The 57,671-nt window shown below is 38.6% G+C and carries 56 protein-coding genes (1 of these 56 running past the window's edge); 11 read left to right on the top strand and 45 right to left on the bottom strand.

From position 1 onward, the window contains the following. From ADF62_RS03725 to ADF62_RS03690, 8 genes are all read right to left on the bottom strand, one after another. Positions 1 to 898 carry the 5' portion of an ABC transporter ATP-binding protein gene (locus ADF62_RS03725; protein ID WP_048788114.1) on the bottom strand. It extends 188 nt beyond the left edge of the window, so only the first 898 of its 1,086 coding nucleotides appear in the window; it begins with the start codon at positions 896 to 898; its stop codon lies beyond the left edge, outside the window. Positions 899 to 907: 9 nt separating this feature from the next. After that, on the bottom strand, positions 908 to 1,834 hold the full coding sequence (gene oppC / locus ADF62_RS03720) for an oligopeptide ABC transporter permease OppC (RefSeq protein ID WP_048788113.1): 927 nt from the start codon (positions 1,832 to 1,834) through the stop codon (positions 908 to 910). Further along, positions 1,834 to 3,327 carry an ABC transporter permease gene (locus ADF62_RS03715; protein ID WP_048788112.1) on the bottom strand — a complete coding sequence of 498 codons (1,494 nt, stop codon included), beginning with the start codon at positions 3,325 to 3,327 and terminating at the stop codon, positions 1,834 to 1,836. Before ADF62_RS03715 ends, oppC begins: the two co-directional genes overlap by 1 nt. Before the next feature lie 60 nt (positions 3,328 to 3,387). Further along, positions 3,388 to 5,358, bottom strand: a complete 1,971-nt coding sequence (locus ADF62_RS03710; RefSeq protein ID WP_003093456.1) for a peptide ABC transporter substrate-binding protein — start codon at positions 5,356 to 5,358, stop codon at positions 3,388 to 3,390. 227 nt (positions 5,359 to 5,585) lie between these two features. After that, positions 5,586 to 6,569, bottom strand: a complete 984-nt coding sequence (gene pta / locus ADF62_RS03705) for a phosphate acetyltransferase (RefSeq protein WP_048788111.1) — start codon at positions 6,567 to 6,569, stop codon at positions 5,586 to 5,588. Positions 6,570 to 6,582: 13 nt separating this feature from the next. Next, complete coding sequence (locus ADF62_RS03700; protein ID WP_003096585.1) at positions 6,583 to 7,479, bottom strand: RluA family pseudouridine synthase; 897 nt, start codon at positions 7,477 to 7,479, stop codon at positions 6,583 to 6,585. Beyond that, positions 7,476 to 8,312, bottom strand: a complete 837-nt coding sequence (locus tag ADF62_RS03695; protein WP_003094740.1) for an NAD kinase — start codon at positions 8,310 to 8,312, stop codon at positions 7,476 to 7,478. Before ADF62_RS03695 ends, ADF62_RS03700 begins: the two co-directional genes overlap by 4 nt. Further along, positions 8,287 to 8,958 carry a GTP pyrophosphokinase gene (locus tag ADF62_RS03690; protein ID WP_003096583.1) on the bottom strand — a complete coding sequence of 224 codons (672 nt, stop codon included), beginning with the start codon at positions 8,956 to 8,958 and terminating at the stop codon, positions 8,287 to 8,289. Before ADF62_RS03690 ends, ADF62_RS03695 begins: the two co-directional genes overlap by 26 nt. Before the next feature lie 95 nt (positions 8,959 to 9,053). Here ADF62_RS03690 and ADF62_RS03685 point away from each other — a divergent pair, with 95 nt between their 5' ends. From ADF62_RS03685 to ADF62_RS03660, 6 genes are all read left to right on the top strand, one after another. Next, positions 9,054 to 9,629, top strand: coding sequence for a CYTH domain-containing protein (locus ADF62_RS03685; RefSeq protein WP_003094309.1), 576 nt, complete (start codon positions 9,054 to 9,056; stop codon positions 9,627 to 9,629). Positions 9,630 to 9,994: 365 nt separating this feature from the next. Beyond that, the gene (locus ADF62_RS03680) at positions 9,995 to 10,966 is read left to right on the top strand and encodes a ribose-phosphate diphosphokinase (RefSeq protein ID WP_003094061.1); all 972 of its coding nucleotides are present in this window, start codon (positions 9,995 to 9,997) and stop codon (positions 10,964 to 10,966) included. Positions 10,967 to 10,969: 3 nt separating this feature from the next. Continuing rightward, positions 10,970 to 12,082, top strand: a complete 1,113-nt coding sequence (locus ADF62_RS03675) for a cysteine desulfurase family protein (RefSeq protein ID WP_048788110.1) — start codon at positions 10,970 to 10,972, stop codon at positions 12,080 to 12,082. A gap of 1 nt (position 12,083) precedes the next feature. Further along, positions 12,084 to 12,431, top strand: a complete 348-nt coding sequence (locus ADF62_RS03670) for a DUF1831 domain-containing protein (protein WP_003093257.1) — start codon at positions 12,084 to 12,086, stop codon at positions 12,429 to 12,431. Between the two features lie 142 nt (positions 12,432 to 12,573). Then, positions 12,574 to 13,233 carry a redox-sensing transcriptional repressor Rex gene (locus tag ADF62_RS03665; protein WP_003094902.1) on the top strand — a complete coding sequence of 220 codons (660 nt, stop codon included), beginning with the start codon at positions 12,574 to 12,576 and terminating at the stop codon, positions 13,231 to 13,233. Beyond that, positions 13,226 to 13,921: a gamma-glutamyl-gamma-aminobutyrate hydrolase family protein gene (locus ADF62_RS03660; protein ID WP_048788109.1), complete on the top strand. Its 696-nt coding sequence runs from the start codon at positions 13,226 to 13,228 to the stop codon at positions 13,919 to 13,921. The genes ADF62_RS03665 and ADF62_RS03660 overlap by 8 nt, the downstream gene beginning before the upstream one ends. Before the next feature lie 53 nt (positions 13,922 to 13,974). On the opposite strand, the gene radC is transcribed toward ADF62_RS03660, so the two are convergent. From radC to dnaG, 21 genes are all read right to left on the bottom strand, one after another. After that, the gene (gene radC, locus ADF62_RS03655) at positions 13,975 to 14,664 is read right to left on the bottom strand and encodes a RadC family protein (protein ID WP_048788108.1); all 690 of its coding nucleotides are present in this window, start codon (positions 14,662 to 14,664) and stop codon (positions 13,975 to 13,977) included. 45 nt (positions 14,665 to 14,709) lie between these two features. Next, positions 14,710 to 16,353, bottom strand: a complete 1,644-nt coding sequence (locus ADF62_RS03650; RefSeq protein ID WP_048788107.1) for a rhamnan synthesis F family protein — start codon at positions 16,351 to 16,353, stop codon at positions 14,710 to 14,712. After that, a complete protein-coding gene (locus ADF62_RS03645) occupies positions 16,354 to 17,556 on the bottom strand; it encodes a polysaccharide ABC transporter ATP-binding protein (protein WP_003093664.1) in 1,203 nt (400 codons plus the stop codon). It abuts the gene before it with no gap. Further along, a complete protein-coding gene (locus tag ADF62_RS03640) occupies positions 17,556 to 18,362 on the bottom strand; it encodes an ABC transporter permease (protein ID WP_048788106.1) in 807 nt (268 codons plus the stop codon). The genes ADF62_RS03645 and ADF62_RS03640 overlap by 1 nt, the downstream gene beginning before the upstream one ends. Next, on the bottom strand, positions 18,363 to 19,301 hold the full coding sequence (locus ADF62_RS03635; RefSeq protein ID WP_048788105.1) for a glycosyltransferase family 2 protein: 939 nt from the start codon (positions 19,299 to 19,301) through the stop codon (positions 18,363 to 18,365). Then, positions 19,298 to 20,446 (bottom strand): beta 1-4 rhamnosyltransferase Cps2T, encoded by a 1,149-nt coding sequence (cps2T, locus tag ADF62_RS03630; protein ID WP_048788104.1) that lies wholly within the window; start codon positions 20,444 to 20,446, stop codon positions 19,298 to 19,300. The genes ADF62_RS03635 and cps2T overlap by 4 nt, the downstream gene beginning before the upstream one ends. A 173-nt stretch (positions 20,447 to 20,619) precedes the next feature. Next, a complete protein-coding gene (locus tag ADF62_RS03625; RefSeq protein WP_048788103.1) occupies positions 20,620 to 21,867 on the bottom strand; it encodes a glycosyltransferase family 4 protein in 1,248 nt (415 codons plus the stop codon). Positions 21,868 to 21,870: 3 nt separating this feature from the next. After that, a complete protein-coding gene (locus tag ADF62_RS03620) occupies positions 21,871 to 23,178 on the bottom strand; it encodes a DUF2142 domain-containing protein (protein WP_048788102.1) in 1,308 nt (435 codons plus the stop codon). Then, on the bottom strand, positions 23,165 to 26,116 hold the full coding sequence (locus ADF62_RS03615) for a rhamnan synthesis F family protein (protein WP_048788101.1): 2,952 nt from the start codon (positions 26,114 to 26,116) through the stop codon (positions 23,165 to 23,167). Before ADF62_RS03615 ends, ADF62_RS03620 begins: the two co-directional genes overlap by 14 nt. Positions 26,117 to 26,320: 204 nt before the next feature. After that, complete coding sequence (locus tag ADF62_RS03610; protein WP_048788100.1) at positions 26,321 to 27,097, bottom strand: glycosyltransferase family 2 protein; 777 nt, start codon at positions 27,095 to 27,097, stop codon at positions 26,321 to 26,323. Continuing rightward, positions 27,087 to 27,443 carry a DUF2304 domain-containing protein gene (locus ADF62_RS03605; protein WP_048788099.1) on the bottom strand — a complete coding sequence of 119 codons (357 nt, stop codon included), beginning with the start codon at positions 27,441 to 27,443 and terminating at the stop codon, positions 27,087 to 27,089. Before ADF62_RS03605 ends, ADF62_RS03610 begins: the two co-directional genes overlap by 11 nt. After that, entirely contained in the window at positions 27,443 to 28,159 is a 717-nt protein-coding gene (locus ADF62_RS03600) for a glycosyltransferase family 2 protein (protein ID WP_048788098.1), read from the bottom strand. The genes ADF62_RS03605 and ADF62_RS03600 overlap by 1 nt, the downstream gene beginning before the upstream one ends. 30 nt (positions 28,160 to 28,189) lie before the next feature. Beyond that, positions 28,190 to 29,182, bottom strand: coding sequence for a glycosyltransferase family 8 protein (locus ADF62_RS03595; protein ID WP_048788097.1), 993 nt, complete (start codon positions 29,180 to 29,182; stop codon positions 28,190 to 28,192). Continuing rightward, the gene (locus ADF62_RS03590; RefSeq protein WP_048788096.1) at positions 29,182 to 30,507 is read right to left on the bottom strand and encodes a lipopolysaccharide biosynthesis protein; all 1,326 of its coding nucleotides are present in this window, start codon (positions 30,505 to 30,507) and stop codon (positions 29,182 to 29,184) included. Before ADF62_RS03590 ends, ADF62_RS03595 begins: the two co-directional genes overlap by 1 nt. Before the next feature lie 154 nt (positions 30,508 to 30,661). Then, positions 30,662 to 32,305, bottom strand: a complete 1,644-nt coding sequence (locus ADF62_RS03585; RefSeq protein WP_048788095.1) for a hypothetical protein — start codon at positions 32,303 to 32,305, stop codon at positions 30,662 to 30,664. Then, positions 32,305 to 33,156: a dTDP-4-dehydrorhamnose reductase gene (rfbD, locus tag ADF62_RS03580; protein ID WP_048788094.1), complete on the bottom strand. Its 852-nt coding sequence runs from the start codon at positions 33,154 to 33,156 to the stop codon at positions 32,305 to 32,307. Before rfbD ends, ADF62_RS03585 begins: the two co-directional genes overlap by 1 nt. Before the next feature lie 73 nt (positions 33,157 to 33,229). After that, complete coding sequence (locus ADF62_RS03575; protein ID WP_048788093.1) at positions 33,230 to 34,537, bottom strand: DUF2142 domain-containing protein; 1,308 nt, start codon at positions 34,535 to 34,537, stop codon at positions 33,230 to 33,232. 4 nt (positions 34,538 to 34,541) lie between these two features. Further along, the gene (locus ADF62_RS03570) at positions 34,542 to 35,468 is read right to left on the bottom strand and encodes a glycosyltransferase family 2 protein (protein ID WP_048788092.1); all 927 of its coding nucleotides are present in this window, start codon (positions 35,466 to 35,468) and stop codon (positions 34,542 to 34,544) included. A gap of 10 nt (positions 35,469 to 35,478) precedes the next feature. After that, complete coding sequence (locus tag ADF62_RS03565; protein ID WP_048788091.1) at positions 35,479 to 35,814, bottom strand: metal-sulfur cluster assembly factor; 336 nt, start codon at positions 35,812 to 35,814, stop codon at positions 35,479 to 35,481. A gap of 53 nt (positions 35,815 to 35,867) precedes the next feature. Next, on the bottom strand, positions 35,868 to 36,977 hold the full coding sequence (gene rpoD / locus ADF62_RS03560; RefSeq protein WP_048788090.1) for an RNA polymerase sigma factor RpoD: 1,110 nt from the start codon (positions 36,975 to 36,977) through the stop codon (positions 35,868 to 35,870). Between the two features lie 3 nt (positions 36,978 to 36,980). After that, positions 36,981 to 38,792 (bottom strand): DNA primase, encoded by a 1,812-nt coding sequence (dnaG, locus tag ADF62_RS03555; RefSeq protein ID WP_048788089.1) that lies wholly within the window; start codon positions 38,790 to 38,792, stop codon positions 36,981 to 36,983. A gap of 161 nt (positions 38,793 to 38,953) precedes the next feature. Here dnaG and mscL point away from each other — a divergent pair, with 161 nt between their 5' ends. Next, complete coding sequence (gene mscL, locus ADF62_RS03550; protein WP_048788125.1) at positions 38,954 to 39,331, top strand: large conductance mechanosensitive channel protein MscL; 378 nt, start codon at positions 38,954 to 38,956, stop codon at positions 39,329 to 39,331. Positions 39,332 to 39,473: 142 nt separating this feature from the next. Here mscL and rpsU read toward each other — a convergent pair whose 3' ends face one another. The 10 genes from rpsU to ADF62_RS03500 all read right to left on the bottom strand — a co-directional run bounded on the left by rpsU (position 39,474) and on the right by ADF62_RS03500 (position 48,525). Continuing rightward, positions 39,474 to 39,650, bottom strand: coding sequence for a 30S ribosomal protein S21 (rpsU, locus tag ADF62_RS03545; RefSeq protein ID WP_002884573.1), 177 nt, complete (start codon positions 39,648 to 39,650; stop codon positions 39,474 to 39,476). Positions 39,651 to 39,843: 193 nt separating this feature from the next. Further along, positions 39,844 to 40,638, bottom strand: a complete 795-nt coding sequence (locus tag ADF62_RS03540; RefSeq protein ID WP_048788088.1) for an ABC transporter substrate-binding protein — start codon at positions 40,636 to 40,638, stop codon at positions 39,844 to 39,846. 61 nt (positions 40,639 to 40,699) lie between these two features. Then, entirely contained in the window at positions 40,700 to 41,809 is a 1,110-nt protein-coding gene (locus ADF62_RS03535; protein WP_048788087.1) for an aminotransferase, read from the bottom strand. A gap of 244 nt (positions 41,810 to 42,053) precedes the next feature. After that, positions 42,054 to 42,851, bottom strand: a complete 798-nt coding sequence (locus tag ADF62_RS03530; protein ID WP_048788086.1) for a transporter substrate-binding domain-containing protein — start codon at positions 42,849 to 42,851, stop codon at positions 42,054 to 42,056. Positions 42,852 to 42,862: 11 nt separating this feature from the next. Beyond that, a complete protein-coding gene (locus ADF62_RS03525) occupies positions 42,863 to 43,675 on the bottom strand; it encodes a transporter substrate-binding domain-containing protein (protein WP_003093913.1) in 813 nt (270 codons plus the stop codon). 214 nt (positions 43,676 to 43,889) lie between these two features. Continuing rightward, positions 43,890 to 44,354, bottom strand: coding sequence for an 8-oxo-dGTP diphosphatase (locus tag ADF62_RS03520; RefSeq protein WP_003093679.1), 465 nt, complete (start codon positions 44,352 to 44,354; stop codon positions 43,890 to 43,892). Positions 44,355 to 44,412: 58 nt separating this feature from the next. After that, complete coding sequence (locus tag ADF62_RS03515) at positions 44,413 to 44,907, bottom strand: DUF6998 domain-containing protein (protein ID WP_003093476.1); 495 nt, start codon at positions 44,905 to 44,907, stop codon at positions 44,413 to 44,415. 10 nt (positions 44,908 to 44,917) lie between these two features. Beyond that, a complete protein-coding gene (uvrB, locus tag ADF62_RS03510) occupies positions 44,918 to 46,909 on the bottom strand; it encodes an excinuclease ABC subunit UvrB (RefSeq protein WP_037621367.1) in 1,992 nt (663 codons plus the stop codon). Continuing rightward, the gene (locus ADF62_RS03505; RefSeq protein WP_003096528.1) at positions 46,899 to 47,519 is read right to left on the bottom strand and encodes a hypothetical protein; all 621 of its coding nucleotides are present in this window, start codon (positions 47,517 to 47,519) and stop codon (positions 46,899 to 46,901) included. Before ADF62_RS03505 ends, uvrB begins: the two co-directional genes overlap by 11 nt. Positions 47,520 to 47,589: 70 nt before the next feature. After that, on the bottom strand, positions 47,590 to 48,525 hold the full coding sequence (locus ADF62_RS03500) for a CPBP family intramembrane glutamic endopeptidase (RefSeq protein WP_003096527.1): 936 nt from the start codon (positions 48,523 to 48,525) through the stop codon (positions 47,590 to 47,592). 198 nt (positions 48,526 to 48,723) lie between these two features. Here ADF62_RS03500 and ADF62_RS03495 point away from each other — a divergent pair, with 198 nt between their 5' ends. Next, positions 48,724 to 50,922 (top strand): ABC transporter substrate-binding protein/permease, encoded by a 2,199-nt coding sequence (locus tag ADF62_RS03495; protein WP_048788085.1) that lies wholly within the window; start codon positions 48,724 to 48,726, stop codon positions 50,920 to 50,922. Then, positions 50,922 to 51,662, top strand: coding sequence for an amino acid ABC transporter ATP-binding protein (locus ADF62_RS03490; RefSeq protein ID WP_003093638.1), 741 nt, complete (start codon positions 50,922 to 50,924; stop codon positions 51,660 to 51,662). The genes ADF62_RS03495 and ADF62_RS03490 overlap by 1 nt, the downstream gene beginning before the upstream one ends. A gap of 78 nt (positions 51,663 to 51,740) precedes the next feature. On the opposite strand, the gene ADF62_RS03485 is transcribed toward ADF62_RS03490, so the two are convergent. The 6 genes from ADF62_RS03485 to ADF62_RS03460 all read right to left on the bottom strand — a co-directional run bounded on the left by ADF62_RS03485 (position 51,741) and on the right by ADF62_RS03460 (position 55,398). Continuing rightward, on the bottom strand, positions 51,741 to 51,938 hold the full coding sequence (locus ADF62_RS03485) for a hypothetical protein (protein ID WP_048788084.1): 198 nt from the start codon (positions 51,936 to 51,938) through the stop codon (positions 51,741 to 51,743). Between the two features lie 127 nt (positions 51,939 to 52,065). Beyond that, the gene (gene obgE / locus ADF62_RS03480; RefSeq protein WP_003093958.1) at positions 52,066 to 53,379 is read right to left on the bottom strand and encodes a GTPase ObgE; all 1,314 of its coding nucleotides are present in this window, start codon (positions 53,377 to 53,379) and stop codon (positions 52,066 to 52,068) included. Between the two features lie 93 nt (positions 53,380 to 53,472). Further along, complete coding sequence (locus ADF62_RS10190) at positions 53,473 to 53,601, bottom strand: DUF4044 domain-containing protein (protein ID WP_003094424.1); 129 nt, start codon at positions 53,599 to 53,601, stop codon at positions 53,473 to 53,475. A gap of 81 nt (positions 53,602 to 53,682) precedes the next feature. Beyond that, positions 53,683 to 54,414 carry a pseudouridine synthase gene (locus tag ADF62_RS03475; RefSeq protein WP_048788083.1) on the bottom strand — a complete coding sequence of 244 codons (732 nt, stop codon included), beginning with the start codon at positions 54,412 to 54,414 and terminating at the stop codon, positions 53,683 to 53,685. Then, a complete protein-coding gene (locus ADF62_RS03470; protein WP_239664984.1) occupies positions 54,415 to 54,642 on the bottom strand; it encodes an AraC family transcriptional regulator in 228 nt (75 codons plus the stop codon). Between the two features lie 372 nt (positions 54,643 to 55,014). Further along, on the bottom strand, positions 55,015 to 55,398 hold the full coding sequence (locus ADF62_RS03460; protein ID WP_048788082.1) for a PaaI family thioesterase: 384 nt from the start codon (positions 55,396 to 55,398) through the stop codon (positions 55,015 to 55,017). Positions 55,399 to 55,866: 468 nt separating this feature from the next. Between ADF62_RS03460 and ADF62_RS03455 the strand changes: the two genes are divergently transcribed. Both ADF62_RS03455 and ADF62_RS03450 read left to right on the top strand, forming a co-directional pair. Further along, positions 55,867 to 56,124 carry a hypothetical protein gene (locus tag ADF62_RS03455; protein ID WP_003094185.1) on the top strand — a complete coding sequence of 86 codons (258 nt, stop codon included), beginning with the start codon at positions 55,867 to 55,869 and terminating at the stop codon, positions 56,122 to 56,124. Between the two features lie 108 nt (positions 56,125 to 56,232). After that, positions 56,233 to 57,123, top strand: a complete 891-nt coding sequence (locus ADF62_RS03450; protein ID WP_048788081.1) for a DMT family transporter — start codon at positions 56,233 to 56,235, stop codon at positions 57,121 to 57,123. The last annotated feature ends 548 nt before the right edge of the window (positions 57,124 to 57,671 follow it).

Genomic DNA, 57,671 nt, shown 5'->3' with positions numbered 1-57,671 from the left:
TAGCATAGTCTGAACGCAAGGCAAAGGCATCTCCAACAACCGGTGTATAAAGTGATGGTGGTGTCCCTGGAATTGAGAAAAGCTCACCCTTATCGTCAGCCAACTGTGGTAAGCTTGAAAGCAAGCTCCACGTGTATGGGTGACAAGGCTCATAGAAAATTTCCTCAACAGTTGCGTACTCAATGATTTCACCAGCATACATAACAGCAACCTTGTCAGCAATACTTGCTACCACACCAAGGTCATGGGTAATGAAAATCACTGAGAAACCGTACTCCTCTTTGAGAGATTTCAAGAGGTCAATGATTTGAGCTTGAATGGTCACATCAAGGGCAGTTGTTGGTTCGTCACAGATAAGGACATCAGGACGACAAGCTAAGGCAATGGCAATAACGATACGTTGACGCATCCCACCAGAGTATTGGAAAGGATATTCGTTGAAACGTTTTTCAGCATCCGGAATACCAACCTTGTCCATGTAATCAATTGCCATTTGTTTAGCTTCCTTGGCCGATTTGCTTTGGTGCTTGACAATAACTTCAACAATTTGACTTCCGATAGTCTTAATTGGGTCAAGACTGGTCATAGGATCTTGGAAGATAGTCGCAATCTTAGCCCCACGAATAGGTGCCCAATCTTGGTGACTCTTAAGCTTGGTCAAATCTTGACCACGATAATCAATAGAACCGCTAGCTACACGACCATTTTCTTCAAGCATCCCTGTGAAAGTCTTAGTCAATACTGATTTACCTGAACCAGACTCACCAACCAAGGCTAAAACTTCACCTTCAACCAAATCAAGGGACACTCCTCGAATAGCTGTCAAAACACGGTCACGAACGTCAAACTCCACGACGATATCGCGAGCCGATAATATTACATTTTTATTTTCTGTCATATTGGACTCCTATCTATGCGTACGTGGGTCGCTGGCATCCGCCAAGTTTTGACCGACAATAAAGAGGGCAAGGGAAACGAGGATCAAGGTAGTCAATGGAATCCAGAAGAGATAAGCATTGACTGTAACGTTCTGTGCATAGTCTGAAATCAAACGACCAAGACTAGGCGTAGTAACGGGAAGTCCCAAACCAAAGTATGAAAGAAAGGCCTCATAAGAGATAAATCCTGGCAAAAGTTGACTAGCCATGGTTACGATAACTGACACAAGTTGTGGCATGATATTTTTAACCACGATCTTAGCAGTTGGTGTTCCCAAAGTACGAGAAGCCAAGTTATACTCCAAATCACGGTAACGCATGATTTGAATACGGATAGTATAGGCAATACCAATCCACCCTGTAACAGTCATGGCAAAAATCATATTCCAGAAACCAGAACCCAATGAGTAAGTCAAGACGATAACCACAAGGAGGTCAGGAATATTTGAGATGATGTTGTAGATTTCCATCATAATCATATCGAAGGTCTTAGAAATTCCCCAAACAGCACCTACAAGCAAACCAATTATAACATTAAGGAAGGTAGCGATAACAGCAATAAGGATAGAATTACGAGCTCCGAACCAAACACTGTCAAATAGAGACTTACCATTACTGTCAGTACCGAACCAGTATTGAGCGTTTGGATGTACATAACGCAAACTGAAATCATTTACTTTTGAGACATCATTGAAGTCAAATTTAGAAAACATTGGGTAGATGAAACTCATCAAAACAATGGCAATCAAGATACCTAACATGACAACTGTTGATTTCTTTTTAAAAAATTGACGCATCACTGATTTCCAGTATGAGTAAGCCGGTGCATCAATTGTTTCAGAGGCAAAATCATCGCGCTTTACAAATTGGAACTTACTTTTATCAATTGAAGCCATTACTTACCTCCTTTAGATGTCAATTTGATACGTGGGTCAATAATAGTCATAAGGATATCACCCACAAGCAATGAGAAGATGGTGAGGGCTGTGAAAATAAATACCAGACCAACGACCATAGCATTATTAGAAGCACGAACAGAGTCGATCAACATTTTACCCATACCAGGGTAGGCGAAGATTGTTTCTGTCAAGGTTGCCCCTGTGATAACCCCAACAATAGATGCTGGAATTCCTGAAATCAAGGAAACCATAGCATTCTTGAAAATGTGCCTGTTCGAAATTTCTTGTTCTGACAATCCTTTGGCACGTGCAAAACGAACGAAGTCTTGTGATTGCAAGTCAATCATGTAACGACGGATCCAAATCGCAAGACCTGGTGTTGACAAGAGACCGAGAATAACAGATGGCAAGACGTAAGAACGCCAGTCACCCGCACCCAAGATAGGGAAAGAATCCGGAAGACCAATCTCAGAACCAATCAAGCGAATGATATATACCAAGGCAATCGTTGGTAGAGAAAGCAAGAAAGTTAAGACACCTGTTGACACACTGTCAAAGAGTGTGTTTTTAAAGCGTGCCATGTATGAACCTAATGGAATCGCCAAGGCGTAAGACAAGACCAAACCAATCAAACCAGCAATGGCAGAGCTTGTCACCATTGATGGGTATTGATAGCGACTCTTAGTAGATGTGTACGGATCATCACCATAGTAAGAACGATCTCTAGCGTCAGCCTGACTAGGTGATTTATAAGTACGAGAATAGATATCTACTGAAGATATTTTCTTACCAGTAGGGAAGGTGACCTCAGAGCTTTGTGTTTGTCCTTGACCTTGGGTAATAACATCAAGAACACCTTGCTCAGCATAAGTTGGGTATGAAGTTCCAAGATTCATCTTAACAAAGTTTTGGTGAACAAATGGGAACTGACTGTTAAAGTAAAGCAAATATTTGTGCTTAGTCCCTGAACCAACAACTGACCAACCAATAGCTGGATCATTTTCAATATGGATGTAACGCTTCAAGTTTGGATTCGTTTTATCTTTAACCCATCCAGTATTGTCAAATTCAAAGAGGTGCGTGTAGAATTCAAACACACGTTCAAGCACTGGTACATCACGTGTCGCATAGAACTGCTTACTTTGCTTAAACTGATGCAAACGCCAGCCATGTCCCAAACTATCCACATATTTTTGGTAGATAGCTTTATTGGCTTTTGTTGGCTTAGTTGTTACCAACTTATCAAGTGTGCTGGCTTTCTCCTGCAACTCCTTGGTGTCATAGTAATCAATGTAACCCATACGTTCAAAGATTGTATTTTCATAGTTCGCCTTAGAATCAGCTGTTTTTGCAATCTTATTGTAGTTAGGGTCCTGTCTGAAAATCAGACGCCTCGGCACCATGGTATAGATAATCGTGTAGGTCAAGGCCGTCACGACAAATATTGACAATAGAGAACGGAGGGTTCTCAATAAAATGTATTTTTTCATGTCTCTTCCTTTAATTCCAAAAGAACTTTCCCAATCAAATGAGAAAGTTCCATCGTCCTTTTATTTAACGTGTTTCTCAAGATCTTTTTGAGCTTTTTCGTTAGATGCTTTCTTTTCTTTAAGCCATTTTTCACGACTTTGTTCATATTCTTTCTTAGTAACTACTTTTTCTTGTGGTTTCACATATTTGAAGTAGTCTGATGAGTTTTTATCTCCCACCTGCATGCTAGCACCGGTAAACGGTGCCAAGCGTGAGATAACTGGTGCAGCACCATTACCAACAGTCAATGGAATCACAAGCGAGCTGTCCTCCAACCATGCTTGAGCTTGAGCATAACGGTCGTAACGAACATTGAGGTCACTTGTTTCTGAAGCTGCAGAATCAAGCAAGGCATCATAGTCTTTGAGTCCTACTTGGGCTGCTGCCGCATTATTTGGATCATCATAACCCATGAAAGTCTTAGTGTTTTCACTTGATGTTGTTTTGAAGATATCAAGATAAGTTGATGGGTCTTGATAGTCTGGACTCCAAATAACACCATTTGAAATATCCCAATCTTCTGCTGCTGCGTTGGCTGCATTAAGTGTTGCATTTTGCATATCATCAGATGACAATTGGTTAATATCGATCACCACATTGTCATTTCCCAATGATTTTTCAATGGTTTGTTTCAAAGATTGGGCTTGGGTAACATTAAGTTTAGAGCTTTGGTCAACTGGAAGGTCCAAATGAATTGGAAATTGAACACCATCTGCTTGGAGAGCATCCTTAGCTTTGGCAAACTCAGTCTTAGCTTTTTCTGCATTGTAGAGGCCATCTTGACTATCAGCAAAATTCACACCTGACCATTCATCCCCATATGAACTCATCTTTTCAGTAACAAGATCTCCGAAGGTCTTATTACCTGCACTAACGAAGTCAGAAGGAACAAAGAGATTTCGAATAGCTTTAGCTGATCCATCCTTACCATTGACTTGTGATTGATATACCGTACGGTCAATAGCAAAGTTAATTGATTGACGGAAGTCTTTATTCAAAAGAGCTTTTTTCGTTGAAGACTTTTCAGCGTCAGTCTTTTTAGCAGTGTATTTGTAACTTTGACGGTCAATATTAACACCAATAGCTGATGTAGACGCACCTGCTGCTGTGTAATAAATATTGTCTTTATATTTCTTCTCTACAGAAGCATAGTTTGAACTCGTTGGGAAGACACGAGCAATATTATAAGCACCATCAGTGAAACCACGTTCTTGAGCCTCTTGATCCGAACCATCATCATACGTCAATTTGATAGCATCAAAGTGAACATTTTTCTTGTCCCAATAATTTTCATTCTTAGTCAACTCAATTGAAGATTTAGCTGTCAAAGATTTGAGAAGGAAAGGTCCATTATAAAGGATAGAGGTTGGGTCTGTTGATTTACCAAAATCTTTTCCTTTATTCTTGAGGAAGTCTCCATTTACTGGGAAAAGCAAACTATAGGTTGTCTTAGAGTTCCAGTATGGTTCTGGTTTCTTAAGCGTGTACTGCAAAGTATAGTCATCAATTGCCTTGACACCCACATTCGAGAAATCTTTATTGGCACCAGAGAGATAGTCAGACAATCCAGCAATAGAATCTTGTACCAAATAAAGAGCCCCAGCTTTGGCATCCGCAGCATGCTTAAGACCAGTTACAAAGTCCTTGGCAGTCACATCAGCATACTCTTCACCATCTGAAGTATACCATTTAACACCCTTACGGATTTTATAGGTATAGGTCAGACCATCTTGAGAGACAGACCAGTCTTCAGCTACTGAAGGAACAAGGTTCCCATATTTATCAGCTTCCATAAGACCATCTACAGCGTTAGTTACAGCAGTTGTCGTAGGTCCAGTATTTGATGTAATATAATCCAAGGTTTCTGGATCCGAACTGTAAATATAACCATAAGTAGTTCCGCTAGTGTTTGATTTAGATGAACAAGCCGCTAACGCACCAACACTTAGAAGTGCTACACCCACGAGAGCCAACCATTTGCTTTTTTTCATAAAATTTCTCCAAAAAAATTTTTTACAACTTTATTATAGCATAAATAATCAAGCATCACAGCTTTTATCAGAATATTTTGTACAATTCGATAACATATGTAAACACGAGAACAACTGCGATTCCTTATCAATAAAGGTTCTCTTTAGGTTACATTGATTTATTTTTAATCACAAAAATTGCATAAAAAAGCCCAGACACTTAGCCAGACTTTCTTTTATTATTGCTTTTAATTATTAAGAGCTTGAGCAGCTGTGATAATAGCTAAGTTGTAAATATCTTCAGCACTCGCACCACGAGAAAGATCGTTTACTGGTTTATTAAGACCTTGTAAGATTGGGCCGATAGCCTCAAACATTCCCAAACGTTGAGCAATCTTATAGCCGATATTTCCGGCCTGCAAACCAGGGAATACAAAGACATTAGCATGTCCTGCTACGTCACTATCTGGAGCCTTAATAGCTGCTGTTGCTGGAACAAATGCTGCATCGAACTGCAACTCACCATCAATAGCCAAGTCAGGACGCATTTCTTTAGCAATATTTGTTGCTTGAACAACCCTGTCAACTTTTGGTGATTTAGCAGAACCTTTTGTTGAGAAGCTAAGCATGGCCACTTTAGGATCAATACCAAAAACTTTAGCTGTTTCTGCAGTATTAATTGCAATTTCTGCTAATTCTTGAGAATTTGGTTCAATATTGATAGCACAGTCGGCAAACATCAAACGATGATTGGTATCCTCACGGTTCATAAGGAAGACACCTGATGTACGAGAAATACCAGGTTTTGTTTTGATAATTTGAAGAGCAGGACGTACCGTATCCGCTGTTGAGTGAATGGCACCTGAAACCATTCCATCAGCAAGACCAAGTTTAACTAGCATAACACCGAAATAGTTCACATCACGAAGCAATTTCTCTGCATCTTCGACTGTTGCTTTTCCCTTACGAATTTCAAGAAATTTTTCCTCCATTTCCTCAAAACCTTCATAGGTTTCAGGATTAATAATCGTATAGTTAAAGTCTGCAAAGCCAAGATCGTTCAAGATTTTGTGAACCTCAACTGGGTCACCCAAAATAATAGGATCCACCAATCCTTCAAATTTCAAACGGGCAGCAGCACGAACCACACGGTCATCGTTACCCTCAGGGAAGACAATCTTAACTCCTTTCCCTGAAATACCTTCACGAAGTTCACCAAATAGACTACGCATAAAAAATCCTCAATCAATCTTTTTTAGTTTGTAAGTTCATGATAACGGTTTCAAAATCATCTGTCAAGGAAGATGCATGGACCATCTCTTTTTTGGTGAAAGGATCTATAAATGCAAGGCGATGACAATGCAAGGCTTGACGCTTAATACCGTAGTCTAGGGACCCGCCATAAAGGTCGTCTCCCAAAAGAGGCAAACCTAAGTGGGCAAAGTGCACACGAATCTGGTGCGTACGTCCGGTATGAAGATTGATATCAACCAGTTTAACCCTACCATAATCACCTACCAAACGATAACTAGTGTGAGCATATTTTCCCGATTTATGGACTCGACGTGTGATAATGGAATCCACATCACGCGCAATCGGTGCAATGATTTCACCCTGCTGCTCAAGTTTGGTATCACCTTCAACCAAGGCATAATAATGTTTCTTAATAGACTTCTGTTGTAACTGTTTATCCATACGAGCATGGGCGTAACCATGCTTGGCAAACAGCATGAGACCAGATGTGTCCTTATCCAAACGTGTCACGATATGGACACGCTGGTTAGGATAATTATTGCTGACAAAGTGATATTTGACAAAGTTAGCCATGGTATTATCATGGTTAACACTTGGAATACTAGCATAGCCATAGGGTTTATTAATCACCAAGAAGTTATCATCCTCATAGACTATATCCAAGTTAAAAGGAATTGGCTTCAATGTTTCATGCGGCGCCTCATCAGGAATTTCTATGGCAACCACGTCTCCCTCATGGACAGGATAAGTCGCAAACTGCTCCTCACCATTGACCCAGATATGACCACCCTCAAACTTAATTTTGGCTAGAAGTCCTTTTGAAATATCGTGCTCCTTCAAAAAGGTTTTAACTCGACATGAACGTCCTACAGTAAATTCATATCTCATTCTTCCATGTCTCCAATAAAGGATTCACGGACCCGTTCCCAAAAACTTGTGTGACTAGCACTAGCAACAAAAGAAATCTTACGTTGGTCAATCGAAAATTCTACCTTTTTCACATTACGGTTGGTATAGGTCTTATTATCAACCGACAGAGTGTAGCTCCCCATTCGAGTAGGATAGATAGTAATCTTCTCATGTTTTGGCACGATAAGTGGACTACCTAAGGTACGGTAAACACGATTATTAAGACTAGCAATTTCTGTCAGCTGCAAGGCTTCAATAGTGGGATGAAGTACCGCACCACCCAAAGATTTATTGTAGGCGGTTGACCCCGTAGGCGTCGATACAGATAACCCATCTCCACGGAAGCTCTCAAACAGTACATCATTAAGACAAACATCTGCCGCCATAGTCTTCTCGTTACGCTTAATTGCTGCTTCATTGAGGGCAATAGACGTGAAAGAACGCCCATCAGCCAAGGTTAATGTGACATTTAAAAGAGGGTAGGAAATCTTATCTCCATTATCCTTACGCAGGGTTTCAATTAATTGATCCACTTCACTATCCAAGTAATCTGTATAAAAACCTAAATGCCCCGTGTGAATCCCTACAAAACGGACACGAGAGAGCTCTTTTTCATACATGTGGAAAGACGATAGCAACATGCCATCGCCACCAATAGAGATAATCACATCAGGATTTTTCTTAGTCAAATAAAAATCAGGATCATCTCGAAAGGTATTAAAAAGTTTTGAGGCAACACGCCTGCTTTGGGGTTTGCCATTAGCAATAATAGCTACCTTCATCTTATCAGAAAAGGTCTTCATCTGTGTCATCACTATTTCCTACACTATCTTTCAAAGTTCTGTTGATTGGATCAAAGAGCAACTGAGCATCTCGAATATCATCACGTATCTTACGCATCTCTTCATCAAGTTGATAGGCTATGCGTGCCGTAGTTTCCAAGCGAAGTTTAATCTCCTCTGGAAAATTTCCCTGATACTTATAATTAAGGGAATGTTCAATGGTGGCCCAAAAGTTCATGGCCAAAGTCCTAATTTGAATCTCGGCAAGGATTTCCTTGCGACCATCAATGGTATCAACAGGATAAGACACGATAACATGGTAAGAGCGATAACCCGAGTGTTTACGGTTCCTAATATAATCACGCTCTGAGACTATGGTCATATCACTACGGTGACGCAGAAGACCCAAAACCTCGTCCACATCATCAACAAATTGAACCATTATTCGGAGTCCTGCAATATCTTGCATATCCTTTGCTAAATTTTCAACAGACAGTCCACGTAGGGCAATCTTCTCTTCAATGGAAGCCACTGACTTCACACGTCCCGTCACAAACTCAATGGGCGAGTGACGATTTTGCTTACGAAATTGTTTACGAATACCTCGAAGCTTAATTTTGAGCTCACCTACGGCCTGAATGTAGGGGTCTAGAAATTCTTCCCAATCCATGGTCAAGATAGGACTCCTCCTTGTCAAAAGCTTTAGTTTTTTATAAAATAAATACAATCTGTTACATTATACCACATTTAAAAGAACAAGGGAGGACACACATGAACCATTTAGAGATAGAGTACAAGACTCTGCTCACCAAAGACGAGTATAATCGTTTAGCAGTGCTTTTCTCCCATGTAACACCTGTTACGCAAACCAATTACTACATTGATACACCCCAAAGTGACATGAGGAATAAAAAGTTGTCTTTGCGTATCAGAACCCTTCCCACTCATGGTGAGCTGACTTTGAAAATTCCTGAAAAGGTCGGAAATATGGAATACAACGTCACCATGGACTGTGCAGATGCTAAGGCTATGACCAAGTCTCTTAACTTCCCTGATTGCCAAATCAAGTCCATTCTTCTGGAACGTGGTGTTAAGTTAGAAGACCTAACCATCCTCGGACATTTAACCACAACCCGACGTGAATACCAGACCAATATTGGTCTCATGGCACTTGATGTCAATGTCTATGCTGATAAGAAAGACTATGAGCTTGAGTTGGAAGTTTCAGATGCCAAGAAAGGTAAAGACGACTTTGATGCCTTTCTTAAGGAAAATAATATTGACTTTAAGTATGCCAAGAGTAAGGTTGCACGCTTTGTAGCCACCCTAAAGCGAGATAAAGACTAGTTGGTGAAATGTGAGTTTATAGAAATTCCGCTAGTCATTTTTGATACGTTCTGAGGCGAACTTTCCACCGTGAAAAACGTCTATAAAAACCATTTACTTCATTTTAAGACAAGGATTAACCCTTGTCTTTTTTATATATGCAAAGACAATTTGGTACTTGTGGCAGCTTCCATAATCGCTCTCATCTGTCTAAAAACGCATACAAAAACGATTCAGCGATTTATGGTCCGTCAATTTTCATCAATATCGCTTTCTGAATGCTGAAATTTCTACTTTTTTTTGCTAAAATAGAACCATCTGTAGTTTTATTACAATAGCCCTAATTGGGCTTCGCATCTTATTTTTTTAAAGGAGTCACCATCGTCATGGTACATCAAAAAGCAAACCCACAATTGAAGTTGTTCTCGCTCAGCTCAAACCCAGAAATTGCTGAAAAAATTGCTAAGGCTACCGGATTGCCACTTGGCAAAGTATCTTCACGTCAATTTTCTGACGGTGAAATCATGATCAATATTGAAGAGTCTGTTCGTGGGGACGATATTTATATCATCCAATCTACAAGCAACCCTGTTAACGACCACCTTTGGGAATTGCTCATCATGATTGATGCCTGCAAACGTGCCAGTGCTAACTCTGTCAACGTAGTGATGCCTTACTTTGGTTATGCACGTCAAGACCGTATCGCTGCTTCACGTGAACCAATCACTGCTAAATTGATTGCCAATATGCTGGTTAAAGCTGGTGTCAATCGTGTCTTGACACTTGACCTTCACGCTGTCCAAGTTCAAGGTTTCTTCGACATCCCAGTAGATAACCTCTTCACAATGCCTTTGTTTGCTGAATACTACAACGAAAAAGGATTCACAGGAAGTGATGTTGTCGTTGTTAGCCCTAAAAACTCAGGTGTTAAACGTGCTCGTAGCTTGGCGGAATACCTTGATGCACCAATCGCTATCATTGACTACGCCCAAGATGATTCAGAACGTGAAGAAGGCTACATCATTGGTGAGGTTGAAGGAAAAACAGCAATCTTGGTTGATGATATCCTCAATACTGGTAAAACATTTGCTGAAGCTACTAAAATCCTTGAACGTGGTGGCGTTAAAGACATCTATGCAGTTGCTAGTCACGGTCTCTTTGCAGGAGGTGCTGCCGAAGTCCTCAACGCTACTCCAATTAAAGAAATCTTGGTAACAGATTCAGTTGCGACTAAAGAAAAAGTGCCTACAAACGTTAAATACCTTTCAGCAAGTGAGCTGATCGCTAACGCTATTACTCGTATCTTTGAACGTCAACCACTTAGCCCACTCTTTGCATATACTGCCAACGAGGACTAATTTATGGTTTATTTGGACAATGCAGCAACAACTTCTTTGAATACTGCTGCTATCTCAGCGATGACACATGTCATGACTGAAACTTTTGGAAATCCATCCAGCCTACATGCTTATGGCCGCAAGGCTTCTAAGGAACTCCGTGAGGCTCGTGAAGAAATGGCCAAGCAATTTCAAGTTCCTGCTCGAAAACTCATTTTCACCTCTGGTGGGACTGAAGGAAACAATACAGCTATCAAAGGTTATGCCCTAGCCAATCAAGCTAAGGGTAAGCACCTGGTTACAACTGCTATTGAACACCACTCTGTCCTTCACACCATGGCCTACTTGGAAGAGCGTTTTGGTTTTGAAGTAACCTATATTCAACCAGAAAATCAAGTCATTACTGCTCAACAAATTGCTGATGTCCTACGTGACGATACTATTCTAGTTTCTGTCATGTATGCCAATAACGAGACCGGCCAATTGCTTCCTATCAAGGAAATTGGTGACCTACTCGCCAATCACCAGGCTGCTTTCCACGTGGATGCTGTTCAGGTTGCAGGAAAACTTCCAATTCACCCAGAAGAACTTGGCGCCGATTTTCTCTCAATCAGTGCCCATAAATTTCATGGACCTAAAGGTGTCGGCCTGCTCTATCATAACGATTTGCATTTTGACAACCTACTCCATGGTGGTGAACAAGAGGAAAAACGTCGTGCCAGCACTGAAAATCTGGTCGGTATTGCAGGTATGACCGCAGCTTACAAGCATGCTAGTGACCACTACCAAGACAATTACCAGCATGTTGAAAAGATTCGTCAGGTCTTTCTAGATACCCTTACCGTTCCTTATGAAATTAATGATGGAGGATCTAGCCTACCTCACGTCATCAACATCAGTTTTCCTGGTAAGGAAAATGGCCCTCTCTTAACCTTGTTAGACCTAGCTGACTTTGCTGTTTCAACGGGTTCTGCTTGTACTGCTGGAACTGTTGACCCTAGCCACGTCATCCAGGCCCTCTATGGTAAGGATTCTGACAAGTTAAAAACAGCCATCCGCATTAGTTTATCAGAAGAAAATACCGCTGAAGAACTCCAAGCCCTAGCAGAAAAACTTAATCAAATCATAGGAGACTAACATGGCATTTGAAAAAAGCATTCATTTGACTAACTGTAAATACCGTTACACTATCAGCCCTAATGTCAAAAAATTCACCCTTCGTGATACAACTTTTGTACAAAATAAAATCGGTAACTACGAGTTACACCGTCTACTCGAAAAAGTTCCTAACTCAGGTGAAGGTTTCCCACTAAAGATCACTATTAACAAAGATTTGACAGGTTTCAAATTGTCAATCACAGACAAATCTGGCCTTCGTAACGTTAATATCTTTAAAAATGAAGATCATCACATCTTGCAAGAAAAATTCTACTTCTTGATGCAGAGTTTGGTTGACCGTCAAGTTTTTGAGCAAGAAGAAGTCTAAATTTTTTCTTACTACATAGAAATAGCCTATCCATGTGATAGGTTTTTTATATCGCCTCATCTACACTATTTTGTTGCAATTTTCACAAACTTTTCTTAAAATATAAGAGAATCATACTAATTGAAGAAAGGAAATGCGATCAATGACATTTGAGAAAAACATTCCAAACGCTACTGCTAAACGTCTCTCTCTCTATTATCGAATTTTCAAACGATTCCATCGTGAAAATATCGACAAAGCAAGTTCCAAACAAATTGCTGAAGCAATTGGAATTGATCCTGCCACAGTGCGTCGTGACTTCTCCTATTTTGGTGAGTTAGGTCGTCGTGGTTTTGGTTATGACGTTAGTAAGCTGATGACATTTTTCGCAGAACTCCTTAATGATAATGCGACAACTAAAGTAGTCCTTGTAGGAGTAGGAAATATCGGACGTGCTCTTCTTCACTACCGTTTTCAAGAACGTAACCGCATGCAGCTGGTTATGGCTTTTGATACAGACGATAACGAACTGGTAGGAAGCCAGACTGAAGACAATATTCCTATCTATGGTATCTCTCAAATCAAGGACAAGATTGCCCAGGAAGATATTAAAACGGCCATCCTGACAGTACCATCAGTCAAGGCACAGGAGGTGGCTGAGCTTTTGGTTGATGCTGGAATCGAAGGCATCCTCTGCTTCTCCCCAGTCAACCTCAATCTTCCACGCCACGTGGTTCTCCAATACGTAGACCTGACTAGTGAGCTACAAACTCTACTCTATTTCATGAAAGAAGAAGAAAAAGCAAGGAGAAACAATGACTAAACCAATTATAGGTATCACAGCCAATGTAAGACCTAATCCAGCCCATGAAGATATCAACTGGTCTTATGCCCCATCTGGTTTTGTAGAAGGAGTTCAAAAAGCTGGTGGTCTAGCAATCCTTCTACCAGTATCTGATCCTTCGGAGGCTAAAAACTATATCTCCATGATTGACAAGCTTATCCTCATCGGCGGTCAAAACGTTGACCCTAAATTCTACAACGAAGAAAATCATGCCAGTGACGATGACTTTTTCCTCGAGCGTGATCTCTTTGAGATGGCCTTAATCGAAGAAGCTACCAAACAAAAAAAACCGATTTTTTCAATCTGTCGTGGAACACAACTCATGAATGTTGCCCTTGGTGGCAGTCTCCATCAAGATATTGAAAGGCACTGGCAGGATAAGCCTTCCGATTACCTTTACCACGAAATGATTATCGACGAAAACAGTAAGTTAGCGGAGATTTACGGCCTAGAGACCTCTATCAACTCTTTCCACCATCAGAGTATTAAGCACTTGGCCTCTGACCTCCGTGTTATTGCGCGCGACCCTGAGGATAATACTGTCGAAGCTGTTGAATCAAACACCCCAGACCTTCGTTACCTTGGTGTTCAGTGGCATCCAGAACTTCTCCTACACAAACGTGAAGAAGACCTCAAACTCTTTGAATACGTTGTAAACGAACTTTAAAAGCAACTGATACTACACTCAGTTGCTTTTCTTGTGTCTTTAACTTATAGACTCTACTTAAGCTCAAAATCCTCCCTCTCCTCACGAAAGGAATAATATGTTGATTTTCCAACAATAATATGATCAAGCAGACAAATTCCCAAATCATCGCAAGACCACTTAATTTTTTGCGTAAAATCAATATCATTTCGGCTCGGATAGGCCTCACCCGAAGGATGATTGTGAACCACTATCAAGGACGTCGCCATCAGATGACAAGCATAATGTAAAATCTCACGTGGCTCGGCAATCGAGCGGCGAACACCACCAATAAAGACTGTCTTCTGCTGAATAATACGATTCTGCGTATCCAAATAGATAGCCACCAGATGCTCCTGAGGCTTGTCGCCAATATCCAACATCATACGACGCGCCACCTGCTGACTGGACATAATCTGCTCGGAACGAGCCAACTCAGCCTTCTCAATCCGCTTAGCCAACTCCACCATAGCCTTCAGCTCAATAGACTTCACACGCCCAATACCAGGAATTTCCTGTAGCTCATTCAGGGACAAACGAGACAAATCCGCCAAACTCGTCATCCCTGTTAAAATACGATTTGCCATAGATAAGACCGACTCAGACTTGGTCCCTGTTCGCAGCACTATCGCCAACAACTCCTGGTCCGATAAAACCTCTGCTCCCTTCTGTAAGAGTCGCTCACGAGGCAAAAGCCCCGCCTCCTCAGATACAATACTATACATAAGAAAAAACCTCCTACTTACCTATTCGTAAGTGGGAGGGGGAAGTTACACAGCTGAGGATTTATTTAAACCCAACTTTTTTAACAAAGCTTTCCTGTATGCTGAAAACTTTTCCGTTAGAGAAATAGGTTCTGCTACCTGCGACATTTGAATAATATGGAGCTTATAACGTTCTGCAAAAGATATTTTTTCGGAAGAAATAATACGATAATCAATTCCTACATCCCAAGCTTTTCGATAGAAAAGATAAGGGAGACTATTTTCGTCAGAATTATAGAAAATGCGCTTATCCTTTAGAATAATTTTTTCCAGAAAATCTTTTGACAGCCACATAGATCCTTGAAAAACATGAAGCGAATTTTTGATTGTTTTTTGACACTCGTTATCTAGTTTAGCTGCCTGATTTTGATTTAAAGTACCAATTGCATCCGTCCAATAGAGCTCCTTCGACAAATCAGCAAACACAAGTCCAACCTCTGGAAAATCTGCAAAGATTGATGATACCTTCTTTTCATCTAGTAACATATCTATTAGAGCAAGTCTTGTAGCTTCATCAACAAGCTTACCCTCATTTCCAAAGTCTGCTGTGTGAAAATGCCCAATAAAGTCGTACTCGCTAAGCTGAGATGCCAAAGAAACCAAGGCATGATAATGATTATCAAACTTTTGTGAGACTATCTGAAATCTATCTTTATCAAAACTATTTAATAGGTTATTCTCAACCTGATTTTTATCTAAATGGCCTGATAGGGTGAAATAATAGAAAGCAGATAACTTACTATCGAAGAATACTTTCAGTCTCTCAAGATCGCTAATGTGCACATGGATTGCCATACGATACTCATGCTTGCTAAAGCTTTTAAAAGAAGATTCGATGATTTTCTCATCTAAAATCACTAAGCTATCAGGGGAATGATAGCTGTTAAGATGAGACTTGATTAGAGCTACCGGATATGTTGATAGATTAGCAAGATAATCTAAAAGTAGTCTTCCTTTTTTTTCATTATCAGTAAATGCTTTTAGTTTAATGAACGGTACCTTATGCTCAAGAGTACTTATTGGCCTATAATAAGAAAAATCAGGGTGAATTAAATCTCCTGCCTCTTCAGCAATGGTATTAAAGACAGCATCATAACGGTAACCAACTTCAAGAAGAACACTTGTAACCCTAGTTTCATAATTATCAATAACATCTTGAACATCGGTAAAAGTCTTTATAGAAGTCCAAAATTTCTGAAAGGCTTCTGAAGCAACAACATGCTTCTTGAAAAACATAAAATAACTTTGCAGATGCTCATCGAAATATTTAGTCTTTCTAAAATTCGTCATCCCCCAAAAGTCAACATTCGGGCGCTTTTCAAATTCTTCAACGATGTCAGTTATATCCCAAAGAGGACCAAAGCAAGTATCATTCATTAGTGTAACCGAATCGAAGTCTGTTAAATGTTCGAATCCAACATGAGCCATACCATCTCTCCAAGCTGCAAAATCAAAGCCCAGATTCTCTCTCTGGATAACTTCATCTATGCCAAGCTCTTTGAGAGTTAATGTTGCCGATTCCGTTAGTTGACTATTTGAAATCACAATAAGTTTAGAAAAAAGGGGTCGAAGTTGCTCCAATTGGTAGAGCACATGACCACTTAATTCGTCGTACTTATTATAATGAACATACAATAAGAGACGTTTCATTTATTCTCGAATCTCCCATTTTCCATTTCTCTGAACCATACCCGTTGCAGAATCTTTAGCAGACTTATCGTCATCTTCAATATCATTTCGATTCAAGAGAATAATTGGTGAGTTATCTGAATCAGCAAAAGCAATCATCTGGTCCTCCTTATCTCGAACAGAAACCTGAAGCTTGAGCTTGATATTATTAAGATGGGAAAGACTACATTTGTAAGTAAGTGTTTTTCTTCCAGAACCACTCGTCTTATTGTCCATAGAATTATCATTGTATATCCAGATACCACGGTCAATATCTGTCAATGAAAATGCAATATAGGTTTCAATATCCTCATTGACATCATATGAAATCTCAAATGAAATATCTTGATCAGGACTGATAATATTGTCATTCAAGAGTTTTACTTGTAAATCAGTGATTTTAGGATTTTCAACAACAACATCGTCGTTTGAAACCTTTTGACCAGCAGCATTATCAAAACTATATTGGTTAGCAACTTCGTCTGGATCACCAACCACTTTTACCAAACCATGTTCAATCAGAACTGCTTTATTACAGTATTTTTTAACTGCTGACATGTCATGGGTAACTAAGATAGTTGTCTTTCCAGATTGCTTACGTTCCATGAAATAGTCATTACACTTACGTTGGAAAGCCTCGTCTCCTACGGCTAAGACTTCATCCAAGATAAGAATATCACCTTGAGCCTTGATAGCTACTGAAAAGGCCAGACGAACCTGCATACCACTTGAGTAGTTCTTCAACTTTTGATTCATGAAATCATGAAGTTCAGCAAAGTCTACAATGTCATCATACATGGCATCTACTTCTTCAGTTGAAAAACCAAGCATTGCACCATTCATATAGACATTCTCACGACCAGTTAGTTCTGGATTAAACCCAACACCGAGTTCAATGAAAGATACTAACTTACCATCAATAGTAACTTTACCTTTCTCCGGAACATAAATCTCAGAAATAATTTTTAGAAGTGTTGATTTACCTGAACCATTACGTCCAACAATTCCATAGAAATCACCCTTTTCAACTTCAAAAGAAATATCTTTCAAGACATGTTGTTCAGTATACCCTTTAATTCCTTTAAAGCGATTGACTAAAGTTGTTCTCAAACTCTGGCTCGCCTCAGTTGGTAATTTAAAATACTTACTTACATGATCTACTTTTACAGCAATATTATTTGACATTATAGAATCTCCGCAAATCGTTTAGAATTTCGATTAAAGACAAGGAAACCAATGATAAAAATCACTACAGGAATCGCATAAGGAACAAAAGCAATCAGTTTATTATTAATAATATCCCAGCCTCTTGGGTTAACTGGATCAATAATAAAATGACGCATATCCTGTAAAATCTGAGCAATTGGATTCAACATCATAACCTTTGCAACAAACGTCTGGTTTCTTTGAAGAAGGTAAGTGATGGAATAGATAATTGGGCTCGCATACATACCAGCTTGAAGCACAACTTCCCAGATAGGACCAATATCACGGTATTTAACAAAGAGTGCTGATAGAATAAAAGCAACACCCATTGCCATTAATAATACCTCAATAAAGAGAGGAATGATAACCAAAGTATTGAAACCGATTGGAACATGGTTAATTAAGGCAAATACAAAGACAACCACAAGGTTAATCAAGAAATTAATCGCAGCCCCTAGTACAGATGAGATTACGATCGTTTGCTTCGGAAAATTTAATTTGCGTAAGAGATCCCCGCGTGAAACAATAGAAAGCATCCCCATATTGGTAGCCTCCGTAAAGAAGCCCCAAAAAATCATGGCCAAAAGCAATCCTACTGCATAGTGTGGTGTCCCATCATCAAATCTCAAGAAACGAACAAAGACAAGGTACATGATTGTAAACATCATCAAAGGTTTCAAAATAGACCAAAGATAACCAATGAAAGAACCTTGATAACGCAATTTAAAATCCGTTTTAATCAGTTCCTTAAGTAAAATCCTATTTTTTTGACTAAAGAAATTCATTTAGTCCTCCTTATACATGAATTTTGTCAAAATCAAACTCGTAAATACGAAGGTATGAAAAGCCCTGTTTTTACGATAGCCATATGTCTTCAAACGACGATAACGCTCTCTGAATCCTTGGTCCATAATGGTCACAAAGTTTTCAACCAACTCTCTATTTTCAGCATTCAAGGGCAAAGAAAGAAGATTTTCCGCCTGATTCTGACTAGCCTTAATCAACTTCCAATATTTGTTGAACAAGGTCTGAGGGCGAATCCAATTCTGCATACGTTTCCGAAGCGTTCTAGCTCCCAAGACATTATCCGCATGCTGACGGTAAAGCTCTGTTGGCTGGTCAATATAAACGAGATTGCCAAATGCTGACGCAAGCAAACCTAAATACCAGTCATGCATCAGAAGCTCATTCATTTCCTCACCAGTCCATAATTCAGCCAGGGCATGATTGATTAAAGACACACCACCTGTAACAGTGTTTTCTGTCATTTCTTGAACCAATTCCGTATTGGCATGATCAGACTGAGTACGAATCATACTCTCATGAAGTACCTCTAAATCTTGATTCACAACCTTTAAATCCGTATATACCAAAAGTGGTTTATCAGATGGGTAGTGACTTGCTTTCTCAAGTTGAAGAGATAGTTTCTCAGGTAACCAAGTATCATCCTGATCTGAGAAAAGGTAGTAGTCAGATTCTTGATACTTCAAAAGCGTAAAGAAACTCTTTATAACACCTAAATTTTCAGTTTGATCAGGATTGATGAAAACAATCCGATCATCCTCTGAAGCGAAACGTTTGATAATGTCTCTCGTTTTATCCTTAGAACCATCATCACGAATTAACAAAGTCCAGTCAGTATAAGTCTGTTGCTGAATACTCTCTATTTGCTCTGCTAAAAAGTTCTCGCCATTATAAGTAGACATGAGAATAGTTACTTTCATGATAAAAATAGCTCCTCGTATTCACCCACGATTTTTTCCCAAGTGTAATTTTCTTTCATATTTGCTTTAGCAGCATTTCCCAAGTCCTCGAATGACACTTGACCATCTACAGAATCGATAAGCTGAGACAAATTCCCGTCCTCTTTATTCCAATACAAGGCGGTCTCCTGAGCAACCTGATGGTTAAAGTCTACATTATAGATAAGGTTGAGGTCCGTTTGAGCCAAGGCCTCTAATAAGCCTGGATTCGTTCCACCTACTTCATGTCCATGAATATAAGCAAAGGCTTGGTTACGGATATACTTAAGCAAGTCCTGATCATAGACAGTCCCCACAAACTTCACACGTTTATCTTTATCAAATCCTGTTATCTGTCGTAGCTCATCAAAGTAAGCATTTCCTTCATGGTTACAGATGATAACAAGGTCACGCTCTGTAGAGGACTTCATAAATTCACGAATTACAGTTTCGTAGTTGTTTTCAGGAACAAATCGACCCAGTATCAAATAGTAATCTTTTTCTTGAGTTTGCCATTTCTGATACCAATCTCGAACAGGGGTATCCTCAGCAGTCACAGTCGTCTTAGATAAGTCAGTTCCATAAGCGATGAACGTCGTTCTAGACCACGGATAGGTATTTTGAATATAAGTCTCAATACCTCGGTTATCAGAAATAATCAAGTTCGCATACTTTGTCATCTCTTTTTCAGAGTATTTGAGATAGCTTTGAACAGGCTTAGACCACTTAGCACGTTTCCATTCCAAACCATCAGGATTGACTAACAAAATGCCACCAATGGACTGGATTTTCTTGGCAAAATGAACGATGAAGGCACCAATGGTATTCCCTAAAATATAGAAAATTGGGGCTTGAATCCCCTCTTTTTTAATAAGTTTCAAGCTATAATTGATAGCCATCATATCGTAAGCTATGACACGCGCAGGACCTAGCTTTGGAGGATTGACCGTAAAACAATCCGCACCCTTATAGTCAAAATGCTTGCCAGTGCTTTCGTCAGATAAGCAAGCCACATGATAACTTATAGCAGGCGATACCTTATGAGAAATCAATTTCTCAACAAATGTCTCAAAACCACCGTATTGAGCAGGCAAACCTCTACTACCTATGATAAAAATATCCTTCAAAGTTTACCTCCATTCGTCACATCTCTCAAATACACAGAATTATACATAGTAGCTTTTATTATACCATTTTGGAAGGTATTTTGCATGATTGGACAGAAAGAGTAAAACAAAAAGGCCAGTCAAAAACGGCCTTTTCATTCTTAATCATAGATAATGAGTAACGAGATTTTACCTTAATTCATTTTTTTAAGCTGAAATAGTTTTTTCACAGCAGATTTTAGACTCTTTGTTAGAGCTTTTCGGCTGTTTAAAAAATAGATATCTTTCTGAGTTACTTTTTTATGACGCATGTCATCGCCCTCAATCTTTTCAGTAATATTAGCATAAACACTCTCAAGAGAATATCTCTCTTTTAAATTTGGAACAGCTTGCACTGCTTCAAGTTTCTCTTGATCAAATCCATCAAGGACCTCTGAAATCATCCTAGTCAAGGCATCCAAATCACCCAATGGATAGATATGACCTTGCTCGTTCATATATTCGAAAGCAGATTTATGTCCCGCATTATCTGATAAAATCGTTGGAATACCATTTAAAACAGATTCAACATAAACGAGACCAAACGTTTCCATACTAGATGGAAAAACAGCTAAATCCTTATCAGTAATCTCTGACCAAGGATCATCTAAATACCCCAAAAATGAAACACTCTTCAAATCGTGTTCTGCAATATAATCATCACAAAGTTGTTTGTAATCCTCATCCCATGCACCTAAAAATACAAGTTCAGTTCCTGCTAAATCAAGCATCTGAAAAGCTTTTATTAACTCAAGCTGATTCTTTCTCTGAGTCAAGCGTCCAACTGAAACGATACGATGTTGGTCGTTAGATTCAGTTTTTACTCCTTCTTTAGGTTCAATTTGAGTATAAGGTGCAAAGGAATAGATCTTCCTATTTGGAAAACACTTTTCTAAATCCTCGGTCAAAGCTCCTGTGACAGCAAAGATTTCATCAGAAAACGTGTCTATAAAGTCTAGTTTTTCTTTATAGTAACCGAACTCCCCCTCAGGAAATTCATGAATCAACCAAAAATGTTTGACATCCTCAAAAGCTGCAGCAAGTGCTCCTTGAAAAACATTGACTGTATTACTGATAACAAGGTCCACCTTGTTATCTACAATAATATTTCGAATATCTTTGACATTCTTATTATAAGAATTTACTCTCAAAAAATGATTGCCTGGCGAACCACCCGGTGCTTCTTCCCACCACCATTTGACAGCTGAAAGACCGTGGGTTTCAATCCCTGCTCTATGAAGTTCTGCTTGATACTCCTCCTGAGACGAAACCTTATAATCAGGAAAAACATTTAATACACGATAACCTTTTTTTACAAGAAATTTCATAAGATTGACTATCGAAATTTCAGCACCATTATCCAGAGTTCCTGTCGGAGAAATAAATAAAATTGTTTTAGTCATAAATTATGCAAATACCCCCCAATAATGGAAAAGAATCAAATACATAGCCACTAAGAAATTAGCGATTAAAGTCAGAGTTGCTATTTTCAATCTTTTCTGTCGAGATAAATCAATCTTAGCTGTGTTAGCGACTAGCGGCAACAAAAGAATGATAAATGGCGTGAAATAACGTCCTTGAGCGCCAACTGATATATTAGCTCCCTGACCAAGAACAAGAGGTGTCCACTGTATATACATGACTGTAACAGCGGCTAAAACCTCTAGTAGGAAGAGAATCCAAGATGCATTAGCAAAGTCTTTTGTAAAGAAATCCTTCTTACTTGATAGGAATAAAATGGTAAGAACGATAATATCAATAAAAATTAACCACAGTGGCATTTGTAATGTAAGGTTACCAAGATAACCGAACATCCCAAGTGACAAGATACCATTCAAATTGTCATTCAACTCAGGATTAAAGAGTGTATTACGCAAAACTTCTCCATAATGACGAAGACCACCTTGATTCTTCATTAAGAATTGAAGAACCACTACGACTCCTACTACAAAGAGAAGGTAGAAGACTGCTTTATATTTTGAAATAAAGGTCTTTATGGCTTGTACTGGACGATTTAGAAAGGCAAGGACACCTTCAAACTCAAGTGGTACAAACGGAATCAATCCCAACAATAAAACGTTATTTGGCTTAGTTGCTAACAGTAAGATCGCAAGACCTATCACCTGGATAATATTACGATTGGTAAAACGTTTAGAATAGGCAAGATTTGTGATAAAACCGAGAGCCAACATCACTTCTAAATAGTTCATCACATCATAAGAAAGTGACGATGCTTGCTGAACCATAATAGGTAGCAGCGAAATAAACATTAGGGCTGTTTTCCCATATTTGAAATAACGTATTAAAAAGTAAATTCCTAGTATATAGGCTAGTGAATTAAAGATGCGCCCCATATAGATAATCATCCCAACTGTAGGACTAATCCAACTTCCAATCGTCATCCCTATCAACTGTGGAATAAAGGAGATTGTTTTTAAACTCACACCAAATTGAAAGGGTTCCTTACTCATATCAATCTTTTGAGCAAAAATCTGTTTATATTCCGCTAACTTAACCTTATCATTACTTGGAATCTCATCCATCCACTTAAAAGATGTTTCAGTTGGTTTATGGAAAGTTTCCCAAGTCATTCGTGCATGGTTTGTTTCGTCTGGCACACGATTAATTGGAAATACAAACATAAATGAGAAAATAAAAATCGTTGCTAAGATGAAAAATAAATTTTCAACTTTTATCTGTTTAATTCTGTTCAAAATAAGTCACCATATCATCTTTCTTGCTTAACGTACAGTTTTCAAGAACAGCCCGATAAGCAGCATCTGCAATTTTCTGTCTTAATTCTGGAGATAAAACCAAGGCTTCAAGCTTGTCAAACCACTGGTCATCAGTAGCTAACAATCCTGTTTCACCATCAACAACCGCATCTGAGAAAGCTCCTATCTTACTTGCTACTGTTGGTACCTTCACCAAGGCAGCTTCAATCCACTTAATCTCTGACTTCGCACGGTTAAAGATAGAATCTACAAGCGGTGCTAGGTTAATATCAACCTCACTAATCAAGGCAGGCAATTTATCCCAGTCCACATAATCGTGAGTTACAATTTGATTTTCAAAGGGCTTCATATCCTGAGGGATATCGAGAATCCCGACAATATGTAATTGGACATTGCTATATTTTGTAAGCAGTTGCTTAATAGCTGGTTTAATCAATTCAAAATTCTCATTATGACTAATTGAACCAGAGAAATAACCAATCTTAACAATATCAGATGCTTGAGAGTAATCTTTGATATATTGACTACTAATAGCGATTAAGTCATCAGAAGCCAAGTTGCGATTAAGTAAAACCTTACTTTGGTACTTATACAACTCCTCCTGCAATTGGTTAGTCGAAGTAATGGCACCATCACAGTTTTCTAGCATATAGCCATAATTTCTAACACCTGCATCATAGTTTCCTTTTTCAACCGAATTCAACCCGTGCGTATAACTCAATTGATCTGTATAAACCGTATCAAAGACTAAATCATCAATATCAAAGAAGACAGGTTTTCCATATTCCTTAGCTAAATGACAGTGACGCAAAAGCTCGGGTGAGATTGGTGAACGGTAGATGATGATGTGACTAGCATTTTGAGCCATCGATAATTGGAAATCAGATAGGTTAACAACTTTGACTGCAAAGCCATGCTTGCGTAATTGTTCTGCCTTGTTAAAGACACGATAACGGGTACATTGCGGAATAATATTTTCAACCCCATCAATCAATAGAATGTATTGATCACGTGGAACAGCCTTAAATTTATTTACAATATCTTCCAAGATTGCCACAGGGTAATCCGTTTCTTTTGCAACAAACTCTAACAAGTCAGGGACTTCTGAATCACGATCCAGACCTTGCCACAAGAACTGGTCTTCATCATAATTTTTCAGAGCCGTGTATTTTACCAAAGGACTACCTGCCTTGAGCATCTTAAGCGGGTGGATATACATGGCAGAATCTTCGTATTCTTGCACGACCGCATCGAAACGATAACCCAAATCGGCAAAATGCTTGGTAAAACGTGTCTCATGTCGACCAATAGCCTTATCACGAGAATCTGTATCCGTCAAATGTGTCCAGTACTCATAAAAGTCATCATCGTTTAGCATAAGCTTTTCAATAACTAGGAAATAAGACTGAAGATGCTTAGGAATGTATCCATAAGGATTCTCTTTAGTAACATCCTCTTGCTCTTCTCCAAAGGAAATCCCCCAGAAATCTAGTTGCTTATTAGCCATTTCTTGGAATACTTGAGACAAATCCCTCATCGGACCAATATTAGTATCATTCACCAGGAGGAGCTGGTCATAATCTTTAAGCTTATCTTTACCGAAGGCAAAGATTCCTTCTCTAAAGGCTGCAGTATCATATCCCTTGTTATCACGAGTTAAAACCCTACCGTAGGTTTCAAGGGTATTAATATCATCATCGTGAAGCTGCCCATTGATAACTACAATAACATCATCTACCAATGGAGTCAAGGCTTGCAAGAAACGTAATTTATATTCTTGAAGACGAGATTCAGACTCAAAAATAACATAAATCAGTGCTTTCTTACCATTATATGACAAGACAGAGCGTTGACTATTTCTGAGACATCGTAACTGACGAACCTTAAGTGGTGTCATTCGACGACGTAACTGTATCACTTTGACTTTTAAAGCTCTCAAATAATTTTTAATTGCTTTTGGATTCTTAGCAATTACCCCTGCTGTCTTTATAGGTGTGATAAGGGCATTACCTAAACGATATGACAGTGAACTTCGGATAAGCTCCATCTCTTTATGAGCATCCTTCAATCTCTTAGATTGTGCATACTTTCTTTGTTCAAGTTGATCACGTTCTTTTTTCAAGCGATTAACATAGTCTGTCACTTCAGAATGATGCTTAAGCAAGCTATTCAACCGTTCTTCCAAAACCATGAGGTTCTCACAAATTGCCTTGTAAACTTCATGAGGAAGCTTATCAAGATACTTCTCAAGAATGTCAAGATAGATTTCATAATGGTAGCGAACGGAGTCACGTCCAGAAATTGACCCTGTTTCAAAGACACGATAATTAAGCTTAGTGCTTGGTTGATATACCGCTTTAGCACCGTTATTAATAATCAAGTTCAATAAAAAGTCATAATCTTCAAGCTTTTTACGATTTAACTTCTCATCATAACGAGCATTTCCAATAATACTTCTACGAACCAAAGAACAATTATCAATAAAACTAGCATTTAGGAAAGCAGTTAAATCAAATCCACGGCTTTTGAGGTAGAACTCTTCTTTTTCTGGGTTATAAAGATCACAGTACACGATGTCAGCATTTGTTTCCGTCAACTTACTATACAACTGTTCCACATAATCCGCATCGAGGTAGTTATCACTATCTACAAATAGCAAATAATCACCTCTAATAAGCTCGAGTCCCAAATTTCGATTATTTACCACCCCAAGGTTTTCATGAGTTTCAAATCTTGTCTCAAAAGGTGAATCCTTCAAAACCTCTTGGATAATTTGAGTTGAACTATCCGTCGAACCATCATCCAAAACGATTAATTCGATATTAGTATAAGTCTGATTAAAAACACTTCGCAGACACTGCTCAATATACTTTTCATGATTGTAGCAAGTCACAACCACTGAGATTAAATTATTCATTTTTCCATCCATTTTGTTTAACAAAATATCAATTAGTACCTGATAATTACTAATATTACTAAGCTTCAAAGATTACTACTTTAATCAATCTTTGAAAGTGCATATCACCTTAATTATACTATAGTTTATACAAAAAAGAAAAAGTCCTCTTGCTATTGAGTAACAAAAAAAGCAGAACGATTCTGCTTTATAAATTTTTGTACACTACCCATTCGTCTTCTGACTCTTCACATATTGTTTCATAAGGATATTTGCTATCCATTTTGGCCAAAAGAGTTGGTACATATACAAATCTTCTTTACTACGAGTATTATCAGCAATAGTCTTAGATGTCTCAGATTCCTCATGAATTCGGTGGCACATTAGCTTATCTGACACATAGATAAAACGTCCCTTGTATTCACTAATCTTATACCAAGCATACCAATCAAGGCTGACTTTCATTCCCTCATCAAAGTAGAAATTCTTCAATTTTTCAAGATTATAGGTGACAGCTGGACAACAAATTGGATTACCAAAAGCCATTACTCGGTTACGCCAAAAATGATTACCAGAAAAAAGATTCATTGTTTTTAACATCAAAGTTTTAATCTTAAGGTTTGTATTCGCAGGAATCTTTAGACCATTTTTTTCTTCAAAATAATCAGAATATCCGATTAGGACATCACTAGCTTTTTCCATCTTGGCCAATACTTTTTCTGCATATCTTGACTCATAGTAGTCATCCTGATGGGCGATAGTAGCATATTTTGTTTCTACAAAAGAGATAGCATTATTCCAATCCTTGCCAATTCCCCCACCTTGTTTAGTATAAAATGGGATAGCATAACGCTGGCAAAGTTCCTTAATCGAATCAAGTGGCGTTGAACTATAACAGATAATTTGAGATTGAAGAGTTTGATTTTTCAAAGATTGAATACAGGCTTCAAGATAATCAGTTTCTCCATAAGCGCAAATCACCCAAGTATGATTATCTTTCATTCTTTTCCTCTTTCTCTTCTACATGACTTTTGAGAATAGATAATTCTTGAACTAAGTGCTTTATCTGCTCTTTTTGTTTTGACAAAGTCATAGTTTGTAAAAAAGCAATAACCAACAAGAAAAAGATAGCAAGCGATAGCAAAAAATTCGAAGTCAGCTCAAATCCAAGTAATCCAGCAAAATAAACCGGAATAACATCAAAAATCGAAATAACAATCATAACCAGACTGATGACAATCCACATAAAGGCCTGCTCAAATAAGATATTATTCTTATTGATATTTCTAATGACTAGATAAAGGAAAAAGATGGAAGCTACCAACATCACAATAGATAAAACTGACATTATTCACTCTCCCTCATAAAGGCTGCAATAACAATCGACGAACACACTTCAATCATATATCGAATGGATTTAATTGGCGTAATGGAAGAAACGCCACCAGTACGTTCAAACATATTTGCTGGTCGTTCAACAACTCGATATTTACGTTTCAAAATATGAACAATAGTTTCTGGTTCTGGATACTTGATTGGATAACGCTTAGCGAACTGTTTAATAACAGCTTTATCAGCCAAACGGTAACCCGAAGTTGTATCTAAAACTCTTTGTCCAGTTGTCCATTTGATAAGATTGGAAATAACACTAATTCCGAAGCGTCTCATAAAAGTTGTTTGAAATTCAGACTTAACATCACCAACAAAGCGAGAACCAATAACTAGGTCTGCTTCATTTTTTCGAATTGGTTCTAGCAAATCTGACAAAGATTCAATATCATGCTGGCCATCGCCATCAAATTGAACCGCTACATCATAGTCATGCTCTAGTGCATATTTGTAGCCTGTTTGAACCGCACCACCAATTCCAAGATTCATGACCAGATGAACAGCATTAAAATGGTTCTCTTCCAGAATTTGTTTTGTCTTATCTGTTGATCCGTCATTGATAACCACATAATCCAAATCAAAATCAACCTTTTTACGGTAATCCACGATACTCGTTACCGTATCAAAGATGCTTTCCTCCTCATTGTAGGCAGGAATTATCATTAAAACTCTCATATATTCTTATTCTTTCTATGTTTAATACGTTTATCTTTTATTTTTTTGGAGCTGTTTTTTTCGGTATTTCATAAATGCTGGTATCAGTGAATTAATAATCTTATATCTCAACATTGGTAAAGGTTTCATAATTATATTAAATGTCCTAAAACAAATAAAGTAAAATTCCCAACCAGTTTCCATAGGCGTTTTAGACCAAGGTGTCTTTTCAAGATAATAAAGATAGTACTTTCTTAGTTTATGAGTATTTCCCTTTCTCCAAGGGCGTTCCTCTCCTAGATAATGGACAATGATTGGATTTTCAATAGCTTCTCGCAACTCTTGTCTACTTATGAACTCCGCTGGTAAAGATAGTTTTTTTAATACTCTGTAAGGGTAAAAAAAGTATATATTGAAGAAATTATATTTTGGAGAAATAACATAAATATCATCTTTTAAAGATCCATTAATTGCATCTTGGTCGTTAGCAAAAAGATTACCATCATGTTTTTTATAATATGCTAGAACTTTCTCTCCAAGTTTACAATCTCTCCACTTCTCTAAATCAATAAGTAGAACTCCAGCGTTACAATACATCTGTTTCCCCAAACCTAGAAATTCTCTTCGCCCTACATCAACAGTAGATTCAGGACCCATTCCGATTGAACGATTACCCATGTCTAATTCCCATAGAGATTCAAGACTCCCCAATACCAAAGTATCACCATCTAAATACAAAATTCTATCAATATCTTCTGGTAAAAGCTTATCGACTAAGAGTCGTGCTAACACAATTGGTGACCAACCATTTGTATCAAAATCAAAATCTATCAAGCTCCTCAGATTAGGTAGCGTAATAAAATGAACTGAACGGCCATAAAGTTTAGTAAATTCTTTCAATTTAGCTTTATTAGCCTCAGAGATGTCGGTATTTAGTAAATAGATATTAATTTCATCCATTGATTTATTATTCTCAAAAATTGAACACATACATGTTGCAACTTGTGGAACAAAAGCGTTATTTAACGTAAATAAAATATTCATTAACTTCTCTTTCTTTTATCGTTATTATTTACCCAAATATAAATTACTATGCTAGTGCAAAAAAAGATAATCATTGAAATCAAGAATGACAACGATGCACCCATAATCCCCTCTCCCTTTACAAACGGCATTGTGATAAATTTAGCTACAAGAAAGCTAGTAATATATGCAATCACAAGATATGTTTGTTTTCTAAAAATTGTCATAACTATATCAATAACAAGTGCTAATACATTTAGGATTCCTCCAACAAGGAGAATCACAAAAGGTACTTTATATTCTACCAATGACGTTCCATAAATAAAACCTAGAATCTCTGTACCAATTAGATAGCCTAGGCCTATAATAATTATGCCTAAAACAGTCATAGTTGCAAATAAAAGATAAACCTGCTTATAAAACAGATTATATTTCTGTTCATACCAATAGATTGATAGCTGTGTAGTTAAAGGTCTTAAAACGAAAAATAAGAGGGATAAAACAAAGACGGGCATAAACAATACATTAAAGTCTCGTTGAATACCATTTGAAAATAACCCCTGAGACAAGAGAGAATCAATATCAATCTTAGCTTCATTGTAGACATAAGTAATCAAAAAACCATTTAGAAATAAGGGAAATGCTTCTTTTAATATAGAGATAATATTACGGTTATCTTTAAATATTGATGGATAAAAATTAATTTCAAAGTTTCTAGTAGAGATTCTATAATCTAGGACAACTGTAAGGAATAGATTTATCAAACAAATAATGGCACTTGAAATCATTAGTGATTTTGTTAGAATCAAGCTTAATCCAAAGACTAATATAGAAAGCCAACTACGATAAAACTGAACTTTTCCAGCTAAATCTGATCTGTTTTGTTGTTGAAAATACCCCTGAAAAACATCTGAATAAGCATCGACTGCTCGATACAATACTAGGAGTAAGATAATTACTGCTTTATAAAAACTATATCCTTGTACAAAAATATATCCAAGAGAGGTTAACAACATCATAATAACTGTTACTATACGTGTATTATGATAGGAAACAAATGAGTACCTTTCTTGAACATCTGTAGACTGCATATTACGTATCTGGAAATATCCTAAAATAAAGAACTGCTGACCTAGTGCGTATGCAATACTAAAAATATCTGAATTTCTAGAATCAAGAAGTCTAGACGCTAAAAGTAGGAGAATAACTGAAATTAAAGAAGATGAGATAGTTCCCAACATATTCCAAATATAATTCTCTTTTATAGAAATTTTATTATCTATTTTCTCTGAAATGAATTTTTGGTCATCTACATTCTTAACTAAAGTACCTTTTTCTGAACTCATTATTTCTCCTACAAAAATGATTTTTCCCTTTATTATACTATAGATTTTTTAAAAAGTGAAAATCCCACATAACGATTCACTAAACCACTTAAAAAAGAGGTCATAAAGACCTCTTTTAAAAAGTTTTACCACTACAATTTTTGTTATAGATACACTAACTTTTAATTATCTTCTTAATTATATAAGCATATAACACTACAAAGAGACTAGATACTAATGAGATTACAAAAAATATCTTTGCCAAAATTGTATAGTGATACGAAATCCCTATCTCATGTTTCCCTTCTGGTACCGATATTTTTACCCCAGCATCCGGAGCCTTAGAAAAATCTGTTATATTACCATCTAAATCAACTGATATACCCTTATATGCATAGAAAGGCAAGCTCACTGTTAGCTTCTTATCACTATCAATAATTAATTTTGTCTTCAAAGAGTTAAATAATATCTTTGTTTTAACAATTTGATTATCATTCAAACTAATAACTTCATGTCGTAATTTTCGTTGAAAGGCATCATAATCAGAAATACTACCGTCTGTACTTAGCATATAATCTGTAGCATGGTAATCTCCATTTGTAACAACTGGAAGAAGTTCTTCTTTAGGCATATTGTTAAAAGTTGTTTGCGATCCCTTTATTGTTTTTTGAGCTTGTGAAACACTAAAGAATGTCGTCAAGCCAATCACACCAATTAATACTGCGATTAACCACTCTTTTCTTAATGAAAGACTAACAAAGACTTTACTTGCCAAATAAGCAGTGAAAAGGGTAATAAAATTATTTAGACGCCAAATAAACTGTATTGAAGATACTATATGTTCACTATTTTCAGGCCAATGTATTAATGGACTTTCAAAAACTATGAGGATAAGAGTCAAAACAAAAATAAGGATATCGTATTTTTGTAATTTAAACACCCCAATAAGAGAAACTATTAGACAAAAAATAATTAGAAATCCTGGAAGTGTATAATTGTTTTCAAAGTTGAGATTCAATAATAAATCTTTAAGCGAGTGGGCAGTCGCATTTAAATTTACTCCTTGTGGCTTCACAATAGCATTCGATAACGATTGCTCTCCCATAAGAACCAATTGAAACGCAAAAATGGAAATCGTAGATAAAGTTGCCACTATAAAACTTAATAGTCTCTCCTTCTTACTATTCACGAATAAAAAGGTTATTATAAAAATGAGACCAACTAGTAAAGCTGTGAGAAGTAGTGAAATTAAATGAGAGTAGGCTACTAAAGACATTCCGATACTTAAAATATACCATTTCCTATAATCTCCTTTTAAAATAGTGTAAAGACCATAGAAAACTAACGGAATAAAAGCATAGGCGATAAATTCACCTGTTGCAAACCGTATCACAATGTTATCTAATCTATATAAAGAAAAAGTATATAAGGTAGCAAACAACAATCCCGCAAAATCCTTTTTATTTTTCTTGCCTTCGATAACCATAATATTACTTATCGAATAATAAGCAATTAAAAAAGTAAGTAGAGTTAGTAAATATTGATATATATAATAACCTAGGAAAACACTGTGGGATAACCTATATAATACAAAGAATGGATAATAGGTTAAAAACGGATAGAAATAATTAACTCCTAAACCTATACCATAAAAAGCTTTGAAGTTTATAGGGGAAGCATATATACCTTCCATACCCAACAAACGATTTAGATGGAAGCTGAGATCTGCCCCATTCAATCCCTTATTGAAAACAGCAATTGGAATGACATATAAAAGACTGAGTAATAAGCTACATAATAGCACTCTTTTTCGCGTCATTATTTCACTTCCTGTTTGTAAAACTCTTTCAAAGCATCTTGCCATGTTGGAATGACAAATCCTGTAGCCTTAGCCTTAGCCAAACTCATTGTTGAGTTAAGTGGGCGTTTAGCTTTAGCTGGGAATTGGCTTGAATCAACAGGTTTCACTTCAACATCAGTATCTTTGAGAATTTCGACCGCAAAGTCATACCAAGTTGTATCTTCTGCTGCATCATTTGACAAGTGATAGTAACCATATTCCTTACGGTTTTCAGCCAAATATGTCATAAACTCTGCCAAAGTACGTGTCCAAGTTGGGCGTCCATGTTGATCATTAACAACTGTGAGTGTCTTGTGAGTCTTAGCAAGATTTTGCATAGTGAAGACAAAGTTCTTACCATAGTTACCGAATACCCACGCAGTACGGATAATGTAGTAGTTAGTCACATGTCTTTCGACTAACTCTTCACCCATGCGTTTTGTACGTCCATACTCTGTCTGTGGATCTGGCTTATCATCAACTTCCCACTCTTGACCGACTGGTTTTTCACCATCAAAAACGTAGTCCGTTGAAATATAAACCAGCGTTGCACCGTGTTTTTCAGCAGCCTTAGCGACATTTTCAGTACCAGTCACATTGATAGCATAGTCAAGTTCTTTACCTTCATCTTCAGCAGCATCAACAGCTGTGTAGGCGGCACAGTGATATACCAAGGTTGGTTTTACTTCCGCAAACACTTCATCTACTTTTTCAGCATCTGTGATGTCCATTTCTGCTACATCTACTGCTACATACTCTTCGTTACGCTCGTCAAGAAGGTGACGAAGCTCAGTTCCGAGTTGACCATTTGCACCTGTTACTAGAATCATATTTTTCTCCTTATATTTCCAATAATGTTAGTTTAATTTTAACAAAAAAAGCAGAAAAAATCTGCTTTATCTCTCAGTTTTTCCACGCAGGGGTGATACCTAAAATAAACCCTCTATATACAATTGCTATTATATATAAAGCTAAGACACCGGTTGTTGAAAAAATAGCAATATAATACTTAGCATTTGGGGAAATTCTAAAATTCATTTTCATTCCTAACCATGACATCAGTGGGATAAGGAAAATAATATATGCATGTAAGTATCTTCCCGTCAAATCATCAAAAGTTATATGATTTGGATGTGAACTGTAAAATCCTAAAAAGATACCAAACCAATTTAATAGATAAACTATTAGACCGGCTAGAGCAGTGGGTAATTTGTACCCGTTCTTTTGAGTTGACATCATTACCAATACTAAACAAACAATCCAACAGATATTCACTATCTCTGGGAGATTATCTTGAACTACAGAGAATAGTGTCGCACCTCTCCCCCCCATAGTTGCAACATTAAAATAATTATTGAAAAACACCTTTATCAAATCTGGAATATTATAGACTCTGTGGACAAATAAAACAACTGTTAAGAATAATAAACTAGTTACAATTGCTAATGATACTCTTATTATTCTCGGAAAACGTTTAAGTACTGATAATATAGGATTATATACTATTGGAATTCCCAATAATACTGGTAAAGCAAAAATATAGTTAAGTTTTGTTAACAGAATTAATGCTATAGTCATCAATGTATAAACAACATCTTCTTTCCTTACATCTGATACTTTTTTTAACTGACTCAAATATAAGAAATTTGTCCCAAAGGCTGCTACAGCAAGAAATGCAAAGATATCATATGATGGACTAGCTATTTTCTGCATAAAAGGAACAGTAAATATCATCAAGAAAATCAGATGATCAAACTTGGCCCTTCTAAAAATTAGATACATTCCTCCCAAAAAGAAGATTAAATTAAATAATCTAGCAGATAATAGCATTACACCATAGCTTGGGTAAATCAACCTTCCTAGGAGTAGACCAATTGCAGGTACAAGATGCCCAACATCTATTTTTGATGTTAGATTTTGGTCGGTTAAAACATTAAATTTAATTCCATCATTTGCAACACTTTCAATCTTTTCACCGTAAAATTTTCTTATAGAAATTTGTTTAGGTTGACTAATGGCAGCAAGTTCAATCTCTCTTAATCTTTTTTCCGAGGTCTCCTTAGGGGATGTTGCAGAAAACATAGAATAACTTTTTGCCATATGGAAACCTTCATCCCCATTTGAAAGAGGATAGGAGGCAAATAATGATACTATACCAAACAAAAGAACAATTAACATAAAGGCGTTAATTGTTTTCTTTTTTTCACTCATTCCTTCACCCTTTTTCCTTAACAATATAAACTGGTCGTTTCTTGGTTTCTAGGAAAATCTTTGAAATATAGTTCCCGATGATACCTAAGGCTAGAAGTTGGATTCCTCCGATAAAAAGGATGATTGAGACAAGGCTTGCCCAGCCTGCAACACTCCCACCTATAGTTAGTTTTCGGACAACAACAAAGAGAATTCCAACCAAGGAGATTAAGAATGAGAAGGTTCCTGCCCATGTGGCAAGCTTCAAGGGTACTTCTGAGAAGTTGATAAAACCATCAAGTGAGTAACTCAATAGGCTCCAAAAAGACCATGAGGTCTCTCCCGCCACACGTTCACGGTTTTCATAAGAGACGTAGGCCACATCAAAGCCGACCCATGAAAAGAGTCCTTTTGAAAAGCGATTGACTTCCTTGAGCTCAAGGATGGCATCAACGACTTGACGAGTCATCAAACGGAAATCACGAGCGCCATCCACCATTTCAGTATCGGAAACTTTATTAATCAACCAATAGAAGGCCTTAGCAAAGAGTGAACGAATAGGCGGCTCACCCTTGCGGTCTGCACGTCGTGTCCCTACAACGTCGTAACCTTCTTGGATTTTGGCATACATCTCGATAAGAAGTTCAGGTGGATCCTGAAGATCGGCGTCCATAACTGTGACGTAGTCACCTTGGGCTGCTTCAAGTCCTGCAAGTAAGCCGGCTTCCTTCCCAAAATTACGAGAGAAAGAGAGATAATGAACATTCTCAAACTGTTTTGAAACCTGTCTTAAAACTTCTAAGGTACGATCTTTTGAACCGTCATTGACAAAGTAATAGTTGAAAGCCAACTGATTGGCTATTTGTCGCTCAACTGCCTGACAAGCCTCTAAAAAAGGAGGGATGGTCTCTTCCTCGTTATAACAAGGAACAACGATAGCCAGTGTTTTCATAAGCCTTCTCCTAACGAATACCTAGGGCGATACGGGCATAGCGACTCATTTTTTCAATATTCCATGCTGGTGTCCAGACCAATTTAACCTCAGTCTTGGTTACCTCAGGAACTTCTTTCATAGCGTCATAAATTTGGTCTGTCAAAAGATCTGCCAGTGGGCATCCCATAGTCGTCAAGGTCATATCGATTTCAGTATAGCCATCTTGCTGGAAACGGATATCGTAAATAAGGCCAAGGTTGACAATATCAATCCCCAACTCAGGGTCAATAACCATTTCTAAAGCTTCCAAGATACGGTCCTTGATTTTTTCAATTTCTGCTTCAGTGTATTTTACTTCAGACATAGCTTTTCCTCCAAAATCAGGGCCTAATAATCAGGCCCCTTCCATTTACTATCTTAGTCTTCAATAAAGTCTTTAAGTTGTTTGCTGCGGCTTGGGTGGCGCAATTTACGAAGGGCTTTAGCTTCAATCTGACGAATACGTTCACGAGTAACGTTGAAGACTTTACCAACATCTTCCAAGGTACGCATCTTACCATCATCAAGACCGAAACGGAGACGAAGAACGTTTTCTTCACGGTCTGTAAGGGTATCAAGCACTTCATCCAATTGTTCACGAAGAACGACACGAGTTGTGTAATCTACTGGATTTTCGATAACTTCATCCTCGATAAAGTCACCTAAATGGCTGTCATCCTCTTCACCGATAGGTGTTTCAAGAGAAACTGGCTCTTGAGCAATCTTAAGGATTTCACGAACCTTATCTGGAGTCATATCCATACGTTCAGCGATTTGCTCAGGCGTTGGGTCTTGTCCCAACTCTTGCAAGAGGTTACGTTGCTCACGTACCAATTTATTAATAGTTTCAACCATGTGAACTGGGATACGGATGGTACGTGCTTGGTCTGCGATGGCACGTGTGATTGCTTGACGGATCCACCATGTCGCATAAGTTGAGAATTTGAAACCTTTAGAGTAGTCAAATTTATCAACGGCTTTCATCAGCCCCATGTTACCTTCTTGAATCAAGTCCAAGAACTGCATACCACGTCCCACATAACGTTTAGCGATTGAGACTACCAAACGAAGGTTGGCTTCTGCCAAACGTTGTTTAGCTTCCAAGTCACCATTTTCAACAGCGATAGCCAATTCTTTTTCCTCTTCGTTACTCAAGAGAGGCACTACCCCAATCTCTTTGAGGTACATACGAACAGGGTCATTGACCTTAGCTGAGTTTGAACCAAGAAGCTCCTCGTCTGTCAACTCTTCTGGTTTTGGGGCTTCAACAACATATTTAGATGAAGGATTTCCGTCCTTATCAGTGATAGAAATACCACCATCTGTCAAACGTTCCAAAAGGTCATCAATCCCATCAGCGTCAAGAACAAATGGGATAACTAGTTTTTCTGTGACTTCATCATCAATTACTGTACCAGCCTTTTTGTGGTTACGAATGAAATCAGCGACTTGAACGTTAAATGCTGTATTTTGTTTTTTATTTGTCATGTGTTACTCCATATCTCGTTTTTGGGCGATGAGCATTTGCAGGGCTTCCACCGCTGCATCCACATCACCGTGGTTACTTGATTCTCTTATTTGTTTACTTTGCTTACGAAAGTCCTGTTCCCTCAAAAATTGATTTCTACGCTCTTCGATAGCCTGAACTTCTTCAAGACTAGTTTCAGGTGGTAAAATCTCCTCTAAAACCTGATAATAGGCTGTTTGCACCTCTTGAGAAAGGAGAGACAGAGCTACGGTATCAATCTGACCATCTTGTTTCAGAATATGATAAAGCTCCTCTAACTCAGGTGTTTGGAAGAAAAACTCCTCTCTCATGCGATAGTCATTCAAAATCATAGGATGATTAACCATACGATGGAAGAGTTGATTTTCCGCTCGACGAAGACCTGTGATTTTAGGTGTAGAAGGTAGATTGACCGTTCCTCTGAATCCTGACGCTGAAGACTCATAAGCACTATTACTAGCAGCCGATAATTGAGCCGTCTGCTGATTTCTCATGGTCAATCGTTCGTTATTGACCGCTTGCTCGACTTGGAAAAAATCAAAGTCAGGCAAAAGGTCAGCCACCTTAGAAATGTAAGAATTTTGTGCCGTCACAGAAGGTGACTTGGCAATAATCTTTGCAATCTGCTCGACATAGGCAATCTCCGCTTGAAGATTGTCTACATTAGCAGGTTTTAGCTGTCCTATCCAAAATTCCACATCTGAAATACGGGACTCGACCAAAAGTTTCCCCAAAGCCTCTTCGGATGTTTTCTGTAGATATTCATCAGGGTCCATATTGTCTGGAATTTTAACAATATCCACTTGAAAATCCGATAAAAGCTCAAGAGACTTGGCAATCGCATTTTGCCCAGCCTTATCACCATCATAGGTCAAAACAATTTTCTTGGTGAGTTTACGCAGACGATTGACATGCTCAGGAGTCAAAGCTGTTCCCATAGAAGCTACTGCATTAACATGCCCAGCCCTATAGGCCGCAATGACATCCATGAACCCTTCCATCAGATAGACCTCATGGGTTTTCTGTATCACTGGCTTAGCCTGATCGAGGTGGTAGAGTTCATAAGACTTATTGAAAATGCAGGTAGCCCTTGTATTTTTGTACTTGGCTTGTCCTTTTTCAATATCTTCCTTGGTCCAAACACGCCCTGAAAAACCGATAGTCTTTCCAAACTCATTCTTAAGCGGAAACAGAATTCGATTTTTAAAAGTATCGAAAAGACGATTACTTTCAGAAAGATTAAAAAGACCTGATTCTGTCAGTACCTCTTCGTCATATTTTTTTGATACAGACTGATAGAGATAATCTGGTTCGTCAGGGGCTAGACCAATCTGGAAGGTCTTAAGTAAATCGTCAGTCATACCACGCTCATAAAGGTAGGCACGCGCTGCTTCTCCTATCTTGGTCGTCATGAGGACAGCGTGGTAAAACTTAAGTGCATCCTCATGAAGATCATAGAAGGCTTGATTAGGAGAATTTTGCTGCTGGACTTGCCTTGGCGCATCTATACTAACTGCGATACCTAGTCGATCTGCCAGAACCTTGACACTTTCTTGGAAAGAAATCTGACGGTATTCCTCTAAAAATTTAAAGACATCTCCAGACTTTCCGCAACCAAAACAATGGTAAAACTGTCTGTCCTCAATAACATTAAATGAGGGGGTTTTCTCCTTATGGAAGGGGCAGAGACCCAGGTAATTGCGGCCAGCACGATTAAGACTGACAACTTCACCAATCACGTCGACGATATTGGTACTGCTCTTAATATCTTCTATTAAAGTTTTATCAATTACCATCTAATCGCCCCCCCATCTTACCATAATTGCATTACTTCTAATTATAACATGACGAAAAATGAAAGTAAAATAAAATTGATTTTTCATGAGCAAAACTCTTGTCAAGATTTACAAAATCAGATAGACTATTAAGTGAATAGATGAAAGGATTCATTGTCAAAATGATTAAAGAACTTAAAGACTTTTTATTCAAGGGTAACGTCCTTGACCTTGCTGTAGCCGTTGTTATGGGGGCTGCTTTCAACGCTATTATCACTTCACTTGTAAGTGATATCATCACACCACTTATCCTTAACCCAGTTGTTAAGGCTGCTAATGTTGAAAACCTCTCTAAATTGTCATGGAACGGTATCGCATACGGTAGCTTCTTGAGCGCAGTTATCAACTTCATCATCGTTGGTATTACTCTCTTCTTCGTTGTTAAAGCTGCTAACCACGCCGCAGCTCTTGGTAAAAAAGAAGAAGCTACTGAAGAAGCAACAGCTCCATCACAAGAAGAATTGCTTGCTGAAATCCGCGATCTTCTTGCAAACAAATAATCTTTATTTGTTCAACTAAAGACGTCTGAAATTCCAGACGTCTTATTTTTTGTATCTCATAACTACTAACTGACTTATTTATTCGATTAACAGAAAAAAACTTGAGTAAACTCAAGTTTTTTTCTGTTAATTTCATTCTTAATTAGAATTTTTTACGTTTGCGAGCTGCCTCTGATTTACGTTTACGTTTTACAGAAGGTTTTTCGTAATGTTCACGTTTACGAGCCTCTTGAAGAGTACCAGCTTTAGTCACAGAACGTTTGAAACGACGAAGAGCGTCGTCAAGTGATTCGTTTTTACGTACTACTGTTTTTGACATTGAATTCACCTCCTCAAGATAATGTAACATTTTACACGTTCTATTCAAGTATACAAGACTGATCTTTTTCTGTCAAGAAATATCTTTTAAGTTTGGGCATTTTTGATGTCAACGCTATTTTCTAAGTCTTACTGAAGATTATCAGAGACTTCGCCATACAAAAAACTAGAGGAATCATCCTCTAGTCTATTTTTTACTCAACTGCTGTATATTTAGAAGCATCCTTGATGTACTCGTCATAAGTACCATTGTCTTTCAATTTCTTGATAACCTTGTTTACTGCTTCTTTCAATTTGTCATTACCTTTAGCCATAGCGACTGCTTTAGCATCACCATCGTCAACTTTGAGGGCAACACTTGCCAATGCCAAATCTGGATTTTGTGCCACGTAACCTTCTGCTACTGGTTTTTCAAGATCAACAGCATCAACTTGGCCAGACTTAACTTCGTTAATAGCTTCACCCATCGCTGTAAGTGATACGACTGTTGAGTCTTTCAACTGTTTCTTAGCAAGTCCTTCTTCGATAGTACCTTTTTGAACAGCTACTTTTTTACCCTTGAAAGCGTCTAGGCTTGGGTAGGTAGATTCTTGATCTTTACGAATAATGATAGCATTTTGTGTTTCGTAGTAAGGATCTGAGAAATCGAAGGTTTTTTTACGTTCGGCTGTTACTGAGATGCCTGAAATAGCAAGATCAGCCTTACCTGATTGAAGGCTAGAAAGGACATTGTCAAAGCTCATTGTTGTCACTTCAAGTTTAACCCCAAGTTCATCAGCAATAGCTTGTGCCAACTTGATGTCTGACCCGACAACTTGGTCTTTACCGTCAACCAAAGTTTTGAACTCAAATGGTGCATAGTCAGGGCTAACAGCTACGACAAGTTTTTTATTTTCTTTAATAGATTCGTAAGCGTCTTTTTTTGACCCACATGCTACCAAGGTAACAGTAGCAAGGAAAGCCATGACTCCAAGGAATAGTTTTTTCATAAGAAACTCCTGTATAAATATAATTTTTGCTCGTTTATTTTACTTAAAATTAGTGGTATTGTCAACATTTATTAAGAAATTGCGACAGTTTTTCTAAGCCCTTTTGAAGGACTTCCTTGTCACAGCAATAACCGATGCGGACATGGGACTCCTTGTCAAAACGGTTACCCGGAACCACAAGAACACCATAGCCCTGAAGAAGCTCTAAAGCAAAATCTTCAATAGGACGATTCACATCTAATTTGACGAAAGAGGTGGAAACACTAGCAGGTCTAATCCATGACGCCTTAGGTTCTTTGGCAATCCAGGCATCCATAAGAGCTAGATTTTCCTCCACAATCTGACGATTACGTTCTAGGATAGCTTCTTTATTTTCCAAGACAAGGGTAGCCACCATATCATCAAAGACTCCAGCACAAATCATCGTGTAGTCGCGGTAGTCACGTAAAATGTCCGCTACCTCAGTGTTAGAAGCTACCCAACCCACACGAATACCGGGAATCGAATAGGTCTTTGACAGACTATTGATGGCAATACCCTTTTCATACAAATCCACAATAGAAGGCGCAGGCTGGTCAAAACTGCGATAGACCTCATCTGAGAAGATATAGGCATCTACTTCTTTAGCGATAGCCACTAGCTCCTCGAGGTAAGCAGCGTCCATAAGGGCCCCGGTAGGATTGTTGGCATTGTTAATACAGATCATCTTGGTATTAGGGCGAATCAGACGACGGAGTCGATCCAAACCAGGCAACCAGTTATAGTCCTCCTCAATCTCCCAAAGGTCCACATCTGCTCCTAGCGACTTGGGAATGTCATAGAGCTGTTGATAGGTTGGATACATGGAGATGACATGGTCTTCAGGCTCAATAAGAGCGTAAAGGGCTAGCATCGTCGCTCCCGTTGCTCCATTGGTTTGGAGGATATTATCAACTGGTATGTTCTTGTATAAGCTAGCCACTTGAGTCTTGAACTCTGGTGACCCTTCAATCCAACCGTAATCCATCTTTTTCTTTAGTAGTTGAGCAAAAAAGGCGTCCTTATCCAGGCCTGACAACTCAAATAATTCTTCCATTGTGAGGGCCTTAATTGAAACTCCTGCGATATCATAAATGGCAGATTTTTCATGGACATTAAGCCATTCTTCAACACCAAAACGTGGTAGCTTCATAGTTTCTCCTTGCTTTTCTTAAGCACTCTATACGATGTCATTTGTCTATTTGAACAGACTTACCTACTTTGATAATAACTGTTTTTAGCAGAGAATTCAATAAAACATGGGGTATTGCCCCATTTAGATTCAAGAATTTTTGGCGACTCCCCTTAAGTGAGTAAAGCGAGCACCAAACGAGACTTTTCGCCGTTGGTGAAAACACCTGAAATTGACTTGTTTCAGGTGCTCAGAAGTTTTAAATTTACTTACTTTGTTTGTAGGTTGATACTTCTTTTAACCATTGGTCAAATTGTCCAGAGTCTTTAGTCTCTTTGATGACGGCATTGATTTCTTTAAGCAGATCGTCCGAGCCCTTACGTGTCGCGACTGCATAAGCATCCGAACCGTCTGACTTGAGGTTAAAGTTGGCAAGGGTTAAATCGTCATTTTGGGAGATATAACCTTCTGCAATGGCCTTCTCAAGTACAACTGCTTGAAGCTGTCCTGACTTGAGTTCATTAATCATTTCACCATTTGAAGCCAGCGAAACGACACTTGCCTTAGAAATTTGTTTCTTAGCAACTGTTTCTTGAACGGACCCTTTTTGCGTACCGACAGTTTGTTTAGCTAGACTATCAGCACTCGTAAAATCATTCACCTTGTCTTTTTTGACAATCACTACATTTTCAGAGGTATAGTAGCTATCAGAAAAATCATAGACTTTCTTACGCTCGTCTGTTACTGAGATTCCTGCAATGGCGATGTCTGATTTACCACTTTGCACACTAGCGAGGACATTGTCAAAAGACATCACGGAAAATTCAACCTTTACGCCGAGTCTTTCACCGATAGCTTTGGCCAACTCGATGTCTGCTCCAACTAGCGTATCTTTGCCGTTAACCAATGATTTGAACTCAAATGGTGCAAATTCTGATTCTGTTGCCACGACAATTTTCTTCTTTTCCTTAATCGTTTTTGTGTTCACTCCCTGACTTCCGCTACAAGCAACTAGAAAGCACGTGGCGACTAGAGCTGTAAGGATAAACCAAAATTTCTTCATATAATACCCCCTTATTTAGTAGAACTCTTAAGTGACAGAGCATAGGCATCTTGAACATAGCTGTCAATCTTACCTTCTTTTTTGAGTTTAGCGATAACCTTATTAACCTTTGCTTTTAGCTTATCGCTTCCTTTAGGCATTGCAACGGCATAGGCGTCTTTTGAATCTGACTTGAGAGCAATGTCTGACACAGCTAGGTCATTGTTTTGCTCTATATAACCTTGTGCAATGGCTTTTTCAAGAACCACTCCTTCAACTTGACCAGATTTCAATTCATTGATAGCTTCACCAGGTTGTGCCAAGGATACCACATTAGCATCTGACAAGTTGGATTTAGCAATGCTTTCTTGAATAGAACCTTTTTGAACGGCTACAGATTTTTTAGCAAAATCACCGGTTTGTTTGTAAGTTCCTGTCGCATCTTTTTTGACAACAAGAACCGTTTCAGACTCATAGTAAGTATCTGAGAAGTCGAAAATTTTCTGACGCTCTTTAGTGGCTGAGATACCAGAAATGGCAATATCAGCTTTACCAGATTGAACGCTGGCTAAGACATTATCAAAAGACATCTCAGAGAATTTGACTTTCACACCTAGTTCATCGCCAATAGCCTTGGCAATTTCGATGTCTGCTCCAGCAATAGTATCCTTACCATCTTGGATGGTTTTAAATTCAAAAGGAGCAAAATAGGGATTAAGAGCAACTGTCAAAGTTCCTTTATCTTGTACCTTTTCCAAAGTGTCCTTCGATGAAGAACAAGCTGCTAAAGTCATCAAAGCAAAAATCCCTGCAAATCCCAACAAAAGTTTTTTCCATGTTTTCATAATCAATCTCTTTTCTATATTTATTAACTTATGTAAGTATAATAATGTATTATTATGCATTTGTCAATGAAATAATGAACTTTTATTGATTTATTTTTTATTTTTATTAATTTCGGAGTCGTTATGAATACCCAAAATCGTTTGTTTTAAAGTTTTCTATCTAATTTCAAAGACAAAAAAACTATTCATTCATTTGAATAAATAGTTCATTTTTTTACCAAAACTCTTTTAGGAAATCATTTTCAAGGCGCTCACGATAGAAAAGTTCGGAGAGTTGATCCTCTTCAAACACGCGCAAGAGGTTGAGCATGTCATAGGCCAGCTCCATCTTAGGAACATCCTCCCTGGCAACCCAACGGACTTCTCCCTCCTCTGTCGAGTGAATGTCACCTTCAAAGTCTGAAGTTCTATAGAGGAAAACGAGATAACGCTCGTCATCTGTCGTGTACCAATGCTTCATACCAACCAATTTAGGATTTTTAATGGTCAAGCCAGTTTCTTCCTTGACCTCACGAATAACTGACTCCACTAGTCCCTCGTGTGCTTCAATATGGCCACCAGGTAGGGCAGCACCTGACCAAGAATAACGCTTGGGATCGCGAATTTGCATAACAATATTTCCATGACCATCTTCAATGAGACACATGTTGGTCAGAATAGTAGCTTGTGAACGTGACATATAGTTCCTTTCTATAAGTAAATATTTATTTAGTAGGAGCAATAGTTATATAATCAAATCAACTTAAATATTTCTTTTTGATATCTTCAATTTTATCATCATTATCCTCAAATTGCTTAATTCGTTTTTTATTTAGTATAATTGCTCTCTTCCCATTAGACTTTTTAACAGAGTACATATTAATTGATTCGTAAGGTATTTTATAAGCATAATCCACTTCAAAAGTTGGACTAAAAACCAAAACTAAAAGATAATCAAAAGTTGGGTTTTCAGTTGAAATTGAAACTGACCCAAACTCAACATTTAGACCATCTTCCCTCCCATTTAACCTACGAGACTTAATCTGGTACCTAATTTCTCTATTATCAACAATCTCAATAGCATCTACATCCTTTGAACTATTATCACATAACTCTAAATTCAATTTGTCAGAAAGCAAGTATTCAGCATAAGAACCAACTAAGTTATCAGTTCTTAGAATCCCCTGTATATAAAACCAATTCATTAATTCCTTATATTCACAAAACTTTTCTTGTAACACTTTAATATCCATTAATCTCACCTTAATCCATACTCTTCAGCTCTAGAACCATATCACGGATTTGTGCTGCCAATTCAAAATCAAGCAGTTCTGCCGCTTCGTGCATTTGTTTTTGAAGTTTCTTGATGGCTTCTTGGCGTTCTTTCTTGTTCATGGCACTGTAGTTCACCGTATCCTCTGCCACTTCTGCTTCATTGGCCTTGGTAATCGAAATAAGATCACGAATTTCTTTCTTAATCGTTTGCGGAGTGATACCGTGCTCCTTATTATAAGCCATTTGGATTTCACGACGACGAGCAGTTTCATCCATAGCTTTCTGCATAGACTCCGTAATCTTATCCGCATACATGATAACGTGCCCTTCACTATTTCGGGCAGCACGCCCGATTGTTTGGATGAGCCCACGTTCATTACGAAGGAAACCTTCCTTATCCGCATCCAAAATAGCAACCAGACTAACTTCAGGAACGTCAATCCCTTCACGAAGAAGGTTAATACCAATAAGAACATCAAAGACACCCAAACGTAGGTCACGGATAATCTCAGTACGTTCCAAAGTCTTAATGTCAGAGTGCATGTATTTGACCTTGACTCCCATTTCCTTGAGGTAATCGGTCAAGTCTTCAGCCATCTTCTTAGTCAAAGTTGTTACAAAGACACGCTCGCCTTTTTCAGTTCGGGCATTGATTTCACCAAGGAGGTCATCCATTTGACCCATAGTTGGACGAACTTCGACTTCTGGATCAAGGAGCCCTGTCGGACGGATAATTTGCTCAACAACAGTCTCAGTCTGCTCCATCTCATAGTCCCCTGGAGTGGCAGACACATAGACAATCTGATGAACATGACTCTCGAATTCTTCACGTCGAAGTGGACGGTTATCAAGCGCCGATGGTAAACGGAAACCGTAATCAACCAACATCTTCTTACGGGCCTGGTCTCCGTTATACATTCCCTTAATCTGACCCATAGTCATGTGACTTTCATCAATCATGATAAGGAAATCTTCTGGGAAGAAATCAAGCAAGGTGAAAGGTGGCTCGCCTTCTTTACGTCCATCCATATGGCGCGAGTAGTTTTCAACACCATTGGTGTAACCCATCTCACGGAGCATTTCGACATCGTATTCTGTCCTTTGGCGGATACGTTGAGCCTCGATGAGCTTACCCTCAGCTTCAAATTGCTTAACTTGAGCTTCCATCTCTTCCATAATATTCTTGATGGCTTCTTCCATATGCTCTTCATTAGTCATAAAGTGAGTCGCCGGGAAAAGAACAAGGTGCTCAACCTCGCCGAGATTGCGTCCTGTCAAGCTTTCAATCTCACAGATGCGGTCAATCTCATCACCGAAAAATTCCACTCGAAAAGCATGTTCATCACGACTGGCAGGGAAAATTTCAACCACATCGCCACGTACACGGAATTTTCCGCGTTGAAAATCAATATCGTTACGCTCAAACTGGATATCAACTAGGTCATTGAGCAACTTGTCTCGAGAAATCTCTTGGCCTGGACGAAGACTAACCGCTGAATCGGCATATTCTTTGGGTGAACCCAAACCATAAATACAAGAAACGGAAGCCACAACGATAACATCATTACGCTCAAGGAGGGCCGACGTTGCTGAGTGTCGTAGCTTATCAATTTCATCGTTTACAGAGCTATCTTTTTCGATATAGGTATCTGATGACGGTACGTAGGCCTCTGGCTGATAGAAATCATAGTAGGAAACGAAGTATTCTACAGCATTGTCTGGGAAGAACTCCTTGAACTCTCCGTAAAGCTGACCTGCCAAAGTTTTATTGTGGGCGATAACCAAGGTTGGTTTATTCACGCGCTGTATGACCTGACTCATGGTATAGGTCTTACCTGTCCCTGTCGCACCCTTTAAAATTTGAGCCTTTTCGCCACCTTCGATATTATCAACCAAGGTTTCGATAGCCTGAGGCTGATCTCCTGAGGGTTCGTATTTAGAAACCAAATGAAATTGGTTATTTTCTTTTCTATCTATCATGGTTTTTCCTTTCATTTATGTAATCATTCATCTCTTGATCGGAGAAAAATTCTCCTTCTGCGATAGGAATGTGAATCATTCGTGTCGCAGCAACGTATTTTCGCTTTTTTCGTGTCTGAAAACCAAGTTTTTTATCATATTTCAAGGCCGTTTTACTATCTTTGAAAAAAATGTATAAAACTCTATACCTCTTCCTTTCCCAAGACCTTATATTCCCGAAATCATAGATACGTTTTAGGATATAGTATATAGTTGATGAGTGTTTGGCATCATCCATTGGCGTTGACCAATCCTTCATAACCAAGTCAATCTCAGACAGCAGAATCTCAAAGGTGACCCGTCCACATAATCTTCCATAATAAATAAAGGTATCATTGTTAATTTCCAAAATTTTTTTATGACCTTTAAGTCTCACAATACCATCAACTAAGTTAGTCAGAGCATGAAGAAATATTAGTAAAACGAGGAAGGCAACACAGTTATCCACAAAATTCCCAAAACGATAATCGTCTATAAGAAGCCAGCAGAATAAACTGGTGGAAGCGATAAGAAGTATAAGTCCATAGACAATCTGTACCCAAATCATACCTCGCTCAAGCTTTACTATCATCTCTTCCCCTTTTCCAAACTTTCTTCTATTTTAACACAGAAGTAAAAAGACCGAGTCTTTGAACTCAGCCTTAAAAGTTTTCTTTTTTCAATTGTAGACGAAGGATGATAATCCCTACCAAGAGAACGAGACAGGTAACGAGATTTCCTTCTAGCCCAAAAGCTCCTCCTGACAACCAATCAGGCACGCCTGACCTGGCCTGAAAGTGCAATAAGCTACCGCCTGCATTCTGTCCACTAACTGCCACGCCAACTAGATTCCCTTGCGCAAAGTTCCAAGCACCGTGAAGGGCAGCGACACCCCAGATATTATCTGTCTTGAGCATGTAAAGAGCCATGAGAACCCCTACTAGAACAATACTGATAAGAGATAAGGCTGTAACACCTTGATTTCCTAGGTGTAATATTGAAAAGAAAGAACTTGAGATGGCAATTCCCCAGGAAAGGTTCAATTTATTAGTCACCGTCTGAAGTAACCAACCACGTGTCACCAGTTCCTCGGTTCCGCCTTGGATAAACCAGAAAGGTATTAGGGAAAGTATATATAAGACGGTTCTCTGAGAAAAGTCTACTTTTACAAATTCTAACCCTCCAAGTAAATAAGTCCCAAGGAAACTAACTAACAAGAGTAAAGTCCCAAATCCCCAGCCCTTAAGCAAGTTCAACCAAATATAACCCTTGAAAAATCCAAGTGTACGAATGGGACGTTTTTCAACAACTTTAACCCAGAAAAAGATAGCTAAGGCAGTGAAGGCAAATGTTCCCAACTGAAAATACATGTTTGAAAACATCTTATAGGAAATCGTATTTATATCCTGAAACTGAATGTCGCCATTAAACATCAAGAATGAAAGAACAATAGCCATTGGAATTCCCACAACAATCCCTGATAGAAATCCACCTATGAGGACATAACCAAAAGCAATAAAACAAGACAGCATAATCATCAGCCAACTTGGGACTTTATCATATCGGCTAGTATATTTCTCAAGTATACGTCTCTTCATTTTTTAGCTCCTGTAACAAATCTTACATGTATTCGATTACAGTGTAACTAATTGACACAAGCTTGTCAACTTCTTCCCAGATAGCTCTCATAGCTAACTGACTTTGTCACATTTCCTGACATCAAACTTCTAGAAGTTTGATAATAAGACCTTTTTTTGATAGAATAAGAGGGTATTTTATAAAGGAGACTTTTTATAATGAAGAAAAAACTTCTGACACTCTTCTTGAGTGCCATGTCAGTTTTCTTTGTTTTCGGAGCTAAGGTATCTGCTGAAACAATTTCAGTCGTTTCAGATACAGCCTATGCCCCATTTGAATTCAAAGATTCTGATCAGATCTACAAAGGTATTGACGTTGATATCATCAACGAAGTTGCCAAACGTAAAAATTGGGATGTTAACCAAACCTTCCCTGGTTTCGATGCAGCCGTTAACGCTGTTCAATCAGGCCAAGCAGACTCCCTAATGGCCGGTACTACTGTTACCGACGCACGTAAGAAGGTCTTCACTTTCTCAGACACTTATTACGACACTTCAATTGTTATCTATACACGTAGTAGCGACAAAGTCAGCGACTACAAACAATTGAAGGGGAAAACAGTCGGTGTTAAAAACGGTACCGCTGCTCAAACTTGGCTCGATAAAAACGCTAGCAAATATGGTTTCACAGTTAAAACTTTTGACACTAGCGACTTGATGAACAACAGCTTGGATTCAGGTTCTGTTGACGCAGCTATGGACGACACGCCAGTTGTTAAATACGCTATTGGTCAAGGAAAAGACTACGCTATCAACATCAAGCCTGAATCTATCGGTAGCTTCGCTTTTGCTGTTAAAAAAGGCGGAAAACACGAGAAGCTTATCAAAGACTTTAACGAAGCTCTTAAGGAAATGAAGAAAGACGGCACCTACGACAAAATCATGAACAAATGGTTGGGGGATTCAGAAAAATCTTCTTCATCAAAACCTTCAGCAGATCTTAAATTGACTGGTGATGCTAACGCAAAAGCCACTCCTGCCAAGGAAACCTACACTATCTCAATGGACTCATCTTTTGCTCCATTCGAATATCAAAATGGTTCAGGTAAATATGTAGGTATCGATGTCGATATCATCAATGCCATTGCTAAAAACCAAGGTTTTAATGTCAAATTGACAAACCCTGGTTTCGATGCATCACTTAATGCTGTACAATCTAGCCAAGCTGATGCCGTATTGGCCGGTATGACCATCACTGATGCTCGTAAACAAATCTTTGACTTCTCAGATTCTTACTACACATCAAATATTCGTTTGGCTGTTGCTAAAGGAAGTAAGATTAAATCTTATAAGGATCTCAAAGGTAAGACTGTAGGAGCTAAAAACGGTACGTCATCTTACTCATGGTTGGAAGACCACGCTGGTGAATATGGCTTTACGGTCCGTGCTTACGATGAAGCTTCTACTATGTATGACAGCTTGAACTCTGGTTCAATCGATGCTCTTATGGATGACGAAGCCGTTCTTCTATACGCTATCCAACAAGGGCGTAACTTTACAACACCAATTGAAGGTATTGCTACTGGTGATGTCGGCTTTGCTGTTAAAAAAGGTGCTAATCCTGAGTTGATTGAGATGTTCAACAATGGTTTAGCTGCTATCGTTAAAGATGGTACTTACGATAAGATTATCAATAAATACCTCGATAGCAACAAATCAAAAGAGGGAAGCTCAAAAAAAGCTACCGATGAAACAACCATCGTAGGCTTGATTAAGAACAACTATAAACAACTCCTCCAAGGTCTTGGAATTACCCTTGGTTTGACCCTTCTTTCATTTGCTATTGCCATGATTATCGGTGTTCTCTTCGGTATGATGGCAGTTGCACCAAACAAGACACTCCGCGTGATTTCGCAAGTCTTTGTTGACGTGGTTCGTGGTATCCCATTGATGATTGTTGCAGCCTTCATCTATTGGGGTATTCCGAACTTGATTGAAAATATCACTGGTCACCAGTCACCAATCAATGACTTTGTGGCAGCGACTATCGCCCTCTCACTTAACGGTGGTGCTTACATTGCTGAAATTGTGCGTGGTGGTATCGAAGCTGTGCCAATTGGTCAAATGGAAGCCAGCCGAAGCTTGGGTGTCCCTTACAATACAACAATGCGTAAGGTCATCTTGCCACAGGCTGTTCGCTTGATGTTGCCAAACTTCATCAACCAATTTGTTATCTCATTGAAAGATACGACTATCGTATCAGCTATCGGTTTGGTCGAACTCTTCCAAACTGGTAAAATCATCATTGCTCGTAACTACCAATCATTCCGTATGTATGCGATTTTGGCCATCCTTTACTTGGTCATCATCACATGCTTGACGAAATTGGCCAAACGACTAGAAAAGAGACTTAAATAATGGCTGAATTGAAAATCGATGTGCAGGACTTGCACAAATCATACGGCGACAATGAAGTCCTTAAAGGCATTGACGCCAAATTCTACGAAGGTGACGTTGTATGTATCATCGGTCCTTCAGGTTCAGGTAAATCAACCTTCCTTCGTACTCTTAACCTACTTGAAACAGTAACTTCTGGTAAAGTAGTCGTTGATGGCTATGAATTATCAGATCCTAAGACAAACCTTGACAAAGCCCGTGAAAATATCGGGATGGTTTTCCAACATTTCAACCTCTTCCCACACATGACCGTCCTTGAAAATGTGACATTCGCACCAGTTGAACTTGGACGCATGACTAAAGAAGAAGCTGATAAATTAGCTATGGATCTTCTTGATCGTGTTGGACTTGCTGACAAGGCTGATGCAACGCCAGATAGCTTGTCAGGTGGACAAAAACAACGTGTGGCGATTGCACGTGGTTTGGCAATGAATCCTGATATCATGCTCTTTGACGAACCTACTTCTGCCCTTGACCCTGAAATGGTCGGAGATGTTCTTAACGTTATGAAAGAATTGGCAGAGCAAGGTATGACCATGATTATCGTTACTCACGAAATGGGATTTGCCCGTCAAGTTGCCAACCGAGTAATCTTTACTGCAGAGGGTGAGTTCCTCGAAGATGGTACTCCAGATCAAATCTTTGATAACCCACAACACCCACGTTTGAAAGAATTCTTGGACAAGGTTCTAAACGCCTAGCCTAATTATCAAAACGGTTACTCTTGCTAGAGTAGCTGTTTTTAATTACTATTTTGGATAAGAAAAACAGAGCAAGTGCTAGACTTGCTCTGTTTCTTCATTTAGTTCCGAGTGTTTTGCTGCTTCTTCCCTTGCCAAGCGTTCACGCTCAAGACGGAGTTTTCGGTTAGGATTTAAGCGCGTAAAGAGTTCTTCAAGTTTCTTTGGATTCCAAACATCGGCCGCAGAAACAAAGTTTCCATCTTTATCCCTGAAGGATATCGGTTTATCTCCCATTGTAAACCTCTTATTTCAATATTTTTAAATTCGCCGACTTCACATAGTTAGTGAGGTTGCTTGGCAGGCCGCCATAGCGGCTGCTGTAGACTATCAAGTGCTTCAGTACTTAGAGAGTCTTACAACGTCAATCCACAAACTCAAATTCGAAGTTACCGATACGAACGATGTCGCCATCCTTAGCACCACGTTCACGGAGCGCTTCATCAACTCCCATACCACGCAATTGACGCGCAAATTTCATGATAGATTCGTCACGTTCCATGTTAGTCATGACAAAGAGTTTTTCAAGTTTCTCACCAGAAAGTACCCATGACGCATCATCGTCACGACTGATTTCAAATGGACGTTCATCCTCGTTAAAGCCGTAGTAAACTTCTTCTTGTTCCATATCGTCTTCGCTATAGAGCAAGAATTCATCTGTCTCATCAAGCAACTCTGCAGTAGCTTCCAAGAGATTTTCCAAACCTTGGTGAGCCAAACTTGAAATTGGGAAAATTTGTGGCAACTCATCAAACTCATCATAATTAGCAGCCAATTTTTCCTTAAACTCTTTTAAGTTTTCCTCAGCCTCAGGCATATCCATCTTATTAGCAACAATAATTTGTGGACGTTCCATCAAGCGCAAGTTGTAAGTTTCCAACTCTTTGTTAATTTGAAGATAATCCTCGTAAGGATCACGCCCCTCACTTGCTGACATATCAATAACATGAAGGATAACACGTGTACGCTCGATGTGGCGAAGGAACTGTGTTCCCAAACCAACCCCCTGGCTAGCACCTTCAATCAATCCTGGAAGGTCGGCCATGGCAAAGCTCTCTCCTGACTTTGTACGGACCATTCCCAAGTTAGGAACAATTGTCGTAAAGTGGTAGGCACCAATCTTTGGTTTTGCTGCCGTTACCACACTGAGAATTGTTGATTTACCAACAGATGGGAAACCAACCAAACCAACATCAGCCAAAATCTTCAATTCCAATTGAAGTTCACGCTCTTCACCTGGTTCACCATTTTCAGCGATTTCAGGGGCAGGATTACGAGGTGTCGCAAAACGGATATTTCCACGTCCACCACGTCCACCGTGAGCAACGATAAACTCTTGGCCATCCTCGACCATGTCAGTAATAACCTTACCTGTTTCAGCGTCACGTACTGTCGTACCAGGCGGGATGCTAACGATAAGGTCCTCAGCTCCTCGACCATGCATACCCTTGGTCATCCCTTTTTCACCGTTTTTGGCTTTGAACTTCCGGTTATAACGGAAATCCATAAGGGTGCGCAAGCCTTCGTCAACCTTGAAAATGACTGAGCCACCCTTACCACCGTCACCGCCCCAAGGACCGCCATTTGGCACATATTTTTCACGACGGAAGGCAACCATCCCATCGCCACCACGACCAGCTTTGACACTGATCTTGGCTGTATCTAAAAACATACTCATTTATATTCTCTCTTTCTGATTTGTATGTAGTGTTCTAATTCAATCTCATACCAAAGAATTTCCGACATACACAAAAAAACGCTTGATAGCGTCTTAAAGGACAGATGCGACTGCTTGGAAAATCAATGCCCCAACTGTTACTAATAGCATAATCAAAACGACTAATACTGTTAGACGTTCAAAAAATGATTTCTTACGTGGTCCGTTATCTCCAAATGCCACTTGAATTTACCTCGTTTTTTCTTCTAGAATATCACAATAATAGTAACAAAAATCCGCCTATTTCGCAACTATTAGACTAGTTTAAGTCAAAGGAATTCCAAAAACAGTTAGAGTGTCTAACTCCTCCTGTGTCAAACGTCGCCAAGCACCAAGCTCTAAATCATTTGGCAGACTTAAAGGTCCCATTTTCAAACGTTGTAAATCTGTCACCTCCTTACCACAAGCAGCTACCATACGCTTAACCTGATGAAATTTCCCTTCAGAAATGGTAATCTGAACTAGGCTAGTTCCAATAGCCCTATCCACTGAAACAATCTTTAGTTTAGCTGGCTGACAAGTATGGTCTTTAAGTTTAATCCCTTTTTCAAAAGCCAAGGTATCCTCTTCATCCATGACACCAGCCACCTTCGCCTGATAAATTTTGTCCACATGTTTCTTCGGAGATAGCATAGCGTGGGCTAAGTCTCCATTATTGGTCAATAGAAGGAGACCATGAGTATCAATATCCAAGCGACCAACTGGAAAAACCTGCTTATGTCTTGCTGTGTCATCGAGTAAATCGAGCACAGTCTTATGACGGGGATCTTCCGTTGCTGAAATGACACCTTGAGGTTTATTTAAGAGATAGTAAACAAAAGTCTCATGTGTCAACTCCTGATCCAAGTAAGCAATTCGGTCTTTATTCTCATCAATCTGAGTCTTAGGTGATGTTTCCACCTGCCCATTTACAGTCACTTGCTTCTTTTTCAGAAAGTTCTTGACTTGACTACGACTCCCGACACCACAGTCCACCAAAAACTTGTCCAAACGCATCTACACTTCCTCCTTTATTGGAATCCAAATTTCCATTTCATAATCTTCAGCCTGACGATTCCCTGGTGGATAAACCTCTACAGTAGGCTGATCAATCATCATAAAATGTTTCTTAGCATAATGAAAACACTCCCAAACAGCCGCCGTCGCAGGCCCTCTAAGTTTAAAAAACGCACAAGCAGCTGGCGCAAGAGCAATCATTTCCAGACTATTGTCCTCACCGGCCAAGGCTGTTATATAAGTCTTTCGACTCCCTCATTGAATGACACATCAACGAAACGATAAAGAGGGCCAGTTAAATCAATAACCACCATCTCCAGTCCAGTCGCTTGAAACAGGAGTTCTTGGTCCCCTAAGTCGTACCTTCATAGTCAGGCTTTCAGTATCTATAGAAAAACTATTATCCAAATCCATTACAGACTGAAAAAGACCTTGTGTAAGCCAGAAAAATTTCAGACGGCATGCTAAGGACACATCATATCATAATCGTCAAGAGGCACAAGAATATTCCTGAACACTCAATTGGTCTGGTGTCAGGTAGTCATTTACAAAGACTGCAAACTCATCCACAGTTTGAAAATCTGACATAAGATCCCTTCTCTACTCCGAAACCGAGCCTGTCACATACATGGTAAAGGTCGCCCTAGTAAGAATTTTTTCCTCCTGATTAGTAATGAGGACTTCTACCACCTTGGTCATTTTACCATTATGCACACAAAGACCTTCAATCTTGAGTTGGTCAGACAAATGGCCTGCCTTTAAATAATTGATATTGGACTGAAGAGTCACAGCGTAGTCCCCTGTTGAAAGTGCCACAAGTCCTGCCACCTGATCACAGAGCGTAAATAAATAACCTCCATGAGCATTACCAAAATAATTCAAGGACTTCTCGACGACCTCAGTTGTGACAATCACATGCCCAGTTTCAAATAGTTCTTCTTGAAAATTCTCAAACACACGGATTTCATGTAGTTTGTCTTGCATAGCAAGCCCTCCTATCAATACCCATCCCACCACAAGTGAAACAGGTTGTCTATAGCTACTAGTATAACACGAATTTCTCGACGGATAACAAGCTTATTTCACCAAGCTGATATCAACATCTATATCCGCTTCTTCATAGCTAGAGTCAATCCGTATATCCAAAGAGTTCCACAGACACTCCGTAACCCTCTGAAAGTGAATGATAGCATTTGTCACCTTTAATCGTCGTTTGATACATAATGCACCTACATTTGTTTTCTTTTATTATAACAAAGAGAAGCCTAACAACCGAACTGAACGTTTTAAAATATCTATCATAACCCTTAAGGAATCCTCTTATTTTTCAACAGATTAGTCTTATACAACACCTATATTACAAAGAGTTTACAGTTGGGTAAAAAATAGAAGCGCTTTTAATTTGATGAGTTTTCATTAAATTAAATTTACTAATAAAAAAGGGAGATTATTATGAAAGTATTTTCTAAATTAACTTTAGCATCTGTCTCAGTTCTCGCCTTGTTAACCCTAGCAGCATGTGGTAACTCCAAAAACAAAACTGACTCATCTTTTTCATCATCATCAAGTAAGGTGAGAAAATACTCTTCTTCTACCGACTCAAGTGCCTCAGTTAAAGTCAACAAAGACGGTTCGGCTGAATTGAACAGCGAAAACGGTAATTCAGCCAAAACAAATGGCTCAAACGGAACTGTCTCAATTGGTAACTAATATAAGATAGGCTAGCTATTCTGCTAATCTTTTTAGATTCAGATTGATGAAAGCGTTATCTAAAGGTGCTATAATAGGTATGGAAATCCATAATCAGGGGGTGAGACAATGAGACATAAAATTATCTTGGGATGTTTGGCTGCAGCTGCCTGCGAGATCCTTTTTGGGCTCAGTTTTATCTTTACCAAATCGATTACAGCACAGGCCAGTGGCCTTGCTTTAATCTCTTGGCGTTTTGTCACAGCCTTCTTCTTTGTCAACCTTTATCTTCTCGCAAGAAGACGTAGGGTAGTCATAAATGTCAGAAATCTCAGACCTCTGACACGTATTGCCATCCTTAATCCTATTATCTATTTTATCTGCGAAACGATTGGAATTCGTATGACTACTGCCTCTGAAAGTGGAGCATTCCTCGCTTGCATTCCGGTCGTCGCGCTTATCATGTCTAGTCTTATTTTGAAAGAATGGCCAAGTCGTTGGCAAGTGCTAGGTGTCACTACAACCCTCATCGGTATCATCATTGCCGTATTCGCTGCAGGTGCCTCCACCAACTTCTCACTTGTCGGCTACTTCATTTTAGGTTTAGCCATTGTCTCCTATGCTCTTTATTGCGTTGACGTTGAAAAAGCCGGTCAATTCACTAGCTTTGAAATTACCTATTTTATGTTAGCCAGTGGTTGCCTTACATTTGGACTCTTTGCACTAAGCCATAGCTTTCTAACAGGTAACTTGAAGGAGCTCTTAACGCTCCCTTGGAGTAATTCAAAGTTCGCCATAACCATCCTGTACCAAGGATTGGGCTGTAGTGTTATAGGGTATATCCTTTCAAATTTTGCTATCGCAAATATCGGAGTTAACCGAACCGCTTCTTTCATTGGCATATCGACGATTATCTCAATTCTAGCTGCTGTAGTCTTCTTAGGGGAGCCCTTTTCACAGTTACAAATTTTAGCGGGAATCTTGGTAGTCCTTGGCGTCTATATGGCTAATAAAAATTAAAACTCTCGGAAACTAACCTTCCAAGAGTTTTTTGATGTCAATCAAGTTCTGCCTGAATCAAAACCACAAGCTCTTTCTCATTAGTAATACTACTTACTGCCGTCAGATCAGGCAAGACCTAGTCCCCATAACAATAAATAATATAAGCCAAATATACTGACGATTTCGTCATAACATCAAATAAAGAAGTTACCTAAAAATCCGACCAAAGTTGGGAAAACTAATCCTGTTAGCTTCCTCAATCATGTAAAAAATAGCTGGATATTCGTATAACATGTCCCTTATCCCATTTCAATACTAGACCCCTCTATGATAAGATGAGTTCTAAGAGATGTCAACCGAAAATCGTAATAACAAAATATTGAAACCATTCAAAACAATACAGCGAGTTAAAATAAAGCTTAGTCCGTATACAACTTGAAAAAAGTGGCACCGATTCGGTGCTTTTTTGACGTACAAAAAGTCCATTGGAATGGTCCAACGGACTCTTTTTCTACCATTTGTCAAGTATAATACGGTTTCTGATTCAACATTATTTCTGAAAGTGC

Source organism: Streptococcus sp. 1004_SSPC (genome assembly GCF_001069025.1).
GTDB lineage: Bacteria > Bacillota > Bacilli > Lactobacillales > Streptococcaceae > Streptococcus > Streptococcus vestibularis.
This window is presented reverse-complemented; position numbering and strand designations above follow the sequence as displayed.

Bases quoted from the DNA above. Each gene is read 5' to 3' on its own strand.
- oppC (WP_048788113.1), bottom strand. From the start codon at position 1,834: ATGGCTTCAATTGATAAAAGTAAGTTCCAATTTGTAAAGCGCGATGAT.
- ADF62_RS03715 (WP_048788112.1), bottom strand. From the start codon at position 3,327: ATGAAAAAATACATTTTATTGAGAACCCTCCGTTCTCTATTGTCAATA.
- ADF62_RS03710 (WP_003093456.1), bottom strand. From the start codon at position 5,358: ATGAAAAAAAGCAAATGGTTGGCTCTCGTGGGTGTAGCACTTCTAAGT.
- pta (WP_048788111.1), bottom strand. From the start codon at position 6,569: ATGCGTAGTCTATTTGGTGAACTTCGTGAAGGTATTTCAGGGAAAGGA.
- ADF62_RS03700 (WP_003096585.1), bottom strand. From the start codon at position 7,479: ATGAGATATGAATTTACTGTAGGACGTTCATGTCGAGTTAAAACCTTT.
- ADF62_RS03695 (WP_003094740.1), bottom strand. From the start codon at position 8,312: ATGACACAGATGAAGACCTTTTCTGATAAGATGAAGGTAGCTATTATT.
- ADF62_RS03685 (WP_003094309.1), top strand. From the start codon at position 9,054: ATGAACCATTTAGAGATAGAGTACAAGACTCTGCTCACCAAAGACGAG.
- ADF62_RS03680 (WP_003094061.1), top strand. From the start codon at position 9,995: ATGGTACATCAAAAAGCAAACCCACAATTGAAGTTGTTCTCGCTCAGC.
- ADF62_RS03675 (WP_048788110.1), top strand. From the start codon at position 10,970: ATGGTTTATTTGGACAATGCAGCAACAACTTCTTTGAATACTGCTGCT.
- ADF62_RS03670 (WP_003093257.1), top strand. From the start codon at position 12,084: ATGGCATTTGAAAAAAGCATTCATTTGACTAACTGTAAATACCGTTAC.
- ADF62_RS03665 (WP_003094902.1), top strand. From the start codon at position 12,574: ATGACATTTGAGAAAAACATTCCAAACGCTACTGCTAAACGTCTCTCT.
- ADF62_RS03660 (WP_048788109.1), top strand. From the start codon at position 13,226: ATGACTAAACCAATTATAGGTATCACAGCCAATGTAAGACCTAATCCA.
- radC (WP_048788108.1), bottom strand. From the start codon at position 14,664: ATGTATAGTATTGTATCTGAGGAGGCGGGGCTTTTGCCTCGTGAGCGA.
- ADF62_RS03650 (WP_048788107.1), bottom strand. From the start codon at position 16,353: ATGAAACGTCTCTTATTGTATGTTCATTATAATAAGTACGACGAATTA.
- ADF62_RS03645 (WP_003093664.1), bottom strand. From the start codon at position 17,556: ATGTCAAATAATATTGCTGTAAAAGTAGATCATGTAAGTAAGTATTTT.
- ADF62_RS03640 (WP_048788106.1), bottom strand. From the start codon at position 18,362: ATGAATTTCTTTAGTCAAAAAAATAGGATTTTACTTAAGGAACTGATT.
- ADF62_RS03635 (WP_048788105.1), bottom strand. From the start codon at position 19,301: ATGAAAGTAACTATTCTCATGTCTACTTATAATGGCGAGAACTTTTTA.
- ADF62_RS03625 (WP_048788103.1), bottom strand. From the start codon at position 21,867: ATGACTAAAACAATTTTATTTATTTCTCCGACAGGAACTCTGGATAAT.
- ADF62_RS03615 (WP_048788101.1), bottom strand. From the start codon at position 26,116: ATGAATAATTTAATCTCAGTGGTTGTGACTTGCTACAATCATGAAAAG.
- ADF62_RS03610 (WP_048788100.1), bottom strand. From the start codon at position 27,097: ATGAAAGATAATCATACTTGGGTGATTTGCGCTTATGGAGAAACTGAT.
- ADF62_RS03605 (WP_048788099.1), bottom strand. From the start codon at position 27,443: ATGTCAGTTTTATCTATTGTGATGTTGGTAGCTTCCATCTTTTTCCTT.
- ADF62_RS03600 (WP_048788098.1), bottom strand. From the start codon at position 28,159: ATGAGAGTTTTAATGATAATTCCTGCCTACAATGAGGAGGAAAGCATC.
- ADF62_RS03595 (WP_048788097.1), bottom strand. From the start codon at position 29,182: ATGAATATTTTATTTACGTTAAATAACGCTTTTGTTCCACAAGTTGCA.
- ADF62_RS03590 (WP_048788096.1), bottom strand. From the start codon at position 30,507: ATGAGTTCAGAAAAAGGTACTTTAGTTAAGAATGTAGATGACCAAAAA.
- ADF62_RS03585 (WP_048788095.1), bottom strand. From the start codon at position 32,305: ATGACGCGAAAAAGAGTGCTATTATGTAGCTTATTACTCAGTCTTTTA.
- rfbD (WP_048788094.1), bottom strand. From the start codon at position 33,156: ATGATTCTAGTAACAGGTGCAAATGGTCAACTCGGAACTGAGCTTCGT.
- ADF62_RS03575 (WP_048788093.1), bottom strand. From the start codon at position 34,537: ATGAGTGAAAAAAAGAAAACAATTAACGCCTTTATGTTAATTGTTCTT.
- ADF62_RS03570 (WP_048788092.1), bottom strand. From the start codon at position 35,468: ATGAAAACACTGGCTATCGTTGTTCCTTGTTATAACGAGGAAGAGACC.
- ADF62_RS03565 (WP_048788091.1), bottom strand. From the start codon at position 35,814: ATGTCTGAAGTAAAATACACTGAAGCAGAAATTGAAAAAATCAAGGAC.
- rpoD (WP_048788090.1), bottom strand. From the start codon at position 36,977: ATGACAAATAAAAAACAAAATACAGCATTTAACGTTCAAGTCGCTGAT.
- dnaG (WP_048788089.1), bottom strand. From the start codon at position 38,792: ATGGTAATTGATAAAACTTTAATAGAAGATATTAAGAGCAGTACCAAT.
- mscL (WP_048788125.1), top strand. From the start codon at position 38,954: ATGATTAAAGAACTTAAAGACTTTTTATTCAAGGGTAACGTCCTTGAC.
- rpsU (WP_002884573.1), bottom strand. From the start codon at position 39,650: ATGTCAAAAACAGTAGTACGTAAAAACGAATCACTTGACGACGCTCTT.
- ADF62_RS03540 (WP_048788088.1), bottom strand. From the start codon at position 40,638: ATGAAAAAACTATTCCTTGGAGTCATGGCTTTCCTTGCTACTGTTACC.
- ADF62_RS03535 (WP_048788087.1), bottom strand. From the start codon at position 41,809: ATGAAGCTACCACGTTTTGGTGTTGAAGAATGGCTTAATGTCCATGAA.
- ADF62_RS03530 (WP_048788086.1), bottom strand. From the start codon at position 42,851: ATGAAGAAATTTTGGTTTATCCTTACAGCTCTAGTCGCCACGTGCTTT.
- ADF62_RS03525 (WP_003093913.1), bottom strand. From the start codon at position 43,675: ATGAAAACATGGAAAAAACTTTTGTTGGGATTTGCAGGGATTTTTGCT.
- ADF62_RS03520 (WP_003093679.1), bottom strand. From the start codon at position 44,354: ATGTCACGTTCACAAGCTACTATTCTGACCAACATGTGTCTCATTGAA.
- ADF62_RS03515 (WP_003093476.1), bottom strand. From the start codon at position 44,907: ATGGATATTAAAGTGTTACAAGAAAAGTTTTGTGAATATAAGGAATTA.
- uvrB (WP_037621367.1), bottom strand. From the start codon at position 46,909: ATGATAGATAGAAAAGAAAATAACCAATTTCATTTGGTTTCTAAATAC.
- ADF62_RS03505 (WP_003096528.1), bottom strand. From the start codon at position 47,519: ATGATAGTAAAGCTTGAGCGAGGTATGATTTGGGTACAGATTGTCTAT.
- ADF62_RS03500 (WP_003096527.1), bottom strand. From the start codon at position 48,525: ATGAAGAGACGTATACTTGAGAAATATACTAGCCGATATGATAAAGTC.
- ADF62_RS03495 (WP_048788085.1), top strand. From the start codon at position 48,724: ATGAAGAAAAAACTTCTGACACTCTTCTTGAGTGCCATGTCAGTTTTC.
- ADF62_RS03490 (WP_003093638.1), top strand. From the start codon at position 50,922: ATGGCTGAATTGAAAATCGATGTGCAGGACTTGCACAAATCATACGGC.
- ADF62_RS03485 (WP_048788084.1), bottom strand. From the start codon at position 51,938: ATGGGAGATAAACCGATATCCTTCAGGGATAAAGATGGAAACTTTGTT.
- obgE (WP_003093958.1), bottom strand. From the start codon at position 53,379: ATGAGTATGTTTTTAGATACAGCCAAGATCAGTGTCAAAGCTGGTCGT.
- ADF62_RS03475 (WP_048788083.1), bottom strand. From the start codon at position 54,414: ATGCGTTTGGACAAGTTTTTGGTGGACTGTGGTGTCGGGAGTCGTAGT.
- ADF62_RS03460 (WP_048788082.1), bottom strand. From the start codon at position 55,398: ATGCAAGACAAACTACATGAAATCCGTGTGTTTGAGAATTTTCAAGAA.
- ADF62_RS03455 (WP_003094185.1), top strand. From the start codon at position 55,867: ATGAAAGTATTTTCTAAATTAACTTTAGCATCTGTCTCAGTTCTCGCC.
- ADF62_RS03450 (WP_048788081.1), top strand. From the start codon at position 56,233: ATGAGACATAAAATTATCTTGGGATGTTTGGCTGCAGCTGCCTGCGAG.